60 protein-coding genes, 1 tRNA gene and 2 rRNA genes (2 of these 63 running past the window's edge) are annotated in these 54,196 nt (G+C 66.6%); 27 read left to right on the top strand and 36 right to left on the bottom strand.

The features are described 5' to 3' along the window. The 3 genes in view from AZOLI_RS18755 to AZOLI_RS30460 are tightly spaced (at most 23 nt apart) and all read right to left on the bottom strand, a layout consistent with a single transcriptional unit that may run on beyond the window. On the bottom strand, nt 1-1,423 hold the 5' portion of the coding sequence (locus AZOLI_RS18755) for an AAA family ATPase (protein WP_014188718.1). Its footprint begins 605 nt before the window's first position; only the first 1,423 of its 2,028 coding nucleotides appear in the window; the start codon lies at nt 1,421-1,423; its stop codon lies off the left edge, out of view. After that, a complete protein-coding gene (locus AZOLI_RS18750; RefSeq protein ID WP_014188717.1) occupies nt 1,420-2,073 on the bottom strand; it encodes a hypothetical protein in 654 nt (217 codons plus the stop codon). The genes AZOLI_RS18755 and AZOLI_RS18750 overlap by 4 nt, the downstream gene beginning before the upstream one ends. A 23-nt stretch (nt 2,074-2,096) precedes the next feature. Further along, entirely contained in the window at nt 2,097-3,782 is a 1,686-nt protein-coding gene (locus AZOLI_RS30460; protein WP_162488313.1) for an SIR2 family NAD-dependent protein deacylase, read from the bottom strand. 935 nt (nt 3,783-4,717) lie between these two features. Between AZOLI_RS30460 and AZOLI_RS18740 the strand changes: the two genes are divergently transcribed. From AZOLI_RS18740 to cas6, 4 genes are all read left to right on the top strand, one after another. Continuing rightward, the gene (locus AZOLI_RS18740) at nt 4,718-5,839 is read left to right on the top strand and encodes a TIGR03986 family type III CRISPR-associated RAMP protein (RefSeq protein ID WP_014188715.1); all 1,122 of its coding nucleotides are present in this window, start codon (nt 4,718-4,720) and stop codon (nt 5,837-5,839) included. Nucleotides 5,840-6,781: 942 nt separating this feature from the next. Continuing rightward, nucleotides 6,782-8,800, top strand: coding sequence for a CRISPR-associated endonuclease Cas1 (gene cas1, locus AZOLI_RS18735; protein WP_014188713.1), 2,019 nt, complete (start codon nt 6,782-6,784; stop codon nt 8,798-8,800). A 14-nt stretch (nt 8,801-8,814) separates the two neighbouring features. Continuing rightward, a complete protein-coding gene (gene cas2 / locus AZOLI_RS18730) occupies nt 8,815-9,102 on the top strand; it encodes a CRISPR-associated endonuclease Cas2 (protein ID WP_014188712.1) in 288 nt (95 codons plus the stop codon). 565 nt (nt 9,103-9,667) lie between these two features. Continuing rightward, complete coding sequence (cas6, locus tag AZOLI_RS18725) at nt 9,668-10,654, top strand: CRISPR system precrRNA processing endoribonuclease RAMP protein Cas6 (protein ID WP_162488312.1); 987 nt, start codon at nt 9,668-9,670, stop codon at nt 10,652-10,654. Nucleotides 10,655-10,675: 21 nt separating this feature from the next. On the opposite strand, the gene AZOLI_RS18720 is transcribed toward cas6, so the two are convergent. Both AZOLI_RS18720 and AZOLI_RS18715 read right to left on the bottom strand, forming a co-directional pair. Continuing rightward, entirely contained in the window at nt 10,676-13,285 is a 2,610-nt protein-coding gene (locus tag AZOLI_RS18720) for a CHAT domain-containing tetratricopeptide repeat protein (RefSeq protein WP_014188710.1), read from the bottom strand. After that, the gene (locus AZOLI_RS18715) at nt 13,282-13,722 is read right to left on the bottom strand and encodes a hypothetical protein (protein ID WP_014188709.1); all 441 of its coding nucleotides are present in this window, start codon (nt 13,720-13,722) and stop codon (nt 13,282-13,284) included. Before AZOLI_RS18715 ends, AZOLI_RS18720 begins: the two co-directional genes overlap by 4 nt. Before the next feature lie 264 nt (nt 13,723-13,986). On the opposite strand from AZOLI_RS18715, the gene AZOLI_RS18705 reads away from it, so the two are divergent. Continuing rightward, nucleotides 13,987-14,850: a LysR family transcriptional regulator gene (locus tag AZOLI_RS18705; RefSeq protein ID WP_014188708.1), complete on the top strand. Its 864-nt coding sequence runs from the start codon at nt 13,987-13,989 to the stop codon at nt 14,848-14,850. Between the two features lie 37 nt (nt 14,851-14,887). On the opposite strand, the gene AZOLI_RS18700 is transcribed toward AZOLI_RS18705, so the two are convergent. The 21 genes from AZOLI_RS18700 to AZOLI_RS18605 form a co-directional block, all read right to left on the bottom strand. Continuing rightward, nucleotides 14,888-15,886 carry a TrbI/VirB10 family protein gene (locus AZOLI_RS18700; RefSeq protein ID WP_014188707.1) on the bottom strand — a complete coding sequence of 333 codons (999 nt, stop codon included), beginning with the start codon at nt 15,884-15,886 and terminating at the stop codon, nt 14,888-14,890. After that, nucleotides 15,883-16,533: a TrbG/VirB9 family P-type conjugative transfer protein gene (locus AZOLI_RS18695; RefSeq protein ID WP_244442608.1), complete on the bottom strand. Its 651-nt coding sequence runs from the start codon at nt 16,531-16,533 to the stop codon at nt 15,883-15,885. The genes AZOLI_RS18700 and AZOLI_RS18695 overlap by 4 nt, the downstream gene beginning before the upstream one ends. 76 nt (nt 16,534-16,609) lie before the next feature. Beyond that, nucleotides 16,610-17,611 (bottom strand): hypothetical protein, encoded by a 1,002-nt coding sequence (locus tag AZOLI_RS33310; RefSeq protein ID WP_014188705.1) that lies wholly within the window; start codon nt 17,609-17,611, stop codon nt 16,610-16,612. Then, nucleotides 17,608-18,852 carry a type IV secretion system protein gene (locus tag AZOLI_RS18685; RefSeq protein ID WP_014188704.1) on the bottom strand — a complete coding sequence of 415 codons (1,245 nt, stop codon included), beginning with the start codon at nt 18,850-18,852 and terminating at the stop codon, nt 17,608-17,610. Before AZOLI_RS18685 ends, AZOLI_RS33310 begins: the two co-directional genes overlap by 4 nt. Before the next feature lie 6 nt (nt 18,853-18,858). Continuing rightward, nucleotides 18,859-19,053: a hypothetical protein gene (locus AZOLI_RS18680; protein ID WP_014188703.1), complete on the bottom strand. Its 195-nt coding sequence runs from the start codon at nt 19,051-19,053 to the stop codon at nt 18,859-18,861. Nucleotides 19,054-19,055: 2 nt separating this feature from the next. Continuing rightward, nucleotides 19,056-19,955, bottom strand: a complete 900-nt coding sequence (locus AZOLI_RS18675) for a hypothetical protein (protein ID WP_014188702.1) — start codon at nt 19,953-19,955, stop codon at nt 19,056-19,058. Beyond that, nucleotides 19,952-22,429 (bottom strand): conjugal transfer protein TrbE-like, encoded by a 2,478-nt coding sequence (locus tag AZOLI_RS18670; protein WP_014188701.1) that lies wholly within the window; start codon nt 22,427-22,429, stop codon nt 19,952-19,954. The genes AZOLI_RS18675 and AZOLI_RS18670 overlap by 4 nt, the downstream gene beginning before the upstream one ends. 16 nt (nt 22,430-22,445) lie before the next feature. Further along, nucleotides 22,446-22,766 carry a VirB3 family type IV secretion system protein gene (locus AZOLI_RS18665; protein WP_014188700.1) on the bottom strand — a complete coding sequence of 107 codons (321 nt, stop codon included), beginning with the start codon at nt 22,764-22,766 and terminating at the stop codon, nt 22,446-22,448. Between the two features lie 3 nt (nt 22,767-22,769). Beyond that, nucleotides 22,770-23,060, bottom strand: a complete 291-nt coding sequence (locus AZOLI_RS18660) for a hypothetical protein (RefSeq protein WP_014188699.1) — start codon at nt 23,058-23,060, stop codon at nt 22,770-22,772. Then, nucleotides 23,044-24,075, bottom strand: coding sequence for an ATPase, T2SS/T4P/T4SS family (locus AZOLI_RS18655; protein WP_014188698.1), 1,032 nt, complete (start codon nt 24,073-24,075; stop codon nt 23,044-23,046). Before AZOLI_RS18655 ends, AZOLI_RS18660 begins: the two co-directional genes overlap by 17 nt. Next, entirely contained in the window at nt 24,072-24,587 is a 516-nt protein-coding gene (locus AZOLI_RS32605) for a type IV secretory system conjugative DNA transfer family protein (RefSeq protein WP_044552076.1), read from the bottom strand. Before AZOLI_RS32605 ends, AZOLI_RS18655 begins: the two co-directional genes overlap by 4 nt. Next, complete coding sequence (locus AZOLI_RS32600) at nt 24,584-24,925, bottom strand: hypothetical protein (protein WP_044552073.1); 342 nt, start codon at nt 24,923-24,925, stop codon at nt 24,584-24,586. Before AZOLI_RS32600 ends, AZOLI_RS32605 begins: the two co-directional genes overlap by 4 nt. Before the next feature lie 14 nt (nt 24,926-24,939). Continuing rightward, a complete protein-coding gene (locus AZOLI_RS18640; protein WP_244442607.1) occupies nt 24,940-25,689 on the bottom strand; it encodes a hypothetical protein in 750 nt (249 codons plus the stop codon). Nucleotides 25,690-26,028: 339 nt separating this feature from the next. Further along, a complete protein-coding gene (locus tag AZOLI_RS18635) occupies nt 26,029-26,682 on the bottom strand; it encodes an AAA family ATPase (RefSeq protein ID WP_014188696.1) in 654 nt (217 codons plus the stop codon). Beyond that, nucleotides 26,679-26,915, bottom strand: a complete 237-nt coding sequence (locus AZOLI_RS18630; protein ID WP_014188695.1) for a hypothetical protein — start codon at nt 26,913-26,915, stop codon at nt 26,679-26,681. Before AZOLI_RS18630 ends, AZOLI_RS18635 begins: the two co-directional genes overlap by 4 nt. Continuing rightward, entirely contained in the window at nt 26,912-27,550 is a 639-nt protein-coding gene (gene parA, locus AZOLI_RS18625; protein WP_014188694.1) for a ParA family partition ATPase, read from the bottom strand. The genes AZOLI_RS18630 and parA overlap by 4 nt, the downstream gene beginning before the upstream one ends. A gap of 199 nt (nt 27,551-27,749) precedes the next feature. Then, a complete protein-coding gene (locus AZOLI_RS18620) occupies nt 27,750-28,634 on the bottom strand; it encodes a replication initiator protein A (RefSeq protein ID WP_014188693.1) in 885 nt (294 codons plus the stop codon). A gap of 10 nt (nt 28,635-28,644) precedes the next feature. Beyond that, nucleotides 28,645-28,896, bottom strand: coding sequence for a helix-turn-helix transcriptional regulator (locus AZOLI_RS18615; protein ID WP_014188692.1), 252 nt, complete (start codon nt 28,894-28,896; stop codon nt 28,645-28,647). Nucleotides 28,897-29,031: 135 nt separating this feature from the next. Beyond that, nucleotides 29,032-29,499 carry a DUF2285 domain-containing protein gene (locus AZOLI_RS30455; RefSeq protein ID WP_014188691.1) on the bottom strand — a complete coding sequence of 156 codons (468 nt, stop codon included), beginning with the start codon at nt 29,497-29,499 and terminating at the stop codon, nt 29,032-29,034. A gap of 4 nt (nt 29,500-29,503) precedes the next feature. Beyond that, complete coding sequence (locus AZOLI_RS33305; protein WP_014188690.1) at nt 29,504-29,806, bottom strand: transcriptional regulator domain-containing protein; 303 nt, start codon at nt 29,804-29,806, stop codon at nt 29,504-29,506. A 215-nt stretch (nt 29,807-30,021) separates the two neighbouring features. Then, the gene (locus AZOLI_RS18605; RefSeq protein ID WP_014188689.1) at nt 30,022-30,291 is read right to left on the bottom strand and encodes a DNA -binding domain-containing protein; all 270 of its coding nucleotides are present in this window, start codon (nt 30,289-30,291) and stop codon (nt 30,022-30,024) included. 119 nt (nt 30,292-30,410) lie between these two features. Here AZOLI_RS18605 and AZOLI_RS18600 point away from each other — a divergent pair, with 119 nt between their 5' ends. Beyond that, nucleotides 30,411-30,683, top strand: coding sequence for a helix-turn-helix domain-containing protein (locus AZOLI_RS18600; RefSeq protein ID WP_014188688.1), 273 nt, complete (start codon nt 30,411-30,413; stop codon nt 30,681-30,683). A 209-nt stretch (nt 30,684-30,892) separates the two neighbouring features. Here the strand turns inward: AZOLI_RS18600 and AZOLI_RS18595 are convergent, their stop codons facing one another. Next, nucleotides 30,893-31,330, bottom strand: a complete 438-nt coding sequence (locus tag AZOLI_RS18595; protein WP_014188687.1) for a hypothetical protein — start codon at nt 31,328-31,330, stop codon at nt 30,893-30,895. Nucleotides 31,331-31,706: 376 nt separating this feature from the next. On the opposite strand from AZOLI_RS18595, the gene AZOLI_RS32595 reads away from it, so the two are divergent. After that, on the top strand, nt 31,707-31,973 hold the full coding sequence (locus tag AZOLI_RS32595) for a helix-turn-helix domain-containing protein (RefSeq protein WP_244442606.1): 267 nt from the start codon (nt 31,707-31,709) through the stop codon (nt 31,971-31,973). Here AZOLI_RS32595 and AZOLI_RS18585 read toward each other — a convergent pair. After that, entirely contained in the window at nt 31,958-32,413 is a 456-nt protein-coding gene (locus AZOLI_RS18585) for a helix-turn-helix domain-containing protein (RefSeq protein WP_014188685.1), read from the bottom strand. The genes AZOLI_RS32595 and AZOLI_RS18585 overlap by 16 nt on opposite strands. 153 nt (nt 32,414-32,566) lie before the next feature. Between AZOLI_RS18585 and AZOLI_RS18580 the strand changes: the two genes are divergently transcribed. After that, entirely contained in the window at nt 32,567-32,800 is a 234-nt protein-coding gene (locus AZOLI_RS18580) for a helix-turn-helix domain-containing protein (protein WP_014188684.1), read from the top strand. 64 nt (nt 32,801-32,864) lie between these two features. Here the strand turns inward: AZOLI_RS18580 and AZOLI_RS32905 are convergent, their stop codons facing one another. After that, complete coding sequence (locus AZOLI_RS32905; protein ID WP_014188683.1) at nt 32,865-33,038, bottom strand: hypothetical protein; 174 nt, start codon at nt 33,036-33,038, stop codon at nt 32,865-32,867. A gap of 294 nt (nt 33,039-33,332) precedes the next feature. Then, the gene (locus AZOLI_RS31340; RefSeq protein ID WP_081506000.1) at nt 33,333-33,575 is read right to left on the bottom strand and encodes a DUF736 domain-containing protein; all 243 of its coding nucleotides are present in this window, start codon (nt 33,573-33,575) and stop codon (nt 33,333-33,335) included. Between the two features lie 251 nt (nt 33,576-33,826). Between AZOLI_RS31340 and istA the strand changes: the two genes are divergently transcribed. The 3 genes from istA (at nt 33,827) to AZOLI_RS18565 (ending at nt 37,294) form a co-directional block, all read left to right on the top strand. Next, on the top strand, nt 33,827-35,344 hold the full coding sequence (istA, locus tag AZOLI_RS18575; RefSeq protein WP_044551654.1) for an IS21-like element ISAli13 family transposase: 1,518 nt from the start codon (nt 33,827-33,829) through the stop codon (nt 35,342-35,344). After that, nucleotides 35,341-36,129 carry an IS21-like element ISAli13 family helper ATPase IstB gene (istB, locus tag AZOLI_RS18570; protein WP_014188655.1) on the top strand — a complete coding sequence of 263 codons (789 nt, stop codon included), beginning with the start codon at nt 35,341-35,343 and terminating at the stop codon, nt 36,127-36,129. Before istA ends, istB begins: the two co-directional genes overlap by 4 nt. A gap of 481 nt (nt 36,130-36,610) precedes the next feature. Continuing rightward, nucleotides 36,611-37,294, top strand: coding sequence for a hypothetical protein (locus tag AZOLI_RS18565; RefSeq protein WP_052315465.1), 684 nt, complete (start codon nt 36,611-36,613; stop codon nt 37,292-37,294). A 77-nt stretch (nt 37,295-37,371) separates the two neighbouring features. On the opposite strand, the gene AZOLI_RS18560 is transcribed toward AZOLI_RS18565, so the two are convergent. Genes AZOLI_RS18560 through AZOLI_RS18550 form a run of 3 tightly spaced genes read right to left on the bottom strand, consistent with a single transcriptional unit; the run spans nt 37,372 to nt 39,097 of the window. Then, on the bottom strand, nt 37,372-37,671 hold the full coding sequence (locus AZOLI_RS18560) for a hypothetical protein (protein WP_014188682.1): 300 nt from the start codon (nt 37,669-37,671) through the stop codon (nt 37,372-37,374). A gap of 27 nt (nt 37,672-37,698) precedes the next feature. Beyond that, the gene (locus AZOLI_RS18555; RefSeq protein WP_014188681.1) at nt 37,699-38,853 is read right to left on the bottom strand and encodes a tyrosine-type recombinase/integrase; all 1,155 of its coding nucleotides are present in this window, start codon (nt 38,851-38,853) and stop codon (nt 37,699-37,701) included. A gap of 1 nt (nt 38,854) precedes the next feature. Continuing rightward, on the bottom strand, nt 38,855-39,097 hold the full coding sequence (locus AZOLI_RS18550) for a helix-turn-helix domain-containing protein (RefSeq protein ID WP_244442605.1): 243 nt from the start codon (nt 39,095-39,097) through the stop codon (nt 38,855-38,857). A gap of 208 nt (nt 39,098-39,305) precedes the next feature. On the opposite strand from AZOLI_RS18550, the gene AZOLI_RS18545 reads away from it, so the two are divergent. The 16 genes from AZOLI_RS18545 to AZOLI_RS18480 all read left to right on the top strand — a co-directional run bounded on the left by AZOLI_RS18545 (nt 39,306) and on the right by AZOLI_RS18480 (nt 52,152). Then, a complete protein-coding gene (locus AZOLI_RS18545) occupies nt 39,306-39,788 on the top strand; it encodes a hypothetical protein (RefSeq protein WP_162488311.1) in 483 nt (160 codons plus the stop codon). Further along, a complete protein-coding gene (locus AZOLI_RS18540; protein WP_162488310.1) occupies nt 39,785-40,201 on the top strand; it encodes a hypothetical protein in 417 nt (138 codons plus the stop codon). The genes AZOLI_RS18545 and AZOLI_RS18540 overlap by 4 nt, the downstream gene beginning before the upstream one ends. After that, on the top strand, nt 40,167-40,898 hold the full coding sequence (locus tag AZOLI_RS32590; RefSeq protein WP_162488309.1) for a hypothetical protein: 732 nt from the start codon (nt 40,167-40,169) through the stop codon (nt 40,896-40,898). Before AZOLI_RS18540 ends, AZOLI_RS32590 begins: the two co-directional genes overlap by 35 nt. A 20-nt stretch (nt 40,899-40,918) precedes the next feature. Beyond that, nucleotides 40,919-41,209 carry a hypothetical protein gene (locus tag AZOLI_RS18535; RefSeq protein ID WP_244442604.1) on the top strand — a complete coding sequence of 97 codons (291 nt, stop codon included), beginning with the start codon at nt 40,919-40,921 and terminating at the stop codon, nt 41,207-41,209. Beyond that, entirely contained in the window at nt 41,202-41,660 is a 459-nt protein-coding gene (locus AZOLI_RS18530; protein WP_014188678.1) for a hypothetical protein, read from the top strand. The genes AZOLI_RS18535 and AZOLI_RS18530 overlap by 8 nt, the downstream gene beginning before the upstream one ends. A 136-nt stretch (nt 41,661-41,796) precedes the next feature. Beyond that, nucleotides 41,797-43,443, top strand: a complete 1,647-nt coding sequence (locus tag AZOLI_RS18525; RefSeq protein ID WP_014188677.1) for a hypothetical protein — start codon at nt 41,797-41,799, stop codon at nt 43,441-43,443. Nucleotides 43,444-43,625: 182 nt separating this feature from the next. After that, nucleotides 43,626-43,973 carry a hypothetical protein gene (locus tag AZOLI_RS18520; RefSeq protein WP_014188676.1) on the top strand — a complete coding sequence of 116 codons (348 nt, stop codon included), beginning with the start codon at nt 43,626-43,628 and terminating at the stop codon, nt 43,971-43,973. A gap of 9 nt (nt 43,974-43,982) precedes the next feature. After that, on the top strand, nt 43,983-44,711 hold the full coding sequence (locus tag AZOLI_RS18515; protein ID WP_014188675.1) for a hypothetical protein: 729 nt from the start codon (nt 43,983-43,985) through the stop codon (nt 44,709-44,711). 120 nt (nt 44,712-44,831) lie between these two features. Then, the gene (locus tag AZOLI_RS30450) at nt 44,832-45,428 is read left to right on the top strand and encodes a hypothetical protein (protein WP_014188674.1); all 597 of its coding nucleotides are present in this window, start codon (nt 44,832-44,834) and stop codon (nt 45,426-45,428) included. After that, the gene (locus AZOLI_RS18505) at nt 45,425-47,347 is read left to right on the top strand and encodes a phage terminase large subunit family protein (RefSeq protein WP_014188673.1); all 1,923 of its coding nucleotides are present in this window, start codon (nt 45,425-45,427) and stop codon (nt 47,345-47,347) included. The genes AZOLI_RS30450 and AZOLI_RS18505 overlap by 4 nt, the downstream gene beginning before the upstream one ends. A 123-nt stretch (nt 47,348-47,470) precedes the next feature. Further along, nucleotides 47,471-48,934 carry a phage portal protein gene (locus AZOLI_RS18500; protein ID WP_014188672.1) on the top strand — a complete coding sequence of 488 codons (1,464 nt, stop codon included), beginning with the start codon at nt 47,471-47,473 and terminating at the stop codon, nt 48,932-48,934. Between the two features lie 4 nt (nt 48,935-48,938). Then, nucleotides 48,939-50,846, top strand: a complete 1,908-nt coding sequence (locus tag AZOLI_RS18495; protein ID WP_014188671.1) for a prohead protease/major capsid protein fusion protein — start codon at nt 48,939-48,941, stop codon at nt 50,844-50,846. 2 nt (nt 50,847-50,848) lie between these two features. Then, the gene (locus AZOLI_RS31335) at nt 50,849-51,064 is read left to right on the top strand and encodes a phage head-tail joining protein (RefSeq protein ID WP_081505982.1); all 216 of its coding nucleotides are present in this window, start codon (nt 50,849-50,851) and stop codon (nt 51,062-51,064) included. A gap of 3 nt (nt 51,065-51,067) precedes the next feature. Then, the gene (locus AZOLI_RS18490; RefSeq protein WP_014188670.1) at nt 51,068-51,415 is read left to right on the top strand and encodes a DUF2190 family protein; all 348 of its coding nucleotides are present in this window, start codon (nt 51,068-51,070) and stop codon (nt 51,413-51,415) included. Between the two features lie 2 nt (nt 51,416-51,417). Then, nucleotides 51,418-51,711, top strand: a complete 294-nt coding sequence (locus AZOLI_RS18485; protein ID WP_044552057.1) for a head-tail joining protein — start codon at nt 51,418-51,420, stop codon at nt 51,709-51,711. Nucleotides 51,712-51,756: 45 nt separating this feature from the next. Next, nucleotides 51,757-52,152: a hypothetical protein gene (locus AZOLI_RS18480; protein WP_044552054.1), complete on the top strand. Its 396-nt coding sequence runs from the start codon at nt 51,757-51,759 to the stop codon at nt 52,150-52,152. Between the two features lie 249 nt (nt 52,153-52,401). On the opposite strand, the gene AZOLI_RS18475 is transcribed toward AZOLI_RS18480, so the two are convergent. The 3 genes from AZOLI_RS18475 to AZOLI_RS18465 form a co-directional block, all read right to left on the bottom strand. Then, nucleotides 52,402-52,478, bottom strand: a tRNA-Met gene (locus AZOLI_RS18475). Nucleotides 52,479-52,559: 81 nt separating this feature from the next. Further along, nucleotides 52,560-52,675, bottom strand: a 5S ribosomal RNA gene (gene rrf / locus AZOLI_RS18470). 140 nt (nt 52,676-52,815) lie between these two features. Beyond that, nucleotides 52,816-54,196, bottom strand: a 23S ribosomal RNA gene (locus AZOLI_RS18465) (it continues 1,818 nt past the right edge of the window).

Genomic DNA, 54,196 nt, shown 5'->3' with positions numbered 1-54,196 from the left:
CGAGAAATTTCCGTACCCCTTCGGCCGCCTCGCCGGCGGCGATCAGGAAGTCGTTGGCCTGTCGTCGACCTTCCTTTTCGTGGTCGAAGCGGTATCGCTCCCAACGGTTACGCCATGCGTCATCCAGGGACTTGCGGGTCTGCCTCAGGGAATACTGGACCGTCTCCAGCCGGCGGACCGCCTCGCTGGACCGTGCCTGTTCCAGTTCCCGCGTCAATTCGGCGATGCGCTGGTCGAGGACCAGCCGCCGCTGTTTTGCTTGTCGCCGGGGGTCAAGCCAGACGGCCAGGATGCCGGCGCATTTCTCCGCCTCCAGCGGCACGACCCGCGCGAACTCGTCCGCGATCCGCCGGAGTTCGTCGCGGGAACCGGGCGGCGGAGTTCGCCAAGCCTCCGCCCGTTTGGCCAACAGGCGGAACAGGGTCAGGAGATCGATGTCGACGTACCCGGTGCCGCCTCCCGCCCAATCCAGTTCCTTGTCCAGGTTAGGGTAGTGCCGTTCGATGGTGGCCCGCTCCGCCGCCGCCGCGTCCAGTTTCTTCTGAAGTTCCCGCGCCTCGGCGGAGGCTTCCACCGCAAGTTGCCTGAACTCCTCGATCGCCCCGTCCAACATGGTCAGCAGGCGCTCGATAAGGTTTTCCATCAGTCGGTCGCCCGGGATTTCCGCAGCGGGATAGCCCATGCCCGACAGCCACCCCCGGGCGAGGCGTTCGACAGCCTCCCGGGCCGTGGCGGGATCGGTGACGACGTCCTCGGTCAGTGGCGTCCATCCGTCCCCCATCAGGTCGGCGATCTGTCGCAGTTCCTCCTGCACCGGGCGCCAGGCGTCGACCAGGGTTGCATCCAAGGTTTCGAGGGCGTCGCCGACCCATTCGCCGCGCAAGTCCTTGCCTTGGGATGCGGCTATCAAGGATTCTTTGATCGGCTTGAGCTGCTCCTCGATGTCGATGATCGCTTGTGGCTTTGGTTCGAGAACATCGCGCAACGTCAGCCCCTTGGCCTCGCGATCGAACAGGAAACCGACGCGGTCCTGGTAGAAGGCGCAGAGTCTGGCGCGGAGTTCGGGGTTGATCTGATTTTCCCCAGGCAACGCGAAAGGCCGTTTAATCTCGTCCTTGATGTCCATGGCAAGGGAGCATGTCTCGCTCTCCTCGGCCATGCATTCGGCGGAAATCGATACCGCGCTGCCTGCCTCCCGGTAGACCGATCGAAGTTTATCGGCGCTGTCATGGATGTTGTAGCCAGTAAGCAGCAGCGTCAGCGCGTCGATCAGGCCGGTCTTGCCGTGGCCGTTGGGGCCGACGACCAAAACGAAATCCGCATCGCAATTGAGCGCATGCGTCCCGGTGTAGCCCCTGAAATTCTGGATTTTCAGAGACGTGATCCGCGAGATCGCGCCTTTCGTCGTGACCTCGATGCTCATCGCCGGGACTCCTCGACCATGCGCCGCGCCGCCTCGACCTGATCGCCCACCCAGCCCCCAATGATGTCGCGAATGTTCGGGTTTTCGTTCCGCGTCGCGCCTTGAACGACACTGCGTATCACCTCGAGCAGGGAGGCGTCGGGTCCGGAGACGCCGGTGCGGGCCTGTTCCTCCATGATCTTCGCCAGATACTGCTCCAAGGTCTGCTGTTTCGCGTCCTCCGTCATCAGTTCCTCCACCTCGGGCGACAGCAGATCCTTCAGCCGGAGTTCGACTCTCTTCTCCTCCACCTCGGCGTAGAGCGCGAAGGCCCCCCGGTGCCAGCCCTGGTCAGCTCCCCAGCGATCGAGAAGGCCCCGCTCCTCCTTGTCGGCGGCGATCACCAGGCAGACCACGGGACGGGCGACGCCGTAGTCCAGCAGGGTCTGCGACAGGCGCCGGAGGTAACGGTACAACTCCCGCTTCATCTCCGACTGCGCGGTCTCAAGATCGCGACGCAGCGGCCGGACGATGGCGACCAGGCAAATCGGGCTGAGATGGATGGCTTCGCGTCGCCAGGACGGCCGGTCGGCGCGCTGGTCCTTCTCGTCGTCCTTGTCCGCGCCGACCAGGGGTGGTTCGATCTTCTTGCCTTGTCGTTCGGTCGTCATCCGGCACCCCTTTCGTCTCCCGTTCAGTTCAGCGCGGCGTTCGACCGCGACCGCAGGTCGGCGAAGGCCCCGCGAAGGGCGGCGCCGAAGCGCTCCGGCGATCCCGCCGCCCGGATGGCGTCATCCAGCGGCAGCACGGCGTAGCGCCCGATGTGCACCGGGGCGCCGGGGTCGGTGCCGCGCCGTTCGACCAGCCGGCCTTCGAGCGGTCCGGAGGTCGTGCCGGGTACCGCGATCAGGCGGACAAGGCGGGTGCCACCGCCGCTCCAGGGTCGCTCCCTCAGGCTCTCGATGGAGTCCCCACCGATCAGCCCGACTTTCAGAGGATCGCCCGCGTCGGATCCTTCCGCGAATTCCAGAGTCGGCTCAGGATCCGATGAAGAGGGTTTCGCCAGAAGCAACAGGAGCAGGGTCGCCAGCACCTGCAACGGCTCCTCCCGCAGCGGCAGGTACCAGCCGTCCGGTACCGCCGGGGATTGCGGAGCGTGCATTCTCCACAGCAGGCGGAACAGGGGTTGGGTCGTTGCCTTGCCGAAAGACAGCGCCTCCCGGACCGGGTCGGATGGCGGACTCGCCGGATCGCCGTGTATCCCTGGGCAGATCTGTTCCTTGAGGAAATCCGTCCAATGCCGGAAATTCGGCACCAGATTCCTCAGCCAGACGGTCAGTACCTGATCGATCTGCTCAATGGCGCGCTTCGCCCAACAACGGACGAACAGATCCGCCATGAAGTCGCTTGCCGTCAGAAGATTGTCTGCCCTGGCCTTTGGGCCGATCACGTTGCGGCAAACGACATCCAGATCCGGCATCAACTCCGCTGTCCCAACCGTTGGATTCGCGTGGGCGTGCAGGAAGCCGAGCATCACCTGTCGCTGGTTGAAGCTGAGCTTGCCGTCGTGGCTGTGCAGGAAGGGGGCGTTGGGCAGGGCCATCGCGTCGACCGGGGGAGTTCGGCCGGAATCGCGGCCGAACTCCTCCATCAGTGTCAGGGCGGTGTGGCGGATCTGCGGTTCATCGCTGCCGAAGCCGGAAAACATCAGGGTCCGCGTCCGCGCCCGATCCTGAAACAGGTCGCGGGCCCAGTTCTCCCGCCGGAAGCCCTGCAACTGCCGTTCGGTGAGGACGATCCGCTCCGCCGCCGTCTCCAGTTCCGCCCGTTTGGTCGGGTCGACGGCGGCGAATTCGCGGGCGCAGCCATTCACCTTGTAGATCAGCAGATGGCCCGGGCGCTGATGTGCGGCCGCGTAGGTGCGGTAATGCTGCAACGATGTCACCACCGCGCGGCTTTCGCCCGCTCGTTTGCTTGCGGGGCCGAAGCTCTGGTCGAAGGCCGTCTCGATGCAGCAATCATAGTTAGTGGTGATGACCTCCTCCACCAGACCCTCGCGGGCAAGACCGGCGAGGTACCGATGACTGGGGAGGGGAAAAAGTTTCTGGTAGTCGGCGATCCCGGCGGCATGGCACACCGCGACCGGCCCAGACAGCCATGTCAGCCATTCCGCCAACCGGTCGAGGGTGGCTGTATCGATCTCGTCAAGAAGGGCGCAATGCGTGGGATTGCCCTGGCACGGCGGCTGCGTCGCCAGGATGTTCCTGATCGCCACCCTGAGCAGGTCTGGCATACAACTCCGGGAAGAGCGCCAACCCGCCGGGTGCAGCGCATCATAACTGAAACCGGCGCCGACGAAGGGCACGACGCTCCGGTTCATCACCCGCTCCACCAATCGGGGAAGCGCGTTGTGCGGTCCTGTCGTCATGGCTTCAAGTCAATATGGTCCAGGTCGTGGGAGTGCTCCACCCATTGTTGCAAATAGGTGGGCACCGCCGTTTGATGATAATGCCGATTCTCTTATAGTTGCAAGATGCATGGGGAAATTCAAAAAAATGATGTTTGAGACATTTCACCCTTCCTTATTCGTATTTTTCGTGCACCAAATGTTAAGTATGCGAGCTAAACGATGCCATGCTTTTACTCACGCGTGTCAAAGCTGCGCGATGTCGCGATAAAGAGGGTGTTGGGCGACCTTATTCAAGGTGCCCAGCGAATGCGATTGATTGAGGCCGCAGTCCCAAATTGGCAGCATGGCCACCATGGTGATCATGTGGGTGTCCGCTCACCAGTTTCCCCAGACGAGTCCACAAATCACAGAAACCCACAAACAGCACTGGGCTGGAAACGGAGTGCCTGCCGGCTGGGTGGCGAACGTGTCCGTGAGTTGGCGGCAAACCGCGACCCGATTGCGGGAGCTTGACGGCCGCGGCACGCCGCTCTGCGGGAGTGAGCGAACGGCCCGCTCCTCCTATGCCGGCAGACGTAAGCATACGAAAGCTTAAGCCTTGCCATGACCGCGATGGCTTTCTAGACCAACGGGCAAAATGCATACGTACGTCCGCTGAACAGCCGGGCCACGCGCGCGTGCCTCCGCCGCCCCGGCGAGTCCCTTATGAACGTTGCCCGCGCCTGTGCTGATTTCCTCACCCACTGCCGGGTGGCCAAGAACCTGTCGCCGCATAGCCTGCGCGCCTAAGCAGGTTTTCCGAACTCCGCCCACGAATGGGCGGGCTCGGAAAACCTGCAAAACCATAGAGTCCGCAGGTTTCTCCAGGCCGGGCCTGTGGCCCGATCTGGAGAAACCTGCTTAGGGTGCGGGGCCTCTATCCGGTGATGATTTCCCGCGACCTCCATGACGTCGCGCCGCTCGGCCTGCTGGACCGGTCCTTGCGGCCGGCCACCGGGTTGGGCGAGTTGTCGCCCGCCGACCGGGTGTTCGGCTGGGTCAATCAGGCCGGCAACGGCGCCTATCGCGGCAATCTGCGGCTTGGGCCGATCGACCCGCTGGACGGCGCGGAGTCGGTGGAGCGGTTCGACCGCCCGTTGCCGCTGGCAATCCTCGGCCAGCCAAAGCCCCATTACGGGCGCTTCTACGTCGCCAGGACCCGGCAAGGGCAGCCGCAGCCCGCCGGGTTGGAGCGGCCGGACACCGCCTATCGGGAGGGGAAAGGACTGCGCGGCCGCAAGATCTATCCCCATCACCGGGATCTGCCGCAGGGCTATTGGCAGGATGCCGCCGGCGACGACGGGTCCCGCCCGGTGGCCGGCAACCGTTACCGCGACTATCTGCGGGCGGAACCGGCGATGCCGAACGACCCCAATGACCAGCGCGCGGACCGCCAAAACCGTTCCATCGAGGGTTGGGTGAAGCCGGGCAGCCGGTTCCGCTTCGACATCCACGTCACCAACCTGTCAGCCGTCGAACTCGGCGCGCTGGTCTGGCTGCTGGATGGCTTGCCGGACGGCGCGGTCCATCGTCTGGGCGGCGGCAAACCGCTGGGCTTCGGATCCGTTCGGCTGCGGATCGCCGGCTGGAACGTCCATGACGGCGCCGCGCTGCGCGACCGCTACGTCACGCTCGCCGCCGGATCGCCCGCCGCCACGGATAGGGACGCCGCCGTTTCAGCCTTCCGGCAGGCGGTGACAACGGCATCCGGCGCCCCGGTGTTCGAGCGGGCGCCCTGGATCGCCGCCTTTCTCACCGCGGCGCGAGGCATCGGTTCCGACACGGTGCCCGTCCATTATCCCCGCGCGGCCCAGCCCGGCGAACGCCACCCACGGCCACGGTCGCGCGCTGAGAATTTCCGCTGGTTCCAGGAGAACGACCGGCCGGGCGGCCTGAGCGCCCTGCCCTCCCTCGCTTTGCCGCAGGGTCAGGACGACCCGCCACCCCTGCCGGTCTACGTCAAGCCGGTCTCCGTCAAAAGCGAGTGATCACGGCGAACGGACGCGGCCAAGACGGCACGGCTGAACGGAATCCGGGCCGACCGGCTCCCCGATGCTTCCCGCGAAGCCGCGCAAGCGGCGACGTCGGCCCTCTCACCCGCGAGGAGAGGGCTGGGTGAGGGGCTTTGCGTCCGGACCGCGGGAAAGACCTTCCGCTTCGCAATCTGGAACGCCTCCGGCCTCCTCATGACCTGTTCCCCAGGGGCTAGTCGGAAGGGCCATCACGTCCAAAGGCGCGATTGACCTGAGTTTGTTGCCCGGCCGGATCGCGCCGCCTGCGCGGGACGGTCGATCCAAGACATGCTATCCGCTCCCAAACGCGGAGACTGACGTAAAACAATTGATTACCACAACGAACTGAACGACCGAGCGTTTCAATCCGCTCCCAAACGCGGACCCCGGCGGAACCAGCAGCCTCGCCCACACACACCACGGACGGCACGTGTTTCAATCCGCTCCCAAACGCGGATACCGGCGGAACTCTTCCCGAAGGAGCCCACCCGATGACCGCCCCGACCGTTTCAATCCGCTCCCAAACGCGGACACCAGCGGAACGCAGGACACCGGCGTCAACGGCTCGTCCAACACCGCCCAAGGGTTTCAATCCGCTCCCAAACGCGGACACCGGCGGAACGTCGAACTCCAACTCAACGAACCGAAGCTGCTGCGTATGTTTCAATCCGCTCCCAAACGCGGACACCGGCGGAACAGTGCCCCTCGCAGTCCTTTGATTCAAGTTGCTTTTTCAGCCGCCTTTCCACGCATCCTGTGGATAAAAAAGCCGGAAACGCTATTTTTTGGTTAAGATCCACCATCAAACACACCAAATCCCGATAGCAATCAACGTTCTACACATCCTTCCACACCAAACTTGACACAAACATCCACAACCGCGATCCTCCGCGCAACGTCCTTGCGCGCGGCCTCGCCATGCCCACAGCTCCGCCCGACAACGCCGATCTGTTCGAGGAGGTCACGCGACTCGATACGCTGGAGCGCGCCTGGGGGCGGGTGCTGCGCAACGCCGGGGCGGCCGGGGGCGATGGGCTGACGGTCGGGCGCTTCGCCGAGGCGGCGCCCTCGCGGCTGCTGGCTCTGCACCGCACCTTGCGGATGGGCGATTACCGGCCGGGACCGCTACGGCGGCTGTCGATCCCCAAGCCGGACGGCGCCCTTCGCCCGCTCGCCATTCCGCCGGTGACCGACCGGGTGGCGCAGACCGCCGCCGCGCTGGTGCTGACCCCGTTGCTGGATGGCGAGTTCGAGGATGCCAGCTTCGGCTACCGCCCCGGCCGTTCGGTGCCGCAGGCGGTGGCGCGGGTGGCGCGCTGGCGCGACCAGGGCTATGACTGGGTGGTCGACGCCGACATCGAACGCTATTTCGAACGGGTCCCCCACGACCGCCTGCTGATCCGGCTGGAGCGGTCCATCGGCGCCGGGCCGCTGACCGAGCTGATCGCCGTCTGGCTGGAAAGCGGGGCGGAGAACGGCGTCGGGCTGCCCCAGGGGTCGCCGCTGTCGCCGCTGCTGTCCAACCTCTACCTCGACGATCTGGACGAGGCGCTGGACGGGCGCGGCCTGCGGCTGGTGCGCTTCGCCGACGATTTCGTCCTGCTCTGCCGGTCGCGCGAGCGGGCCGAACGCGCGCTCGACCATGCCGCCGCCGTGCTGGAGGAGCATGGGCTGCGGTTGAACCGCGACAAGACGCGGATCGTGCCGTTCGACCAGGGCTTCCGCTTTCTCGGCCATCTGTTCGTGCGCTCGCTGGTGCTGCCCAGCCCCCGCCCGGATGACGGCGAGGAGACGGAGGGCGACGCCCTGCTGCGCGCGCTGGCCATCCGCGACGCGGCGGCCGAGGCGGAGGAGGCCGCCGCCGAGGAGCGCGACCGCCAGTCCCGCGCCGCCGGTCTCGACCCCGCCCTGCGCACCCTGCATGTCCAGACTCCGCGCCGCCGCCTGGCCCTGCGCAACGAGGCCTTCACCGTGGTGGAGCGCGACGATCTGGGCGGCGAGCGCGAGTTGATCGCCATCCACCACCACCACCTCGACCGCATCGATCTGGGGCCGGAGGCCGACGCGGATGCGGAGGCGCTGCGCTGGGCGCTGGCGACCGACACCGAACTGGCCTTCGTCGACGGGCACGGCGCCACCCATGGCCGGCTGACCCGGCCCGAGGCGCGGCGCGCCGCCCTGCATCTCGATCAGGCGCGCCACGCGCTGGACGAGGGGCTGCGGCTGGACCTCGCCCGCCGGATCGTTGACGGGCGGCTGCGCAACCAGCGCGCCCTGCTGCGCCGGTTGAACCGCAGCCGCAAGCTGGGCGTGGTGGAGGATGCGGTTCTGGCGATCAACGCCCTGCTGCGTCGGCTCGACACCGCCGCCGACGTCGCCGCCCTGCTGGGGTTCGAGGGCCAGGGCGCCGCCCGCTATTGGCCGGCGCTGGCCGCACAGATCGAGGGGGAATGGGAGTTCGAGGGGCGTCGCCGCCGTCCGCCGCCCGATCCGGTGAACGCGGTGCTGTCCTATCTGTCCGGCCTGCTGGAACGCGACGTCGCCGCGCTGATCGCCCGCCACGGCCTGCACCCCGGTTTCGGCGTGCTGCACAGCCCGCAGGACCGCCACGACGCCGGCATCTACGACCTGATGGAGGAATTCCGCGCGCCGCTGATGGAAGGGCTGGCGGTGACGCTGTTCAACCGCCGCACCCTGCGCCCCGACCATTTCAGCCGGCGCGAAACCGGCGAAGGGGAGATCAAGGGGTGCCGCATCGATCCGGACGCGGTCGGCGCCATCATCCGCGCCTATGAACAGTGGGTGCGCCGGCCGGTGGCCAGCCCGCGCGACGGCAAGCGCACGACCTGGCGCGGGCTGATCGGGTTCCAGGCGCAGGCTCTGGCCGCCCATGTCCAGGGGCGCGAGCCGTACCGCGCCTATGTCATGGATTACTGAAGGGGCAGCCGGGCATGAGCGAGACGCCGATGGTCATGGTGTTCTGCTATGACGTGGCGAACGACCGCCGCCGCCGCCGGGTTTCGGCGGTGCTGGAGGAATGGGGCGTCCGCGTCCAGAAAAGCGTGTTCGAGGCCCGGCTGACCGAACCCCAGGCCCGCGCGCTTCTGGCCCGCGCCGGCAAGGAGCTTGGACCGCGCGACAGCCTGCGCATGTACGCCCTGTCGGCGCACGGGTTGGCGCACAGCGCCGCGCTGGGCGGCGCCCCGGTGCCGGAACAGCAGGATTTCTGGTTGCTGTAGGGGGGAGGAAGCCGGCCGCGACAATTGGCTCTCGGCCGGGGGGATCATCTTCCTCGACGAAATCACGCGAGCGTTTCAATCCGCTCCCGAACGCGGATGCCGTCGCGACGAAAGCCCCGCTGATCTCCCCCCACGGCGGCTGAACGTTTCAATCCGCTCCCGAACGCGGATGCCGTCGCGACTCTTTTTCCCGGAGCCCGACATGACCAAGCCTGTATGGTTTCAATCCGCTCCCGAACGCGGATGCCATCGCGACGGTATCCCTCGCATCCGCTTGATTCAACGGGAAAATTCCCAACGGTTTCCACGCATGGTGTGGATAAAATCTCCAAAATCCCGGAAAAGTGGTTAACACCACCCAATGAACAGCCCAATATCCCAATATCTTCAATGGTCTACCAGCTCTTCCACACCAGATTTGAAACAACCGCCAAAATCCCACCCCCGTCCCGCATCATTCCGTTACCCCGCCGCCTGCCCTTCCTCCTCGCCGGATAGCCCGGAAAGGGGTACAACCGGCGCAAGACACAGCCACCGCGTGCCATTCCAGGAAAGCCCCATCGCCGTGCCGGACCATGCAGACACCGCCCCGCCGCTCGACCGCCGTCTGATGGAGCCGGCGGCGACGGTGCCGCTGGAGGAGCTGGCCGCCGGCTGGTTCCATCAGACGGTGACGCTGCGTTGTGCCGACGCGGCGGCGCTGGTCGACGATCCGGCCTTTGCCGGCCGGTTGCGCGGCGCCTTCGAGCGGGCGCTGATGGCCGGCGCCTCCGACGAGTCCCTGCGCGGCGCGCCGTGCCGGTGGGACCCGCCCTGCGCCTATGACGTGCTGGTGCGCGAGCATGGCAAGATCGCCAGCGGGCTGATCGTGCCGCGTCCGATGGTGCTGCGGGCCGAGGCGCGCGGGCGCGATCTGCTGGTCGGGCTGACGCTGTTCGGCTTCGCCTGCGACTGGACGCTCGCGGCGGCCGACGCGCTGACCGCCGCGCTGCGCACCGGCATCGCCCCGCCTCCCCGCCCGGCGGTGGAGGTGCTGACCGTCCGCGAGGCCCGTGCCGCCCACCGCCCCGGCGGCGGCGCCTCCCCACCCCCGTCCGCCGGCCTGCGCCTGCTCGGCCGGTCGGTGGAGAGTTTCGACGGCGTGACGGTGCCCGCCGCCGCCTCGGCGGTGGCGCTGGAGTTCACCACGCCGGTCTGCCTGCGCGGCTCCACCGATCTGCGCCACGGTCTGGCCGGCTTCGTCGGCACGCTGACCAACCGGGTGTTCGGGCTGGCCCGCTGGCAGGATGCCGGGATCGCCTGCGACCGCCGCGCCCTGCTGGCCGCCGCCGACGCGGTGCGGGTGGAGGCTGGCGACCTGAAGCGCGTCGACTGGCGCCGCGGTTCGGCCAAGCAGGACCGTTGGCTGCCGATGGAGGGGGAAACCGGCACCGTCTACCTGGAAGGCCCGCTCGCCCCCCTGCTGCCGCTGCTGGCCCTGGGCGCCCTGGTCCACGCCGGCGCCCGCACCACCTTCGGCCAGGGCGCCTACCGGCTGCGGGTGGTGGCCTGACGCGCGCTGCGCGGGCCGTCGTCACAGGGGGAAGACGTCATTCCGCGGCACCTCCGCCGCAAAGCCGAACAGGCCATAGCCGGCCCATTCGTACAGCGGCCGGTCACGGTGGCGCAGCATGGCTTGGCGCAACGCTTCGGCCTTTGACAGACCCTCAAGCAACCAGCCATGGTAAAAAGCGGCGACGATGTCCGGGGCCACGGCCCCCTCCCCCAGGATCGGCCAGAAGCTGAGCGCCGCCGCCGTCACCCGCTGGCTCAGCAGGACGCTGACGAGGCCGAGCGCCTCCTGGTTGCGCAAGGGGGCGACGCGGCCGGTGTCGCAGCCGCTGAGGAAGACCAGTTCCGCCGCCGTCTGCCGATGGGCCAGCGCCTCCAGCGAGACGAAGCGGTCCTCCCCGTCCGCCGACAGCGACAGGCCGCTGGCCGCCGGCCGCGCGGGATCGAACAGGCCATGCGCGGCGACGTGCAGAATGTCGGCCTCCAGATGGTCGAGCAGCGCCGCGCAGGTGTCGCCGGTGCCGATCGCCGCCGCCAGTTCCCGGCAGCCGGCACTCCGCAACAGCCGGCGAACCGCCTCGCCCTCGTCGGTGAAGCCGCGCCGCAGACCTTCGCCGTCGTCGCGCTTGCCACCGGCAGCGAGCGCGAAGCTGGCGGGCCGGCGCGCGCGGGCCGCCGCGGCGAGCCAGACCGTGGCGCTCGGTGCGTAGGAAACGGCGAAACGGTCGATGACCCGCCCGCCGCCGGCCAGCGGCAGAATGTGGAACGGCAGCCGCGTCGCGCCACCCGCCGGTGCGATCACCAGATGCCGGACATCGGTGCCCAACCGCTCGATCACCGGATGCAGGAGTCCCCGGGCCACCGGCTCCAGCCAATCGAAGGGATCGCCGGCCAGCAACGACCGCGCCCAGACGAGGCAACGGTCGAAGCGCGCCGCCGCCTCAACCAGCTCCCGCTCGCCGAGCGGCAGGGAAACCAGCACCGGTTCGGCGGCGCCATGCACCGCCACCACGCAGACGCTGCGTCCGGCCCGGTGATCGTATTCCAGAAAGGCGGTGCCCGGCGGCAGCGCCGCGCTCAGTTCGGCGAAGCCGGCGGGGGCGGCATGGCGATGGCCGATGGCGAACGCCTTGGCGGCCTGGAGACCGTCGAACAACGGGCCGGCGTCGCCGCCATCGATCAGCGCCCCGATCACCTCCTCGTACAACGCTTCATGTTGGGAGGAGAAGGTGAACTGGTGCAACGGGTCGTCGACATGACCGCGCAATTGCCGGTCGAGCGCGGTCATGCGGGCGAACAGGGCGACGGCCTCGGCCGTCTTGTCCGTCCGCAGGCGGACGACGCCCAGATAGCCGAGTCCGGACAGCAGCAGGTCGCCGTGTCCCGAGCGCTCGCACAGCGCAACGATCCGCTCGAACAGCTCCGCCGCGCGGTCGAGGCGGCCGGCCCGCAGCATCACCCGGCCGGCGCTGCCCAGCATCGCCAGCACCTCTTCATCGACACGTTCGGGCAGGCGCGGCACCAGGGAGTCGGCGATCTCCAGGGCGGCCGGCAGATCGCCATGGGCGATGGCGAACTCCAGGCGCAGCCGGCCGCGCGTCACCCCGTCGGGATCCACGCCGGTCCCGCGCGTGATCTTCTCGTATTGCGTCAGCCAATGCGCGGCCTTGGCGAATTCCCGCCGTCGCAGGTGGAAGAGGTGAAGGTTGCAGCAAGAGGTGGCGACGGAATGCCAGTCGCGCGTCCGGTCGGCACCGGTGGGGTTCAGCGCCAGGTCGAGGCAGACGCGCAGATGCCTTTCCTCCTCCTCGGGCAGGCCAAGCCGTTCGTGGAGCAGCGCCAGATTGCCATGCACGGTGGCAAGCTGGTCTTCGTCGCCCAGGCGCCGGCAATCCTCCGCCAGTTCCAGGAACATCGTCAGCGCGGTTCCGGTGTGGCCGAGCGCGCCATGCGCCAGAGCAAGGTTGGAGCGGGCCGAATGGCGCAGCCGGTCGTCGTCGATCTCCGGCAAGAGATCGGTATAGTGCCGCACGAGGTCGGCGTAACGCCCCTGGCGCAGCAGCACGACACCGAGGTTGACCGCCAGCGCGTGGCGGAGCAGCGGATCCGTGATCGGCGCATCCCCATCGAGAACCCCGCGCAGGCAGGCTTCGGCTGCGGCCGTGTCGTCGGTCAGCAGAAAATAGTTGCATTCCTCCAACGCCAGCGTGGGGCGCAGCCGGTCATGCCCACCGGATTCCAGCGCGGCGCGGGCGACGTCGAGCATGCGCCGGCCAAGTCCGAGATCGGCGCGTCGGGTGATCCCGGCCTCCGCCGCCTTGATCAGCGTATCGACCGCATCCTCGTCGAGCGCCGGCCGCAGTTCCTCCACGGCCTCCGCCAACCGGCCCTGGACATGCGCCTCCAACAGGCGCATGGCGAGGTCGAGATGCGACAGCGCCGCCCCGCCGGTCAGGGCGAGATGGCGGCGCGCCACGTCGAGCAACAGCGGCTCCGACGCGCGCGCCTCCAGCAGTTCGAAGAACAGCGGCCCCATGCCGGCGGCGTGCTCCTCGATCAACCGCTGAAGCGCTGTCTCGTCGGATGCGGCAAGAACCTGCCCGACCAGCCGTTCTGCCTCCTCGCGGGTCATGACTTCGTGGATTTCACCGACGTCACCAACTCGGCAAGTTCGCGCAGGACGGAGCCGGTCGTGATTTCGACGCCGCCGATCTTGACCCGGTTCTCGCCCAGCACGCGAAGCCCGACGATGATGGCCGCCAACACCCCGGCATGGTCCATGACATACTCCACCGCCGGCAGGAGTTGGGCGATCTCCGAAGCGCTCCGCACCACCTGCCGACGCCGGACCTCGTCGAGCATGTCGGACAGTCCGGGATCGGCCGCCAACACCGCCGGCACCAGTTCGGCCAGCAGTTCGGGAACCCGCTCGCGCGGCAACCGGCGCAACGCCTCGGCGACCGCCTCGGCCTCATCGGGCACCATGGCCGGCGTGCCGGTGGGCAGGCGTTCGGCAATCGCGGGAGCGTTGACGAAAAAGAATACGGCAAGCGCCGGATCGGTGGTCATGGACACGGCCCCCTTTGGTCGAAGACATCTTCTGCGCGCAAAGAGAATATCCAATTCCCGCCTGTGGCGCCATGCCGGCCGACGGGGCCGTCTGTCAAACGCATGCGTCGAAGAGACGGAGCCTGGTCGGACACCACGCTGTTGGAGCCCAGCCGCTCCTATGATCCTCTCCTGCCGGATGATCCAATCCCCGGTTTTGCCGAGTTCCCATTCCCTTGGAATGTCATGTCAGATACAGGCGTCTCGCCATGAGAGGAGATCGCCATGGATTTACGCCATCTCCGCCACGTCGACACGCTGGCCGCAACCGGCAGCCTGCACCGCGCCGCTCGCCACCTGGGACTCCGGCAGCCCGCCCTCAGTCAATCGATCCGTGCGCTGGAAGCCGATGTCGGGACTCGCCTGGTCGACCGCAGCCCATCGGGAACCCGCCTGACACCGGCGGGACGCGCCTTCCTGAGCGAGGTACGGCATATCTTGGCCGCTCTCGACCAGGCGATGGATGTGGCACGGCACACCACAGCCGCGGAGGCCGCGCCGTTGCGTCTCGGAATCACCAGCGACAGCGCCACCCATCGGCTCGCGGCTACGTTGCGCAACTTTTCGAAGGATGTGGTCATCAACGACGGGGACGTGGCGAACCATCGATCGTTGCTCGCCGAAGGAAGGCTGGACCTCGCCCTGCTACCGGCTTCAGCGATGACGGATCATGCCCATGGTGAAGCCCTGTGGCAGGAGGACATTCATCTGGTCCTTCCGGCAACTCACCCGCTGGCGGCGGACGGCGCCATCGACATCCACCGGCTGAGGGATCTTCCCGTGATCCTCGGCTCCGGCGACCATGCCAGCGCCGCCGATCATGCCCTGACCAGTGCCTGTCACGCCGCCGGAATCGATCTCCCTGCCACTCTGAGGGTGCATCATTTGGAAGTCCGGTTGATGCTGATCGCCGTTGGCCTTGGGGTCTCCGTCCTGCCCGCCGGCAGCCCGGTGCTGACGGGCGCGACCGGCATAGTCGGCCGGCCGCTCGCACCGCCGTTGAGCATAACCGTCGCCGCGGCGTGGCCGAAGTCGGGATTGACGTCGGCGGCCCAGCGTTTTCTCGACGTCGCCCGTTCCTTGGCGTGACGTGGTGATGCTCCGTTTCAGAATGAGACGCCGCCCTTCACGACCGGAAGTCGTCGGCCCGCAACGCCCCGCGCAGCACCAGAAGCAGCGGCTCGCCCGCCTCCAGGGTGATGACCGGCGCGCGTTCCAGCAGGTCCTTGGCCGCCCGGTCCAACGGGCTCTCCATGCCGCGTCCAAGAATGGTGCCGAGCAGACCGCCGCCACCGGTCAGCGCCGCCGAGGCGAGATCGACCGCGGTACTGGCGGCAATCAGCAAACCGGTCCCGACCCACGGCACCTCGACGGTGCCGGGCAAGCCGCTGGCCCCGGTGGCGTCGGCCGCCATGGCGACCAACTGAACCGTGTCGTTGCGCGGCCAGGGCCGGGTGATCACCGGCTTGGCGACCGCGATGCGCTTCTGGCCCTTGGTGACGGTGGCGCCGATCTCCATGGTCACCAGTGATCCCGCCGGCACCGCCAGGCAGGCGAAACCGGCATCCCAGACGTCGCGCGTGATCTGCGCGGTGACGATCCCGCCACGTTCCGTCACCACCCGGGAGATGGTCTGCGCCGCGATCGGCGTGCCGGGGGGCACGAGGCAATCCGACCCTGCGGCGGCGACGTCGGTCCGCCCCGGTGTTCCGGCGGGAGCGGCCTCGTCCGGCTCCTTGCGGCTCCAGCCCCCCACCCCGGCCTCCAGCGCCTTCTTGCGCAGCTCGTCGTCTTTCGCCGGGCTGTGCGCCTGGGGTTTCGCGGGTGCCGGCGACGCCTTCGGCGCCTCGAAGCGCGGCGTCGGCGATGGGGCCGGGGATGGTGGCGCGGACAAATCGGCGTAGCTCGGCAGCTTGGCGTCCGGCTCCCGCCGGTCGAGCAGGACCGACAGCTTCGGCACGTCACCGGCTCCCTGGCTACGGCCGAGCATATAGGCGGCCAGACCAAGACCGACCGCCACGGTCAGCACCAGGAGGATGCGCGCGATGTGCGGACCGGAGGTGATCACCCGGCGGCGCTCCAGCGGGTCGGACGGCACCGGCGCGCTGTCGGGGCGGTTGTTCATGGCCGGCTCCTGCGGATGTGGACCTCCTGGGCGCCCAGGCCCAGCAGCAGATGGTCGTGGATGCCGGCAACATGGTAGGTGGCGTTCATCCGGCCGTACTGCGCCGGCGTGCGGGTGCCGTCCCCGGCGATGCGCCACAGCACCGGCGCGCCATAGGCGCCGAGCGCGCCGGGGGTGAAGTTGATGATGGTGATCTCGCCGTCGTCACAGACCGGCGGCTGGCCGTCCGCCGTTGGAACGGGGCGCCACGCCGGAGTATCGCCGTCCAGGGTGTAGGCGCAGCGGCGGTCGCGGAAAGCCAGCTCGGTGGTGCGGTCGCGCGGCTCCGATGGGGAACCGCCGGTCAGGGCGGCGGGGCCGTTCAGCGCCGCCAGCCAATCCTCAGGATAGCGCCAGCGGACTTCGACATGATGGGTGCGCTTGTGGGTTTCGACGTTGAGGTCGTATTTGCGCTCGTTGGTGAAGACGGAGATCTGCTGGTTCAGTCCGGCGCGACGCGGCATGAAGGCGATGCACTCGGTGCGCCGGTTCCCCTTGCCGAAGCTGTAGGGCTGGTGCGGAATCCACACCTGGGCGCCGGGGGCGACGATGTCGCGCACCACCTCGCCGGGCTTGAGGCAGACCAGCGTCTGGTTGCCCTCGGCCATATAGACGAGATACTGCGCGTCGGGCTGGTACCAGTATTCGCAGCTCTTGCCCTGGAAGCAGGTCAGCGTCGGCAGGTCAAGGGCGGCCTCGTTGGCCTGCCCGACCCAGCCGCGGGTCTGCGCCCGTGACGGCCGGGGGGTGGGCTGTTCCCGGGGGACGCGCTCCGTCGTGGTGGGCGGAATGTGGAGGTCGGCCAGGGTGTAGGGCTGGGGCGAGGCGGCGGTGGCGGTGGGAGGCGGAATTGTCGTGTCGGTGCCGCAGGCGGCGAGCAGCGGCAGGGCGAGCCAGGGAAAGATCCGGGTCATGGCTGGGGCTCCATCGCGGGAGGCGAAGACGGCGGCGCGGCGTGAGGTTTGGCCGCCTCACGCGGCGCGAGCGCCAGCGCGTGCCGCTCGGCTGCGAGAAGCCGGAAATCGACACGCCGTCGAGCGCGCCGTCGCGCGGCGGGCCGTCCAGCGTCACCACCGCCGCGCTCATCAGCGCCCGGCTTTCCGGCTTGAAACGCCGGTAGACTGTCTCGGTCCACACCACATAGAAGGCCGAAGCGCCGGTTCGGGCGTCGGCTTCGCGCTCCTGGACGCGGATGTCGGCAACGTCGCGGGTCCAGCCCTCGGCCGGGTCGAGGTCGGCGGCCAGCAGGGCGTCCCATTTGCGTTCGGCCCCGCCGATCAGCCGGGCGCGGGCGGCGGCGCGGTCCTTGGCCAGCACCACCGGATCGGTGCCGATCTGGCGCTGCCAGCGGACGAACCAGGAGACCGCGTTGATCCGCGCACCCTTGGTGACGCTGAGGGTGGTGTCGAGCAGAACCAGGCTCTGGTGGCCGTCGAGCGCCTGCTCGACCCGGTAGACCGGCTTGGTGCGGGCGATCTCGACCAGCTGGCCGGCCATGCGCAGATTGTCCCAGGTCATCAGCCCACCCCAGGACAGGCTGATCACGACCAGCCCGAGGTACCAGCGTTTCAGGCGCAGCGCCTTGGCCTCGCGGCTGGCCCGGTAGGTCATGGCGTCCAGATAGCGGGCGCTGTCCGGCACGCCGGCCGGCGGCGGGTCGTAGGCGTTGACGACGCGCTGCTTCATTGGCCGTCTCCTGTGTCCGGGGCCTCGGGTTTCGGCCCGGCGCCGCCGCGGTACCAGGACTCCTCTCCGCCCCATCGCTGGATGAGCCGGCTGGCCTGTCCACGCGTCAGGTCGGCGGGATAGGTGCGGCCGGCGGCGAGACGGTCGAGCTGGCCTCGCTGGGCCTCGGTCATCGGCTTGTCCCAGCCGCCGCCCGAACGCGGGCTGGCGGCGGCCCCGGCCCGGAAGGTCCCGGCCGGGTACCGCCGGCCCGCCGCCGAGGATGCGGTGTCGGCTCCGCTGCCGACCGCGCCGGTGGCGCCGGTCACGATGCTGCGCAGGCCGCCCCAGGCGGTGGCGCCACTCGCCATGACGCTGCCGGCGGCGCCCGAGGACGCGGCGGCTCCACCGGCAACGCTGCGGGCGCCGAGCCAGCCGGCGGTCCACAAGGCGGCCAGCGCGGTGATGCCGTCCATCACCGGACCGCCGTTGACCAGACCGGCGGCGGCGCGCGGCGCCTTGATCGCCAGCACGAAGATGGCGGCGGCCAGCACCGCCACCCCGAAGGCCTGGTCCAGCGTCGGCGTGCCGGTGACGGTCAGATGGCTCAGGGTGGCGCCGCAGACGGCGATGATGGCGCCCAGCACCAGCAGCTTCATGGCCGAGGCCGCGATGTAGCCGATGGCGCGCTCGGCGACGAAGCTGGTCGGTCCCAACACGGCGAAGGGGATGGCGAGATAGGCGGCCAGCGACAGCAGCCGGTATTCCAGGAAGGCGAGAAACACCTGGATCGCCAGGATGCAGAAGCTGACGATCACCACCAGGGCCGAGAGCAGGTAGATGACGATCTCGACGAAGTTCAGGAAGAAGTCGACCGGCCCCAGCATCTCCTTGACCCGCAGCATCAGCGGGATCACCGCCTGGATGCCGAGATGGGCGATGGCGCCGGGGTCGTCCAGCGACATGCCGCCGCCGGAGCCGAGGCTCAGTCCCTGGTCGGCCGCCGCCCGCATCAGAGCGGCGGAACCCGCGGGGAACCAGTCGATGAGCGCGCCGATGGCGGCGAATTTCAGCAGCATGCGCAGGAAGGGGCCGTGCACCGCCGGCTTGCCCTCGAACAGCCAGAGCAGCAGGGCCAGGGTGTAGGACAGCGTCATCAGCATCCGCAGCGCGGCGTGGGCGTCCGGCCCGAGCAGGCCGAGGCCGGTGACCACGGCGGCTGTGAGCTGGTGCAAGGCGATCGACAGGCCGCTGACGTCCATGCCGGTTCACTCCCGCACGGGTCGGGGCGGAACCGGCGCTTCGTACCGGCCGATGCCTTTCCAGTCCGGGTTGTCGCGCTCCAGCCGTTCCAAGGCGGAGGTGCCGGTATCGGAGCGGGCGTAGAGCACCAGCGCCACGGCGCCGATGATGCCGATCGCCAGCAGGATGGCGAGGGCGAGGAGAATGAAACGAGTTCCCATGGTCAGCTCCCCGGTGCGCCGTAGGTGGCGAGACCGCGCCAGTTGATGAGCGCGTGCTGGCGGGCGCGCTCGACGGCGGCCTGTTCGTAATCGGACTGGGCCTCCAGCGCCCGACCGTGGGCGGCCTGCATCATCAGCAATTGCCCGGACATCTCGGCGTTGAGCAGTGTCGCCTGGGTCGCGGTGTCGATCGCGCAAGTCTGGCCGTCGCAGGCCTTCAGCACCGCCATCAGGTGCCGTGCCCGCTCCGGGTAGGCCTCGATGCCGGTCATGACGTCGGCCGACACCAGCTTGCTGGCCCGGCTGGCGGCACGCGCGAGCCGGGCCTGTTCGGCCTGGTGCGCCGCCAGCCCTTCAGCGGTCAGTTCCTCCGGCAGCGTGTCGGGATAGAGGCCGATGAACTGGGTGTCGACACCCTCCGTCGTCCACAGCACCGTGGCGATCCGGCCGGCGCTGCGGCGGGCATCGCTCAGGCGTCCGGCAATCACACCGCCGGTGTCGAGGTCGGACAGGGCGCGCATGCGGATCATGTTGTCGATCTGGGTCAGCATGTGCGCGGTCTGGGCGATGATCTCGACCTCCTGGCGCTGGACCATCCCCTCGACCATCAGCGGCTTGCTCTCGACGATCGGGCAGCCGGGCGCCTGCCCGCCAGAGCCGGTCAGGTTTGAGCCGGCGCCCATCGCCGCACCGGCGACGCCGCCGGTGGCGTAGCCGGCGACCGCCGACACAGCGGTGCCGAGCAGGCCGTCGCTTTTCTCGGAAAAGCAGCCGCCCCCACCGCCGCCGAAGAAGCTGTTGAGCAGGCCACCGAGGAAGGCGTGGGCCGGGGGTGGCGACGCGAGGGTGACGCCGAGCGTCACGGCCAGCGCCATGCCGGCACGCGACAGGGATTTTGTCATGGTGTGTCTCCGTCATCGGATGGATTCCCGTCCAGGGTGTTGGCGGCTTCCGCCAGCCCGTGCCGGCGCAGCCAAGCGGCGGCGAAGCCCGCCGCGCCGGCCTCGGACATGGTGGCGAAGGCGGCCCGACGCTGCGCCGCCCCACCGCAGCCGCAGACCGCCAACGCGATGGGATCGAGGGTGAGCTGTCCGAGCCGGCTGCCCTCGGGGGTCTTGAAGAAAATGTCGCGCCGGGGCATGGCGGTGCCCACCTGGGCCGCCTGGGTGGCGTTGAGGCCCCAGTCGAGGACGATGCGCCGCTTGGCGGCGTTGATGTCGGCCAGCAGCAACAGAACCTGGATGGTCTTGAGCATGGCGGCGATGGGGCTGCCCTCGATGTCGTCGAGCTGGTGGGTAGCGAGCACCAGGGCGACGTTCTTCTTCGGCCCGCGGCGGCGCAGCTCGTCCAGCTCGTCGGGCTGGTGCTTGAGCGCCTTGAAGGCCTCATCGACCAGGAACAATGTCGGGCGGCCATCGGCGAACAGTCGGTAGAAGCGGCGGAACAGCGCCCGGATCACCGGCACGGCACCGGGGCCGCGATCGATCAACGCGCCGATGTCCACCGTGGTCCAGGCGGAACCGAGGAAGCGGTCCTCCGCCGCATCGACCAGATCGCCGTAGGGACCACCCCGACAATAGGGCTCCAGGGCGATGCGGAGGATGTTGTCCTGCACCAGATGGGCGAGGTGCGAGAGGGTGCGCTCGGACGGCGGCGAGACGGCCAGCAGATGCAGCGCCGCGTCCACCGCGTCGCCGGCCTGCGCCGCCGAGAGGCCGCCCGGGGCCAGCACGCCCTGGAGCCGCAGCAGATCCATGACGAAGCCGTGGCCCCAGGCGAAGCCGCCAGCGGTGTCGATGTCGGCCAGCGGCTGCAAGGCGAGGTCCGCCACCGTGCCGTCGCCGCTGCCCATCGACAAGAACTCGCCGCCCGCCGCCCAGGTGGCGACCAGCGACGTGCTCTCGGTGGCATCGACGTCGATCCAGACGACACGGGCACCGGGCGCGCGGGCGAGAAACTGGTGGCCCATGAAGGCCAGCACGGTGGACTTGCCGGTGCGCGGCGGCCCGATCACCAGCGCCGCGCCGTCCGGACCCTGGTGCAGGTCGAACATCAAGGGCGTGCCGCCCTCGGCCTCCAATTGCATCAGCGGGTCACAGCGCAGATGCGGATTGATCGCCGGCCCGCCCCAGACCGAGGACAGGATGAGGAAGTCGGCGAGTTGGACCTGGGTCAGCGGCACCTTGCGCGGGTTGGGCCGGACATGGCCGGGCAGCGTGCCGTACCACGCCCGCTCGGCGCCCCAGCTCTCTTCGAGGACGGTGAAGCCCAGCGACCGCAGCGCCTTGACGAGGTCGCCCAGACGGGCCTCGGCCTCCTCGACGGAGGCGCCCCATAGCACGGCGGTCGGCGTCATCCAGCCGGAGCTGGTGCCGGCCTGCTCGGCCTCGAGCCGGGCGGCCTCGGCCTCGAGGGCTTCCAGCACGCCGACCGGGTCGTGGCGCAGCGCGCTGAAGCCACCCACCGCACGCAGCAGCACCGAGCGCCAGTCATAGGAGGTGTCGTCGTGCTTGCGCCAGAGGGCGGCGAAGACGCCACGGGCCTGGACATGGTCCATCGCCTCGAAACGCACCGACCAGCGGACGGGAAAGGGCAGCGCGTCGAGCGCGTTCAGCAGGCCGGGGTGGCTGACCTTGGGGTAGCCGCCGATGCCGACGAGGCGCAGGTGCCAGCGCTCCGCCCCGTTGCTCCAGGCCGGGAAGGAACCGGGGAGAAAACCGACATCGACGAGGTTGGCCTTGATCGGAAATCCCGGAATGTCGGGAGCCGAGACATACGGCTGCTCGATCGGCGAGACGCAGGAATGGAGGAAGGCCATCACCGCGTCGTCGTCGAGCATGCGTGCCCAGCCGACGGCGCGGCCGAACAGGCCGGCGAACTGCAGGACCAGCTGGCGGAACGGTTCGACATGGTCGCGCATGACGTCGGGCTTGGCGCGCTCGGGCGGGTTGCGGGTGAACCAGGCGGCCCAGCGCCGCGCCTGTTTGTGGGTCGGCGTGAAGGTAATGGCGAGGAAACTGCGCGAGCGCAGTTGCCGTCCGGCGGCGTCGAGCCGCTCCCGGCGCTCGGCGTCGATCTGGCTGGCGACGGGATGGGCGCCGGTTCCGTGTGGGTAGCCGTGGCCCCAGCGCCGTTGCGTCTCGAAGTGAAAGGTCCAGCCGCCGGTGAAGGGGAACAGCGCGTTGCTGGCGGCCATCGCGGTCTGCTGGATCTCGGCCGGATCCTGGACGCTCTGGTCGCGCCCGCCATACTCGACGACGGCCATCAGCGCGCCGTCCTCCTCCAGCAGCACGACACCGGGCCAGACGAAGCAATCCCACGGCAGATGCCGGGACAAGGCGTCGAAGCCATCGTCGAAGGCGGTCAGGTCGAGCATGGTCAAGGCATCCTCATCAGCGGGGGGCTTTGTAAGCGGACAGGCCGAGCGAGCGGCCCCGCGTGCGCAACGCCCGGGCCAGCCAGGCGGCGGTGCCCTGGCGGAGGATCTCCAGCCACCAGGGATCGCGCCGGGTCAGATGACGGGCGGTGAGGAAGACGGCGAGGAACCCGGCCACCGCCTGGGGCAAGGCGCCGAGCGCGAACCACAGCTCGGCGGCCAGCCAGAGGGCGATGGCCAGCAGTTCCATCGGCACGCCGAGCGGCATCTTGGTCGGCCGCACCGAGGTGCGACGCACCGGCTTCTCCCATCCATCCGGCAGCAGCGGAGCGTTCATCGCTCAGCCTCCGGCCAGCGCGATGATGGCGTCGCGCGCGCCATAGGCGGCGGCACCGGCAACGGTGAAGACGAAGACGACCACCCCGGCGATGCGCGAGAACATCGCGGCGACCAGCGCCAGCAGCAGTCCGGCGGTGACGGCGATCGGTACGAAGTTGGTGTCGAACACCGCCTGCCAGGACAGGAGTTCGGCGCCGAGATTGGCGATCACCTGGGCGCGGGCCGGCCCCGTCACCGCCGCCAGCGTCAGCGCCAGGACGAGCGCCCGGCGCGCGTTACCGTTGGATGTCATACTCACCTCCACCGTCAAAATCCCCTACCGCCAGCGGGCGGAGGACGAACCCGCACGCCGGGTCGTAACCCTCGACCCGGACGATCTCGTTGACGAAGCGGCGCCCATCGGGGTGGCGGGCGAGATGGACCACCGCGTCCACAGCCTTGGCGATCCAGCGCATCTGCAGGGCGTCCATCGCGACGCCGCCGAGACCGACCATCTGGGCGACGCGGTCGAGCGCGTCCCAAGCCGAACCAGCATGCACGGTGCACAGTCCGGGATGGCCGGTGGTCCAGCCGACCACCATGGCGCGGGCCTCGGCCCGGCGGACCTCGCCCAGCACCAGATGCGTCATCGGCACCCGTAGCGCACCGGCCACCAGGGCCTCCAGCGTCACCGGCGGGTCGGCCAGCGGATCGGCGACCATGGCGTAGGCGAAGGGACAGGGCGGCTCGAACTCGTAGGGGTCTTGCAGGATGGCGGGCAGCCCCTGCCGGAAGGCCGGTTCCTCCAGGCAGGCGCGCAGCAGCGTCGTCTTGCCGGTGTCGACGTCGCCGGCGATCACCAATGTGCGGCGGGCGGCGATCAGCCGGCGGATCAACGTCACCTGGAGTCTTGTCGCCGCGCCGGACGCCGCCCAATCGTCCAGCGTGATGCGCCCGCGATAGGGCTTGCGGATCGAGCAGGACGGTCCCGGCGTCACCGGCGGGATGTCGGCGTGAAGGCGCTCGCCGGTGACCGGCAGCACGGCGTCGAGCGTTGGGCGGTCGCGGCGCAGCTCCTTGCGGTGAAAGCCGGCGACGAGCGCCAGGAAGCGCAGCAGCTGGGCCGGCTCGACCATGCGGACCAGTTCCGGCACCGGCCCGTTCTTCACCACCACCCGGCACAGGCCGGCCCCGCCGGCGGGCGGCAGCACCAGCAGGTTGGCGACGTCGTCGCGGGCCAGCAGGTCGCCGAACAGGGCGTCGCGCAGCAGGACCAGCGAGGCCAGTAGCAGGGACTGACGGTCGAGCTCAGCATCCCGGTCCTTCATGACGCCGCTCCGTTCCGCCGGCCCCGGCGCTTCAGCCCGTCGTCGCCGAGCAGGATGTGCCGCCGCGCACCGGTCAGCGTCTTCTCGCCATCCGGGGCAGCGGTCAGCAGGAAGACGAAGACACCGGTGAGGTAGGAGAAGGCGGCGTTGCGCCAGTGGCCTTCCTTCTCGCCTTCGGTGAGGATGCGGGCGGCGTGCTGGCAGTCCGGCACCAGATGGGGACCGGGGCGCACCGCCATCAGCGGGTTGTAGCGGGAACCGCCCGGCCGGGCCAGGTCGAGGACGATGACGTCGCCGAAGCGTTCTCGCGCCGCCCCGCTGTCGCCGGCCAGGGTGCCCTTGAAGTCCCACACCACCGCGCTCTCGCGCCAGCCGGCGAACAGGGTGGGCAGCACCGTGGTGGTGGTCTTGCCCGAGCCGGTCGGGCCGATCACCAGCACCGGCTGCATGCTGCGTTCGCGCAGGGGCTGGCCGTTCCAGGCGCCGAGAACGATGCAGGAGTCCGCCGTCATCGCCGCCCCCTCAACAGAAGACCGCTGCGGCGGACATCGGCATCCTTGGCCCAGCGGCCGGCGCCGAAGCGGGGTGCGCGATCCCCCCGCAAGGTGAGCCCGACCCGCACCGCCAGCGCCAAGGCGGCGGCGACGCAGACCAGGGCGGAGGCCGTGACGATCCAGCGATGGCCGGGGGCCAGCAGGCCGCGCCAGCCGAGGAACTGGCCAGGTCCGTAGAGCGCGATGCCGCCGACCCGCAGCCCGCCAAAGACGGCGGGCCAAGCGAAGATCCAGCCGACCAGTTCGGTGACGGCCTGGACCGTGAGCAGCCAAACCGCGACACATCCGGGCAGCATGAGGGATCGCCGCGTCACAGCTCGCGCCCTCCCAGCTCCTGCAGGGCGTCGCGCCCGGCCTCACGGCCGCGCTCCTCGCGCAGGCGCTGCATCTCGACCAGTTGGCGCTCATAGGCCTGCCGCTCGCGCTCGTCCATCCAGCCGAGCGTCCGGGTGGTGACCTCGACGGCGTCATGGCGGAACCAATGGGTGACGACGTCGCGCTCGAAAAAGAGATCGCGCTCGTCCTGCACGCCGCGAATCATCACGTGGAGGTGCTGGTTGCCGTCCGGGTGGGCCATGTCGGGCTTGCGCTCGACGGCGGCCACCCACTCCAGCCCGCCGACCCGGCGCTCCCAGGCGGTCATGACGTCCCGGCCATAGGCCACCATGTCGTCGATGCGATGGCCGTCGTTCGGGCTGACGATGACGTGGAAGACGCGGCGGTCGTCCGACCAGGCGGCGGCAATCTCGCCCTTGTCGAGGCCGAGGCGGTCGCGGTCAAACAGCGGCCCGTCCTTGGCCAAGTAGTTGGCCAGCACGGCGACCGAGTTGGGAAAGGCGCCGCGGGCGCGGTCGTGGTAGATCAGCTTGATGTTGACCGGGCGGGCGTAGGCGCCGGACCCGGCCGACGCCGCGCGGACCTTGACCCGACGTTCGGCCCGGCGGACATAGCCGCGGGCGAGCGCCCGGCCGCGATCGGCCAAGGCCTTCATGCGGGCCTTGAAGCCGTCATCGGCCGCGAGACCGTCGAAGATCGACCCGCGCCATCCCATGTCCGCCATCCTCCCTGCCCCCGGCCCATCGACCAAGGGTCGTTGCCACCGTGACGATGAAACGAACGGGGGCGGCGGAACAGAAATCAATCGGGGGAGGCGGCTCAACGGGTCATGTTCGCCAATGTTCGCCTCCATTGAGGCGTACACGGCTGAAACTCAAGAAAATCAACGATCACGAACGACGGCGAACCGCCCCTTTATCTTGCTGACCGTTGATTTTCCTTCTTCCACAGATCATCCACAGGCACTATCGGGACTTGGACATTTTGTCCGCTTTCCTGTCTTTGCGCGCTGTTGCACGCCAGACTTTGCTGTTGGGTCGGACAGCACCGCCGCCCCCCTTGATCAGCCCGCCGACGAAGCCGATCCCCGACCAAAGACCTCCGAGACGAGGTGGCGGACGTCCGCCTCGGCCCGCCCGGCCATCTCCAACTCCGGCACCAGCAACCCAGTGCTCCGGCTTTCCGCAAAGGTCCGCCGCTGCCGCACCACCGCCGCGGCCACCGGCAGGCGCAGCCCCAGCACCGTCACTTCCGCCCCCGGTTCGACCGCCAGCCCGTCCAGCGCCCGGATCAGCACCAGCGCCGCCGTCAGACCAGGTTCGACCGCCAGCGCCTCGGTGACCAACTGCATCGTGGCGGCACTTCGGCCCATCGCTTCTGGGTCGGACAGCGTCGGCACCAGCACCGTCTCCGCCGCCAGCAGAGCCGCCCGCACCGCCGCCGGTGAGCGGGACGGGGTGTCGAGGAGGATGTGATCGAAGCCGGTGGCCAGTCCCCACACCCCGCAGCGCAACTGGCTGCTGGTGATGGCGATGGTGTCGAACAGGGCCGGCAGGTCGTTGGCCCGTCGCATCCCCGCCCACTCGCGCGCCCCTGCACAGCCATCGGCGTCGAGCAACGCCACCCGCCGGCCCTGCAACGCCAACTCGCCCGCCAGATTGACCGCCAGCGTGGTGCGGCCCACCCCCGGGGTCAGATTGACCAGAGCGGCGATCATGGCCGGTCCTCCCCGGCGAAGCGGGCTTCCAGCAATTCACGCAGCAGCACCGCCATGGTGACGCCCCGGCGAAAGGCGGCGATCTTGATCCGTCCCCGCAGTTCCGGCGTGATATCCACCGTCAGCCGCGCGGTGTAGACCTCCGCCTTGGCCGGCTGCCCGCTCTCGCCTCGCCGCACCCAGGCGTCGGGCGCACCGGGGCGGTCGCCGAAGCCGATCCGCTCGCCGCTCATGGTCCAACCTCCAGCAACTCGGTGGCGAAGGCGGTGATCTCGTGGGCGGCGGCGGAATGCGGTTCCAGCTCGAAGGCCAACCGGCCCGACCGCATGCACCGAGCAAAGACCACCCGCTGGCCGACCGACGCCGCCAGCGCCGGTGGCACCACCCCGGCCAACTCGTGCCGCGCGTCGGCCAGCAGCCGGGTGCGGGCGATGCAGCGGTTCAGCACGAAGCGGGCCGACAGCTCCGGTTTCCAGCCGCGCGCCTCGTCGAGCAGCCGCAGCAACTCCGCCGAGGCCCAGGCGTCGAAGGGGCTGGGTTGCACCGGGATCAGCACCCGCTCGGCCGCCAGGATCGCCGAGCGGACCAACGCGGTCACCCGGGGCGGCCCGTCGATCACGACATGCGCGACCCCGGCGGTAAGATCGGGTACCTCGCGGTGCAGGGTCTCCCGCGCCAAGCCGATCATCGCGAACAGCCGGGGCAGACCCTCCCGATTCCGCCGCTCGGCCCAGTCGAGCGCCGAGCCCTGGGGATCGGCGTCGATCAGCAGCACGCGCTGCCCTTGCCGGGCCAGTTCACCGGCGAGGTGAAGGGCCAGCGTGGTTTTGCCGACACCGCCCTTCTGGTTCAGCAGCGCCACGATCATGGCGCCGCTCCGTGACGCGGCTTCTCCCCAGGAATCCACCCGGCCAACAACAAAGAGTCGTTAGAGTCTTTGTTAGATAAGTTAAGAGCGCGAATCGCCGTTGTGGACCAGAGGGTTGCCAAGGGTTCGCGCACCCGATGGCACGACCTCGCCGCACCCGATGGCACGAGCGATTGCACACGTGATGGCACGAGCGGTTTCACCGGTTTTCCCCACGCGTCTGTGGATAAGTGTTCGGCGGCTCCGGGGGCGTGGCGAGGACGCCGCCCGGCCGGAAACGCAGGCGTTCGCTGCCATCTCGCCGACGCTCGACGCTCAGCCGGTAGCCGGGCAGCCGCTGCCGCCGGGCGATGCTCCGCAGGTCGATGGCGAAGTTGGCGAAACGGGCGAGACTGCCCGATTTGAGGTGCAGGTGGCGGAAATCGAAAACCCAGCCCTCGGCTTGGCGGCCGGCGTGCTTGCGGGCCAGCCGGTACAGCCAGCGCTCGATCCCGCCGGTCAGAGCGAAGTAGTCCCGCTCGATGGTGAGGACGAAGGCGTCCTCCAGCACACCCTGGTAGAACCAGTCCGGCAGAATCAGCTCCAGCCCGAGCGGCCGGCCGGCGGCATCCGCCCGTTCCTTCCACTCGTTGATCCAGGAGAAGCGATGGCGTCGCCGCTGGTCGGTCTGCCGCAGGTTGGTGACGATGGTGGTCGCCTGCAGGCGGTCGAGAGCGGCACGCAGGCGCTGGTAGTCGCGCACCGACGTGCCACGCCCGGTGAAGGTGAGGATCTGATGCGGCGTCGTCACCAACTGGCGGGCGGTGCGCAGTCCGGCGTCGCGCGCCTCCACCAGTTGGCTGGCCGCCCAGATCAGCACGTCGGCGTCCCAGATGGTGGCGATGCCGTGCTCGGCGGTGCCCTCGACCCGGATGCGCACGTCGCCGGCGGCGTAGTCGATCGGCACCGTGCGCCGGGACTTGGCGAGCGAGAAGAAGGGATGCGCCATCAGGTCCTGCTGATCGCGCACCGCCATGTCGCCGGGAAGCGTGACGAACAGATCGCGTTGCCGATGCGCGGCATCGCCGTTGCGAAACCCGTCCATCGCGCCGCCCTCAGCGCGTCGCCGGCCGGGCCGGCCGCACGGTGCCGGTCCCGGGATCGGAGGTCGAGGTACGCAGGCCCTGGTCGGCCCAGGCCTTCAAATCGTCGAGCGCGTAGACGATCCGCCCGCCGATCTTGCGGTAGCGCGGTCCGGTGCCGTAGACGCGATGCTTCTCCAGCGTCCGGCCGGACAGGCCAAGGAAGCGCGCGGCCTCGGGCGTACGCAGAAAGCGCGGCGGCAGATTGCCGGTGGTGTCGGACATGAGCGAGCCTCCGTGAACCGAAGCGCACCGCCAGGGGAGGCGGCGGGCGATGGCGGAAGGCTCGCGGAAACAGCGAAACGCCGGGGAGGGGAAAGACCGGAGAGGCCGGAGTCCCCCGGTCCCTTCGGCCACAGTCTACGCGGGACCGCGCCCGAACCGGCCGGCCAGCAGGTCGCGATAGCCGCCGGTCATCAGCCGCCGGCCCCGGCGGATCAGGTAGCGGACCTGATCGCGCAAGGGGCTGGAGCGGAACCAGTCGGTGGATGTCCGCTGGTCGCCGAACAGCGCGGCGGCGGTGTCGCGCAGGCTGGCGCCGGCCAGCGCGGCGTCGAGCCCTTGCAGAACCCGGCGCAGCATGTCGGTCTGGTAGCCGGTCAACTCGGCTGGCGGATCGGACCCCGTCATCAGCGCCGCCAACCGCTCGATCCCGGCGATCTGCGGCGCAAGCGGGGCGTCGAACGCCACGGTGGCCCTCAACGGCGTTCCCGGCTCGGGCAGTTCGGGGGCCAGGACGAGGAAGCGCCGCTCCCGTGGACCATCGGCGATGACGACGTGCAGACCGTCCGGCGTCGGCAGCACCGCCCGCCGCCCCGGCCCGGTCAAGGGATCAGCGGTCGCAGGGACCACTCGCCCGGATATTGGGGCCGGGACCAGCCGCACCAGCCCCGGCAGGAGGTCCGGCGTCCAGAAGATCGCCGTGTCGTGGCCGCTGCGGTCCGGATCCTCGACGACAGGACAACCCCCAACGCCGGGCGACGGCGGCGCGCTCCACGGCCCGCGCCGCCGTCGCCCGCCTCTCGGCCCGATAGTCCGGGTTGCGGCGCAGGAATTCCCACGCCCAGCCGGAGACCGACAGCGACACCGTGTCGGCGTAGGCGGCGGCGGACCGCCAGTCCTTCGTGTTCGTCATGGAACCGTCCTCGTCACGAATGGAAGGGACGGATGCGCATCCGGACGATGAGGTTGCGGACGGGACGCGACGCCGCTAGGCCGGTGATGCTTATCGGGCGATAAGCCCAGTCCGCCCTCCTCCGATCGAAAGGAAGGAAAGTCTTTGATCGCACGGGGATTTCGCGCCCGGCCGGCGTGATCCGGTACCAGTCGCGCCACAGCGGCTCCGTCGGCCTAGCTCGACCCGAGCAGGTGACGGTAGCCGTTCTCGGTCATCCAACGGGCACGGGCGAGGTGGCTGGCGTGGGCACGCCGGGCGCGCTCGGGTTCCTCGATCGGATCGATGCGCAGGACGATGCGAGCGACCTCATCCGGATCGGCACCCTCGGCCGCCGCGTCAAGCAGGCGCAGGTAGGTGACCAGATGCAGCCGGTCGTAGTCGGTGAGCGCCTCGTCGCTGGGCGCCTCGTCGAACACCGGCGCGTCGATGCGCGGCTTTTTCATGCGTGCGCTCCCTTCCCCTGGACCAAACCCGCACAAAGCCCCCCGGACCAGGGAGCCGCCATCGGAATGGGAGATGTATCCCGTGGAGACATCCCCCGCAATGAGGCTCCATCCTGGCGATGGAGGATCTGCCCGACATACTCGCCGCAAACATCCGGCGTCTGCGGCGTGAGCGGGGCATCACGCAGGAGAACCTCGCGCACAGGGCGGGCATCGACCGCAGCTATGTCGGCCAAATCGAGCGGGCCGAGCACAAGGCGACGGTGGTCACGCTCGGCCGGTTGGCGCAAGCGCTGAAGGTTCTTCCCGGCGATCTGCTGACGCTTCCGTCCCATCACCCCTATCTCTCCGAACTGACGGGCAGCCACCCAAACGGCGACGACGCTGGATAGCATACTTGGATATGGCGCAGCGTCACCGCCACCCTTGCTTTGAGGCCGAAGGGGTCGAAGTTCCAACGAACTTTCGTCGGAAGCCCGTCGAATTTTGCGCATATGCACGGCAATTTCAGTGCGGGCTGGCGGAAATCCGTGAAACCAGCCTTCCGGCTTTCCGCTTTTCCGTATCGGCGGATTCGCCGACTTCCGCCCGGCGGTGGGCGTCACGGTGTCGGCGTGTCTATGGTTCGCGCGCCCGTCACCGCGCTCACCAGATCGGCCAGCGCGCCGTGCAGGAAGGGCCAGGGCTGAGCGTCGTGGTCCGGTTCGCGGCTTCCCCATTCGGCGGCGATGGTGAGTTTCGCCAGCACCCCGACCAGGGAACGCGCCGGGGTCGCCGCCGCCCGTTCCAGCACCGCCTCGGCCCGTTGGCTGGCGGCGGCCTCCTCCGCCTTGGCGGCGTTCAGGCCACTGGTGGCGGACTCCCGCTCCCAGCGCGCCTGCGTTGCCGCAAGGTCCTGTTTGAGGCGGTCGCGCAAGGGGTGGCTGACGAGGTCGGTGCCGAGCAATCGATCGATGGCGCGGGCGTCGGACGCGTAGACCGGTTGCGAGGGTGGCGGGTCCAGCGGCACTTCGACGCGCGGCGGGCCGATGCTGGCCATGAGTTGGCGTTCCAGCCTTTGCGCCGCCCGGCACGACCGGTTGACCGCGGTAGCAGCCCGCCGCCATTCCCGCCAGAGCGGCACCAAGGGCTCAAAACCGTCTGAGTCCCTCGCCGCCGCGTTCAGCAGACGAGCCGCCGCCGCGAGGCAAGCGCGAAGGGTTGACGGCCGGACAGCCACCGGTGGCGTCGGAGCGGGCATGGGAACCTCTTTGAGATCCAGCCAAATGGAAAAATGCCGTTTGGGCCGCGTCATCCGCGCGGTGGCTGTGTCCGGCGCTTGCCGGCAGACTCAGGGTCACTTATCCCTCTACGTTAGAGCACGCACCGCTCCGCGTCAAACCAAATGGGATCATTTTATCCCATATAGGATAAGATTGGAAAGCCGCACCGTGCCGACCGGCGAACAACTTCGAGCTGCGCGCTCCCTTCTCCGATGGGAGCGGAAGGATTTGGCCCTCGCGTCCAAGCTGTCCGAACCGACCATCAAGCGGCTGGAAGCGACCCGGGGCGCTGTGAACGCCCATCCGGTCACCATCGAGGCCTTGCTGCGCGCCTTCGATGCCGCCGGCGTGGAGTTGATCGAGGCGGTTGACGGCAAAGGTCCGGGCGTTCGCTTCAAAACCGATCAGCCTCCGGTGTGAGGCGAGTCCCCCGCCTCCAGGGCGGACACCGTCGCCTTCAGCAGATCAAAGAGACGATGGCGAACCGCAGGATGAGTCAGCCGATAATAGCATTTCACCAACTCCAGGGTTTCCCGGCGGTCGAACTCCGGGGGCGGAGGGTCAAGTTCTCCATTGCGTCCAGCACCGGGCAGGCCGTCGAAGAAGAAGCTGACCGGGACATCCAGGGCGTTCGCCAATTGCCAGAGCCGCGCGGCAGTGATGCTGGTGGCGCCGTTCTCGTATTTCTGGACCTGCTGAAAGGTCACGCCGACCCGTTCGGCCAGGGCGCTCTGGGACAGGCCGGCCAGGGTGCGGCGCAGTTTCACCCGCAGGCCGATGTGGGCGTCGATGACGTCCAGACCGGCCGGCAGCTTGGCGCGGCTCCGGCCTCTGGCTCGGACAAGGGGTGCGGTGGTCACGGGCGTCGCCCTCCTCGCGTCGGATTTCCCAAGTGCATTTCAGCCGGCCGTCCCCGCGCGGAACGGGTACGCGGCGCCTCGGCGCAACCGGTCACCGCGCAATGTTACTCATAGTCTGTAGACTGATCGGCTGCAAGATGGCTTTCTGCCGGGATGGACATTCGCAAGCGGATCGGCCTCAACGTTCAGCGGATCAGACGCGCGCGCGGCTGGTCGCAGGAGCAGTTCGCCTTCGAATCCGGGCTGCACCGGACCTACATCAGCGGCATCGAGCGCGGGGCGCGCAATCCGACGGTGACGGTGGTGAAGGACATGGCCGACGCCCTGGGCGTGACCCCGGCGGCGTTGCTGGAATACGAAACCGCCAGCGCGGAGACGGCGGAATAGCCGCTCCCTCCCGCCGGTGGTGGAGCGGTCATTCCGGGGACCGCCCGGCGGGCGGAACAACGCCTCAACCGGGCGCCGCATCCTCGGCGATCCGCGCGTCGAAGGCCCGCTCCCTCGCCGCCCGCCGGGCGATGAGCGCGGTCAGCGCCGCCTGAGCCTGGACGCGTTCACGGCGGGTCAGGACGCTGCCGGCCAGTTCGGCGCGCAACTCCTGGATCTGGCGGTCGATGGTGAGCATCGCTCCCTCCTCTGATTGAAGACAGGAGGGTCCCCACGATGCCGGATCGGCCTGGGTCGAGGATCGCCGCAGGCGACCGGCTGACCGGCAGGCGGGCGGGGGAGCCGAAATGCGCAGCATTTTGGGGGAACCGCTCGTCCTCGAGGCGGGCCGATCCGGCATGGTAGGCTGGGAGGTCTGAAGAGACAGACCAACGTTTGGGAACATGAGGAACGTCCCGGGATCGCGTCCCCCGGCTTTCCCGCCGGTTCGCGGCGCTCCGGATGGAGCGCCGCAGCCGATGAATGCGGGATCTCAGCGGGACCAGATCAGGGCGTAGCCGCCGTCGATCTCGACCAAGCTGGCGTAGATCGGGCCGGGGAAGCTCGGATCATCCAGCTTGACGGAATGGTAGAGACGTCCGGTGTCCTTGGCGGCCTTGCGCCACCCGGCACCGATCTCGATCGGCCCGCAAAGCGCCCGCAGGTCGGGAGATTTCTCGTTGTCCTTCTCGACGGGAACGAAGCGGGCCTTGATGTTGAGGGTCAGCGTCTTGATGGTCCCGGCAAAGGAGCCATCGTCATTGCGGGTGAAGGTGCGGCGCGACGATTAGGTTTGCCGGTTAGCGGCAACTATCTTTGCCGGTGAGGACCCGGCTGGGCCGGTCGGCGGGAGGGGCGGAGCCCCGACCAGAGACCGGCCCAGCCGGGTGGCGGTCTGGCGGACATCCGTGACGGTGTCCGCCGCCGGCTTGGCGGCGCTGGGAGTGGTATCGCGATCGTGTTCGTCACCACACGAAACGGTCAGCGATGCCTGGAACCCACCACACCGACAAGCAGGTCCAACGTTACATGACCCTCCGCAAGACGCACACCCAGGCGGTCGCGGCCGCCAAGGCCGACATCAGCGAGCGCTCCGCCCGCGCCATCGACAACGACCCGCGCCCGCCCTCCCAACGCAAGGCCAAGCGAACCTGGCGCACCCGCAAGGATCCGCTGCTCGCCGTCTGGCCCCGGGTCGAGGAGATGCTGAAGGAAACCCCCGGCTTGCTGGCGGTCAGCATCTTCGAGGCCCTCCAGGAGGAAAGCGGCGGCGACGACGTGCCCGACGGGGTCCGGCGCACCCTGGAACGGCGGATTGCCCGCTGGCGGGCCCTGCACGGTCCCGACCAGGACGTCTTCTTTCCCCAATGCCACCCTCCAGGGCGTCAGGCCCTGTCGGACTTCACGGTGGCCGACGACCTTGGCGTGACCCTCGCCGGCGCCCTCTTCCCCCATCGCCTCTACCATTTCCGGCTCGCTTACAGCGGCTGGGAGCACGTGCGCGTCATCCTTGGCGGCGAGAGCTTCACCGCCGTCGCCGAGGGCCTGCAAGAGGCGCTGTGGGGGCTGGGCGGCGTCCCGGCGGAGCACCGCACCGACTCGTTGTCCGCCGCCTTCAAGAACCTCAACCGCGACGCCCAGGAGGATTTCACCCGCCGCTACACCGAGCTGTGCCGGCATTACGGCATGGAGGGCACCCGCAACAACCCGGGCGTGGCCAACGAGAACGGTTCCATCGAGGTCTCCCACGCCCACCTCAAGCGGCGCATCGACCAGGCCCTGTTGCGGCGGCACAGCCGCGACTTCGCCAGCCTCGACGACTACCGCGGCTTCCTCGCCCGTCTCGTCGAGCGCCACAACACCCGTCGGCGCGCCCTGGTGAGCGCCGAACGCGCGGTGCTGGGCGCGTTGCCCGAACACCGGACCGCCGACTTCGCCGCACTCACCGTTCCCGTGACGCGCAACAGCACGATCAGCGTCGACAAGGTGCTCTACACCGTGCCGTCCCGCTTGATCGGCCAGAAGCTCAAGATCCACCTGCACGACGACCGCCTGGAAGGCTTCCTGGGCGCCACCAGCGTGATCACGCTGGAGCGTGGCCGCGCCAGCGGCAACCACCGGGGGCACGTCATCGACTTCCACCACGTCATCGGGACGCTCAAGCGCAAACCGCAGGCCCTGCGCCACCTGATCTACCGCGACGCCCTGTTTCCCCGCCCGGTGTACCGGCAGGTCTGGGAAGCGCTCGATGCCGAACTGCCAGCCCGCCGCGCCTGCCGCGTCATGGTTGGGCTGCTCGCTCTGGCCGCCGATGGTGGCTGCGAAGCGGCCTTGGCCCAACGCTTGGAGGACCTTCTGGCGGCCGGCGATCTGCCCGACCTGGAGGCGTTGACGGCGGCGCTCCGGCCCAAACCGGCGACGGTGACCGATGTCGCCATCACGCCGCCCGATCCGGCCGGTTACGACCGCCTGCTGCCCGCCGCCACTCGGGAGATCCCGGCATGAGCGATGCCAACACCGCCACCCTGCCGGTGCTGCTCAGCGCGCTGCGCTTGCCCAGCATCGCCCGGCACTGGACCCGCCATGCCGAAACGGCCGATCGCGAGGGCTGGCCGGCGGCGCGCCTGCTGGCCACGCTGTTCGAGTTGGAGGTCGCCGACCGTACCGCCCGGCGCATTCAGCGCCATCACGAGCAATCCGCGCTGCCGGCCGGCAAGACCTTCGCCACCTTCGACTTCGATGCCGCCCCCGGCCTGTCCAAGGGGCGCCTCCAGGCGCTCGCCGCTGGCGACCTCTGGCTCAAAAACGGCTCCAACGTTTTGGCCTTCGGCCCCAGCGGCACCGGCAAGTCTCACGCAGCAGCCGCCCTCGGCAGTGCCCTCATCGACGCCGGCTATCGCGTCCTGTTCACCCGTACGACCGATATGGTCCAGCGTCTTCAGGCGGCGCGGCGCGATTTGAACTTGGAGTCCATGTTGGATAAACTGGACAAGTTCGATCTGGTGATCCTCGATGACTTCTCGTATGTGCGCAAGGACCAAGCGGAAACATCCGTACTGTTTGAACTCATCGCCCATCGGTACGAGCGGCACAGCCTTCTGATCACGGCAAATCAGCCTTTTTCAACGTGGGATCAGGTTTTCCCCGATCCCGCCATGTGCGTCGCCGCGATCGACCGCCTTGTCCACCACGCCGTCATCCTGGAGATGAACGGCGAGAGCTACCGCAAACGCACCGCCGTGGAGCGTGCCGCCTCGCCACTCACGCAGGAGGCCGCCGTCACAAAGTAACAACGCTCAAAACAACCCGTCATACGGCGGGTAATTGACGTTTCAGGATCGTAACGTCAATTACCCGCGCCACAAGTATCCGAACAGCGACAACTATAAAAATGTCGGTGAACGCCGCCTTGTTGCCATATCAATGGCTCTGTGCTATCCATTGAAAACTACCCAGCGGAGCCTTCACAGGCAACCGTAATTGCCGAAAATCGGCAACCATAATTGACGCTCTACAACAAGTCCTCGCCAGATCAGGGGGTCCCTTTTCCGTGCCGATCCGGGGTCCCTATCTCAAGCCGATTGACAGGTCCCTGAGCTGCGCATCGTCGACCAGGATCTCTGGGACGCGGTCAAGGCCCGCCAGAAGGCCTTCGCCTTTACTCCGGCGGAGACCGAGGAGGTTGACGGAAATATCCTGACTGATCGCCGCCGACCAAAGCATCTGTTTGCTGGACTGGTGAAGTGTGGCTGCTGCGGTGGCGGCTACAGCATGATTTCGAAGGATCTGCTCGGCTGCTCGGCTGCTCGCAACAAGGGCACCTGCGGCAACTTTAGGAACATCCGGCGGGACGCTCTGGAGGCGTCGGTGCTGAACGGGCTGCGCGTCCACCTGATGGAGCCGACGCTGTTCAAGGAGTTCTGCGATGAGTTCACCCGAGAAATGAACCGGCTGCGTATTGAGAAGCGGACCGACCACGATGCCTGGCGCCGTGAGCTGGCCAAGATCGAGAAGCAGATTGGAGGAATCATCGGCGCCATCAAGGACGGCGTGTACATGCCGTCGATGAAAGCCGAGATGGAAGCGCTGGAAGGGCGCAAGGCGGAACTCACCGGCATGTTGGCAAGCGCGACCGAGCCCCCTCCCCTTCTGCATCCGAACATGGCCGAAGTGTACCGACTGCGGATCACGGCTCTGCACGAGCGCCTGCGGTCCGAGGAGACCAAAGCCGAAGCCGCCAACATCCTCCGCAGCTTGGTCGACCGGATCACGCTGCAGCCGGACGGCAACGGATTGGCGATCGTGCTGCGCGGCGATCTGGCGGCGATGCTGAGCTTCGCCGCGAATACGAAGAAGCCCGGCCTCCGTGTGGAGACCGGGCTTGTCTGCGATCGAGGATCGCAAGCATCGTTGGTTGCGGGGGCAGGATTTGAACCTGCGGCCTTCAGGTTATGAGCCTTGAGAAAGGCCGCACAAAATCAAACAGTATCAATGCCTTACCCAATCCATGTGCCAACTATGCGCCTTTCGGCTCACAGAATGTCCGCTTCCTTATAGGTGCCGGCACGCGGCTTGACGACAAAGCAAACGTAGGTATAGCCATCATCCCGTGACCCCGGCGCGAAATAGCGAGCGGTGACCTCGAATATCGTCCGATTGGTTGGTTCGTTCCGGTCCAAGCCTTGAGCGACGCCCGGATCAATGATCAGGTCGCCGACGATGGGCAAGTGACCGCCGAAATCGGAAAGATCGAACTCACTGCGGTTGAAGGACAGACCGTTCCCCTCATCCTCATAGAGGCGAACAACCGTCTTCTGCTGAATGTCAGCCATTTCCCAAATCTCCATCGGTTGTGTGAATTACTGAAATAGACGCCTTTCTATGTCCGCCATGCCCCGCTGGTGATCCTCCTTCGGGAACAGATGGCCGTATCGCTCCATCGTCATCTTATAATCGGCATGGCCGGCGAAGGTCATCACCTCCTTCACGCTGAAGCCTTGCTCGATCCACAGGCTGACAGCGAAGTGGCGCAGATCGTGCCAGCGGAATTGATCGACCTGCGGGTGTTCGTCCGGCTTCTGCCGGTGCAGCTCGTCCAGCGCCGCGAAGATCGGGTAGAAGTCGCGGTGCAGGATGGTGGCGTGGGATCGGACGGTTCCGGTCTTGGTCGGAAACACGAGCTGGTCGGGGCGAACGATGCGGTCGCCCCGATGCTTCTTCAAGACGTTCAGCACCATCGGGCCGGCCGGCACTTCGCGATGGCCGGCGGCGGATTTCGGCTCCCCCACGGCGTTGAAGCGGTCAGCCCGGCGGCGGATGTGAATCACCTGTCGGTCAAAGTCGATGTCTCCCCACTGCAAGGCACGCTGTTCGCTGGCCCGTAGGCCGCACAGGGCGGCGACGATCACATAGGGGCGGAAGCTCTCCGACGCTGCGTCGATCACCGCTTTCACGGCGGCCTTGGACGGGACGGCGATCTTTTGCTTGATGCGGGTATCGTCCATCACCTCCACCCCCTCGACGGGGTTGGTGGCGAGGATGTCGTTTTCGACGGCGTGCTTCGCCACAAGCCGGAGCGTCGCCAGAACCTTGCGCACCAGCGCCACCGATACATCCCGATCAAGAAGGCGGTCGCGGAAGTCGCGGACGGCCTTTCCCGACAGGGCGTTCAGCTTCACGCCGGCAAGGCCGCCGGCAGCCAGGATGAAGCGGTTGACGTGGCCCCGGTAGTCTTCAAGGGTCGCCTTCTCCATCCGCTGGCCGCGCCGCTGGCGTGTCTCGCACGCGGTCAGCCATTGTTCGGCAACGTCCTTCACCGTGGTCTTGGCCGCATCGGCGCGATAGGTGCCGACAGCGATCTGCCCTTCTACCTGAATGCGGAAGGCGTCGGCGGCCTTCTTGGTGGAGAACTGTTTCCGTTGCCGCTGGCCGGCTTGGTCAACAAAATCGACGCACCAGGCGCTTTTGCTTTCGCCCTTTGCGGTGGTCCAGGTGCGCTTGCGAACAGAAGCCATGTCATTCGGCCTTCCTCAGGCGGACACCAGGGCCACCGTCCTGAGAAGGCATGCCGGCATCAATGAATTCCGCCCCGGCAGCTTCCAGCACTCTTTGGAGCGCTCCCAGAGTTGTGGCATTCGCCTGCATATCTGCCTCGACCCGCGTCACCGTGTTCGGGGACACCTGCGCCAACTCTGCCAGTTCGCGCACCTTCAAATTCAGCGCCGCTCGCGCCATTCGGATTTGAGCACCATTCACCATATTGATACAGAATCCCAATATAGGCGTTGCATCACATGCACCATGTTGGTACTGTATCACAACACAGTGACTACGGAAGGAACGCCGCATGTGATTACGGCAGATTCCCAACGAGTTCCAAAACTGGCCCAGCGTGGTAGCGGAGCAAGCCAACGTCATCTGCTTTCCTGCTGAACGCCTTCCCTTACCCCGAAGATGAGGTTTTCCAATGCGTGAGAGTCACGCCACGGTGGACGCTTGCCCGGTTTCCCGACGCACCGTCCTGAAATCCGCTCCGGCCGCTATGGTGGCATTGCTGCCGATGGCCGCCATCGCGTCCCCAGGGTCGCCCGACTCCGAGCTGGTGAGTGCGTGGAACGCCTATGCGGCGCATCGGCGGTTCTGCGAAACGCTTCCTGTCGATGAAATGACGGATGAGGCTTGGGAACCCTTCGATGCTGAAAAGGAGCGCCTGGAAGCGCTAATCGACACGCTGCCCGCCCATACCAGCGAAGGGACCGCGGTCAAGCTGCGGCGTTTGTTGATCGAGTACAGCGGCAAGAAATGGGTCGAAGACGCCATGTTCTATCGTCTGCCGGCCGATGCTCTGGCGCGGCTGGAAAGCGATGACTGGCGGGATGCAATGCTGTTCCGGCTGCTCTGCGATGTGGAGAAACACGACAACATTCAGGCGACATGGGGGAATAAATGATGGTATCTCGCAAAACCACCCATAAAAACAGCGGTGATATTGTTGTTGAATGGGGTAAGGAGATAGCTAATCTTGCTCCTACGGTCTGGTCATTGAGTGAACGCGATGTAGATCCTGTCTTCCGCAGACTCTCGTTCCTTTCCGACGCCTTGTCACAGCAGCCGGCGACGACGTTGGATGGCGCATTGGCCCAGTGTGTGCGGTTGGTCTGTGAAATTGACGAACTGGTGAGCTGGACCGGCGACGAGGCGCGGGATGAGGTGGCGGCCGGAAGGGATCGGGCGTTGGGCCTCGCCTACTCGATCATGCGTGTACTGGAGAAAGCCACAGGACGGCACCGGGAAGAGCTGGGCGGCACATGGTCGCTCTCCCCTGGAGATGATCCGTTCCAAGCGCTCCGAACCGACAGCTGACTTTGCCATAGCAAGCTGCTTGACCGGCTTGCTATGGCAAAGTAAGGTAGGGATCGTAATTGCCGGCAACGCGCCGGAGAACGTGTTAAGCGGTCAAGAAATGCGGTTGTACGGTGAAATTCCTGAACTTGATGAAACTGAGGTCCGGCGATGCTGGATGACAACCGACATTGTTTTCGCCCTTGGAGGATGGGGTGCAGTCGGTGAAGCCATTAGCGGATATCCGGAACTCCGAAAATTCTGGGCAAATATTTCAGACAGGAATCTAATTCATTTCGAAAAAAGCGCCGGAGGAAAGACCAGCCCTCGCTTGTACTCGATGTCATCCGTTGTAAAAGCAAGGGTTATTTGGGAGATAACAAGAAGCGGCAGGGGCTTTGAGGTATCTGACAAGGTTGGAGAGAACTCTGTAAAGCTGCTGCTGCATTCTGTCTCAAAATTCCAACATATTAGGGATTTTCCTGATGATGACTTCCCTTGCATCTACAGCATCGACCCATCAGGAAATGTGAAGTCTGAGGTTGTTTTCGCAAAAAATCTGAATAACGCTCTGCTTATTGACGCTTCCTCTGGTTACGATTGCAGTGTCATCCAGATTGGAAACATTGTGAAGAATGCCCTTCTGAACTACCCAGAATATTGGACTGAAAATCTGCACTCACGCGGCGTTCTCACTGGTCCGTTATACGGGCCATAGATCGTCCAACACTTAGAGGAATGATGATGACTGCCTTGATAACGGGGAAGGTTTCCCCGAACAGCGAAGCTTTGTCTGAAGCATGCTTCTCCGACGACATGTTGCGCGGCGCACATGAAATCGCTGGCTTCTTGTTCGGCGATCCGAAGGAACGGCGGAAGGTTTACTATCTGGCGGAAAACTCACGGCTCCCGACGTTCAAACTCGGGGCCGTTCTGTGTGCCCGAAAGAGCACGATCATGGAATGGGTGAAACAGCAGGAAGCCAAGGCGTTTCGGGCCATCTCCGAAGAGGTTCCGACCAATGGCTGACCGTGGTGTTGCCTTCCGGGCGGCGCTGGATCGTACGATTGCGGCGGGGCAGCTCCAGCACCTTGCCCCGGTGCTGGCCGCGGTGCGGGAGGCTGACATCGGCTGTATCCAGCTCCGGCCGGCTGACCCGCTGGCCTGGGTTCTGAACATGGGAAGCGGGAACGGTTGGGTTTGTCTGGTCGGGGATGATCGGGAGACCAGCTCCGGACCGGGCGGCTTTGACGCCCCGTCGCTGGTACAGGTGCTGGAGAGAGCGTCGGCTGTTGCCGTCTATTCGGGCGCGGCCGATGCGAAGTTCTACACCACCTTCGCGGCGGCGGCTGTCCTGGGTGGACGGGTTGTCGTTATCGAGACGCAGCTTGCCCAGCATGTGGCATGGCTCGCCTTTGTCCGTGCGCATGCACCGGATGCAAACCTTCTCGACATCTGCCCGCCCGGCGGAACGGCGTGACGATGATCGTCCATAGGGGGTTTCCGGGGCCGGCTGATGGCGCTGCTGCGATGTGCGCGGCGACCTGCCGCCGCCGGGAAATCAGGCCAATGGCGGGCCGTCTGATGGGACGCGTGTACACGCGTTGGAAACGCTGATGGATAGCATCGAATCATGGATCGAACCGCCGCCGCCGCCCCTGTCGATCCGCGAACAGGATGAGCGGCTACGGGCCGGCATCGAGTCCGCCGCTCCCCCACCGGAACCGCCGCGCGTCGAAATCGTGCCGGGGGACTTGCCCATCACGATTTCCGATGCGGAAGATGCGCTGCTCGCCAGCGGCATCGAGCTGTTCCAAAGCGGCGGGCGGCTGGTGCGGCCGGGCGTCTGTCCTGTGGCGGTGACCGGCGGTGAAGTGACTGGCCTGAGGCTGGTGGAAGTCGGCGTGCCGAACCTCGTGGAGCTGATGACCAAAGCGGCGACCTGGGAGAAGATCGACGGGAGGTCGGGGGAGTGGGTGCGGACAAACTGTCCGCGTGCCGTGGCGGAGGGCTATGCCGCCCGTGTCGGGCAATGGAAGCTGAGAGTGCTGACCGGGCTTATCGAAGCGCCGACACTCCGACCCGATGGCAGCCTGTTGGACAAGGCGGGCTATGACCCCGCCACCGGTCTTTTGCTCCGCCCCAGCTGCAAGGTGCCCCGCATCAAGGCGCGACCGACCCGCGACGATGCGCTGACGGCCCTGGCGCTATTGACCGATCTCGTAGCCGATTTCCCGTTTCTGGAGCGTGGGACGCCCGATCACTGGCCGGATCGTTCAGTAGCGGTGTCCGCCATTCTGACGGCGCTGGTGCGGCGCTCTCTGCCTACCGCACCACTACATGGGTTCTCCGCCCCGGTGGCCGGAAGCGGCAAGTCCATGCTGGTGGACATCGTGAGCCTGATCGCCACCGGCCGGCGGGCCGCGGTGATTTCTCAGGGCAAGACCGAAGAGGAATTCGAGAAGCGGCTTGCCGGGATGATCCTGGCCGGTGACGCGCTGGTGTCGGTGGACAACTGTGACATTCCGCTGGGTGGCGACCTGCTCTGTCAGGCGCTGACACAGCCGACGCTGAAGCTGCGCCCGCTGGGCGGCTCGGTCATGGTCGATGCGCCCAGCAATGCGGCGCTATTTGCGACGGGGAACAACCTCACCCTGCGCGGCGATATGACCCGGCGGGCGCTGGTGGCCCGGCTCGATCCGCAATGCGAGCGGCCGGAGCTGCGCAAGGGGTTCAGGCACGACCCGCTGGCGCTGATAACCGCGTCGCGGGGGAAGTATATCGCGGCGGCGCTGACGGTGCTGCGCGCCTTCCATGTGGCCGGGCGGCCGGTGCGGCTGGACCCGCTGGGCAGCTTCACCGACTGGTCCAACCTTGTGCGCTCCGCATTGGTGTGGTTGGGGGAAGCGGACCCGTGCCAGACGATGGACGATACCCGCGCGGCGGACCCCATGCTGGACGCTCTGTCTGCCGTGCTGGCGACGTGGCGGAAGGTGATCGGACTGGATCGCGTCACCGTTTCGGAGGTGATCCGGCAGGCGACCGCGCCGCAATCCGGCGGGCTGTTCCAATCCAACCCCGACCTGCCGGAGTTCCGCGAAGCGCTGCTTACCGTGGCCGGCGATGGCGGTGCGATCAACGGCCGGCGGCTTGGTAAGTGGTTGGGGCGCAACAAGGATCGGATCGTGGACGGCATGCGGATCGTGCAGGATTCCAAGCTGGACGGAAACGTTATGTGGCGGCTGAAGACGGGCGATCCGTAGCAGCGCGAGCTATGGAGAAGTGGGTTTAGTGGGTTTAGTGGGTTTCATCTTCCCTATGTGTGGAAACTGTCAGAACAAAACGTGATGACATTTTTTGCGTATAGAGGTTTTGAAACCCACTAAACCCACTAAACCCACTTCCCAGCAACAGACGGCGGCATAGGAGAAGGGGTGAGAGTGTCATGAAGTCCAAAGAGAACAGGGGCTTAAGCGACGCTGGGAATGAGAGCTACACCAGCTTGCAGCCTTCGGCGCAGAGGTTCGCTTCCGCTGTCGCACTCGCCATGCAGCCACTCAACCTGCCACAACGCACGGAGTTTGTGGCCCATTTCGCCCCTTTGGTCATGGAAGCGACGGGTTGGGCGGAAGAGTTCCTGGATACCGTTCTGAGCGCTGCGCTCGAACTGCTCGGTCAGTCCGAGCTGGTCGACCATGCCGGCTTGGTGACGGAAGCCGACGAACCGGCGGTGTTCGGGGCGCTTCGCAACGTGACGCGCACGCTGACCGCCGTCAGCGGCTCCAGACAGTGAGGTGATGCAATGGCCCAACGTTCCCGTGTCGATGCCTCCGGCGCGCTCAAGATGCTGGCGGCCTATGAGAAGCAGCTCCATTACGCGATGGTGGTTGCGCTGACCAAGACGGCGCAGATTGCGAAGGAGGATGCGCGGGCTGCGATGGGAAGCGAATTCGACCGGCCAACCTCCTACACCCTGAACAGCCTCTATGTGAAGCCAGCGACCAAGGCCGATCCGGTGGCTGTGGTCGGCATTCGGGAATGGGGAGGCAAAGGCACGCCGGCAACCAAGTATCTGACGCCGCAAGTCTATGGTGGAAACCGGCGGCCAAAGCGTTTCGAGGTGGCATTGCAACAGGCTGGCATCATGCCGGCCGGCATGTTCGCTATGCCGGGGGAGGAAGCGCAGATGGACAGCTTCGGTAACATGAAGCGGGGGCAGATCGTCAAAATCCTTTCCCATCTGCGTGCCTCCCGCGACACGACACAGAACCGCTCGACATCCGGCCGCAACCGGGGACGGCGGCGGATGGAAACCTATTTCGCGGTTCCGGTAGGTAGCGACAATCCGCTTCCTCCGGGCGTCTATTGGCGAGACAAGGCCGATCCAAGACCAGTTCTGATCTTCACCAAATCGCCACACTATGCGCCAAGATATAATCTCTACGACATCGTAAAAGAAAGCGCCAAGCGGAACCTTCTTCCTGAGTTCCGCAAAGCATTGAGGAAAGCAGTCGCAACCATGAGGTGGTAGAAGGTCGATTTGGGTCCTTCCCATGAAGGTGTTACACGGGTAGTTCAAACCCCACCACCTGACAAATCTGTGCTTCAACTTAAAGGCTAAAGTGAATTTAGAGAGGGTGCCGTGAATACTATGACCAAGGGCAAGTTCGCGGAGCTGGTGGGGCGTTCACCCGCTGCCGTCTCGGGGTGGATCAGGGAAGGGAAGCTCCACGGGAACGCCCTGGTGGGTGAAGGCCGCTATGCCCTGGTCAATGTGGAGGTGGCGCTTCAGCAGCTCGGCCCCGCTCTGGACCTGGGACAACAGCTTGCGCAGTCGCGCCCGATCATCGGCGGGGGAACTGGAGCCGAGAAGCCGGGCAGCGATCAGGAACGGCTGCTGAAGGCACGGGCGGATCGTGAAGAGCTGGCGTTGCAGAAGGAACGGGCTGAAGCCGCCGAAGCGAGCGGTCGCTGGATGCTGACCGAAGCCGCCATGGTCGAATGGTCGCGCCAGCTCGCGGAGCTGGTGCACGCAACCGAGACATGGCTTGTGACCGAGGCCGCGGAAGAATGCGCCCGCGCCGCTGCCAGCGGTGCCGGCCCGAAGGAGCTGGGGGCGATCCTGCGGCGCAGCTACACCGGCCTGCGCCAGCGGCTTGCGGACGTTGCGGCCAGCGGCGCCGGCAAGACCAGCCACGATGTGTCCGACGATGATGAAGACGCCGACCTGGAGGGGACTGCCGAATGATCGCCCTTGCCGCCCCGCGTGCCGTGGCGCGCCGTGTGATCGCCAGCGTGATGCGGCCGGCTCCCCCGGTGGACCTGAATGCATGGGCTGCGTCCAACATCGTGTTCGGCCCGGAAAGCCCGTTCCCCGGCCCGTACAATCCGAACCGCTTTCCCTTCTTCCGCCGCATCCTCGACGTTCTGTCGCCCGAACACCCGGCAACCATGGTGGTGATCCGCAAGTCCGCGCAGCTCGGCGGCACCGTCCTGGCACAAATCTTCGTCGGGGCAATTCTCGACCGCGTGCCGCAGCCGGTGTTCTACGTCCACCCGACCGATGGAAACGCCAAGAAATGGAAGCGCAACAAGTTCGCCAAGATGGTCCAGGCGTCGCCCGCCCTGTCCGCGGTGATGCAGCCGGAAGGGGCACGGTCGGGCAACTCCGCCATGTTCTGGGCACGGCGGGACGCGCGGGGGTTTCTGCAACTGGCTGGGGCAAACAGCCCGTCTCAGTTGTCGATGGACAGCTATCCGATTGCCGTCCATGACGACATGGCGAAGTGGCTTGCCGACAACGGATCGGGCGACCCGGAGGTGCAGGCGGACAGCCGCACGAAAGCGTTCCTGACGACGGGCGGCAAGATCCTCAAGATCAGCACGCCGGACGTGCTGCCGGGGTGCCGCATCACCCGGTCATGGAGCCTGGGAACGCGGGAGCGCTATCACGTTCCATGTCCGCACTGCGGCACCATGCAGGCGCTGGAATGGTCGAACATGCTGGCGCGTCTGGACGAGGGTGCCCCGGACGATGCGCACTTCACCTGCGTCCATTGTGGCGAGCGGATCGAGGAACGGCACCGCGACACGATGAACCGCAATGGCGAATGGATCGCGGAGAACCCCGGTGCGGAGGTGGTCAGCTTCTACCTGTGGGCGGCCTATTCCCCCTTGGAAAGCTGGGCCAACATCGCCAAGGCGTGGCTGCGCGCCAAGGGCAACGCCGAAGCGGAACGCAGCTTCCTGAACGACAACGTCGGCGAAGCCTACCAGACCGCCACCAGCGCCCCGGATTGGCAAGGGATGCGGGAGCGCGCCGAAACGGCCGGCATGCCGCGCGGCACGGTGCCCCGCGGCATGCTGATGGTGACGGTCGGGTGCGACTGCCAGATCGACCGGATCGAGTGGCAGGTGGTGGCCTGGGGACCGCGCCTTCAGCGTGTGGTGATCGACTACGGGATCATCCACCACCACGTTTCGGCGGAAGCCGCGCACCACGAGCTGAATGGCTTGGTGGAACGGACATGGCCGGATGCCTTCGGCAACCGCCGGCCGGTCGATGCACTCGCCATCGACGGCGGCGCTTGGACGGACGATGTGCACGCCTGGGCTAAGCGGTGCAACTCTTCTCGGGTGATCGTGGTGAAGGGCGCTCGCGCTGACAACGCCCCGCCGCTGGCCCGTGTGAAGCGGGAGAGACGGCCGGACGGCCAGCTCATCAAGGCGCAACGCATGTGGTTCCTGGTGGGCGTGAGTGGCCTGAAGGCGTCGCTCTATGCCAACCTGAAGAAGACCGATCCTCTGGAGTTGGGATTCATCGGCTTCGTGGCCGGCCTGGAAGACGAGTATTACCGGGAGCTGACCAGCGAGGTGCGGAAGCCGCACCGCTTGCGTGACGGCTCCACCGAATGGCGCTGGGTGCCGATGCAGGGTGTCGATCAGGAAGCGCTGGATACGCACCTGTACGCCCAAGCCGCCGCAATCCGTGCCGGCTGGGCAGCCAAGAGCGACGAACAGTGGGAAGAGCTGCGCCGGAAGCTGGAGGTGGACGCTCCGCCACCGGTCCCGGACCTGTTCAACTTCACCCCGGCCCCCAAAGCGCCGGGACCAGTACAGGCGCCAACAAAGCCGGCCGTTATTCGGTCTTCCTACCTATCAAACTAAGATAACGTAATGTTGCGGAATCATAGGGAAACTTTGAGACTGAACATCTGATTGTTCCGAAATCTGTTCTCCAAGGAACAACATCGGATTTAGGCTCTCCCCACCTTTGATGGTGGTGAGATCATGCTTGGCGTTGTCAAGTCTATATTTCGTGCAACGTTCTCCCGTTCGCTGGACGCGGCCGGCGGTGGCCGCCTGAGCAAAGCTCGGACCGTCCGCAACCTGAACAGCGACATCCTGACGACGGCGACCACGATCCAGCACCGGGCCGCCTACTTCGCCCGCAACAATGCACACATCACGGCGGCGGTGAATGCCCTGGTGACGAACATCGTCGGCACCGGCATCAAGCCGTCGTCGCAGCATCCCGACCCGCAGACGCGCGAGTTCCTGCATGCCCTGTGGTCGCGCTGGATCGATGAGTGCGACATGGACGGATTCGGCGATTTCTACGCCCTGCAAGCCCTGATGGTCCGCCAGATGGTGGAAACCGGCGAGAGCTTCGCCCGCTTCGTCACCTTCGGCCCCGGTGACGGGTTGGAGCTGCCCTTTCAGCTCCAAATGATCCACCCGGCGCAAGTCCCTCTCGAAACCCTGTCCGCCCTGGTAGACAACCGCATCCGCGGCGGAGTGGAATTTGACGCCGTTGGCCGGCGGATTGCCTATCACGTCCTGCCCGCCCGCCCGGACGATCCGCTTGCGCCGCTGGCCGGGCTGTGGAACCCGGTGCCCATTGCAGCGCGGGACATGGTTCACCTGTTCAACCCGGTCGAACCGGGGCAGCTCCGCGGCTTGTCCTGGTTGGCCCCTGTGCTGCTGGCGGTGCATGAGGTTGACCAGCTTCAGGACGCCGCCCTGGTGCGCGCCAAGCTGGCGAACCTGCTGTGCGCGGCACTGGTGGACCCGGAGGGCAATGCCGGCGGCTTGCCGGGTGACAGCAAGGGCGGTGTGCTGGACATCGGCTTGGAACCCGGCACGATCATTCCGCTGAAGCCCGGCACATCGCTGGAGTTCTTCGACCCGAAGGAATCGGAGCACTACGGGGCGTTCATCAAAAGCCACCTTCAGGCCATCGCCGCTGGCCTGGGCGTGCCGTACGAGCTGCTGACCGGCGACCTGTCCGGGGTGAACTACAGCTCGATCCGGGCCGGGCTGGTGGAATTCCGCAAGCGCCTGGAGCACTGGCAGCACAACGTCGTGGTCTACCGGCTGTGCCGGCCGGCATGGGACCGCTTTATCCGCACGGCCGTGCTGTCCGGCCTGATCGACTTCCGTGCCTATGAGGCAGACCCGGCGGCATTTCATCGCGTCGAATGGATGCCACCAAAGTCGATGTGGGTCGATCCTCTTAAGGATGTCCAAGCGGAAATCAAAGCGATCCGGGCCGGCCTGAAGAGCCGCACTCAGGCAGTTGCCGAACGTGGCTATGACGTCGAGAGGATCGACGCGGACTTGGCGGCGGAGCGCGAACGGGAAAAGCGTCTCGGCATCCTCCTCGACAGCAATCCCGGACAGACCACCCAAGCGGGTCTCACACCAACACTGCTGACCGACGAATCCCCGGCTCCGGAAAAGACCGATGCATAATTCAATGATTCGAGGCTTGGGTGTCACCACGCCTACCACGCTCAACGCTGAAGCTCGCACGGTCGACGTGATCGCGCTGTCCGGTCTTGCACCCGCCGCGCGGCCAGCTCCGGCACCGGATGGCGCGCGGGAAGCCTGGATCGAGGAGCTGGACGCGGGCGGCGCAGACCTCTCCCGCTTCATAGGCGGGCCGGCGCTGAAGGACCATCGCCCGACCACGGACAACGCCGTTGGCGTGGTCGATGCGGCGCATGTGGACGGCGCCCGTATCCTGGCAACCGTCCGCTTCGCCACCAAGCCCGTCGCCGATGAACTCATGAGCGATGTCGGCGGCGGCATCGTCCGCGGTGTCTCACTCGGCTACCGCGTCACCAAGTGGCAGATGGCCGGGCGCCGCGACGGCTTGCGCGTGTTCCGCGCCATCGCCTGGGAACCCTACGAACTCTCATTCACCCCTGTGCCCGTGGACGCGGGCGCCATCGTCAGGAGCAAGATCGTGCCCAACCCAACTCCGAATCCCGATTTCAAGCCGTGCGAAGGTTGCGCCACGCCGAAGGGATGCGCCGCTTTCGGCGGATGCGTCCGTGATGCGGAAGCCGGCACCGAGGCGCCTCCCGCCCCGGCTCCGTCCCCGACCGGCCAACCCGCCCCTACGGACGGCACCCGCGCACAGATCAACCGGGAAATCCGCACCGTCGCCCATGTGGCTGGTCTGCCGGCCAGCTTCGCGGACAGCCTGATCGACAACGGCGCTACCGTCGAGGCCGCCCGTGCCGCCGCCTTCGCCGATCTGGCCCGCCGCGGTGGCGTCACCATTTCCAACGCCGCGCCGATCATGCTGGGCACCGACCACACCGACCCCAGCTCCATCCGCCGGAGCATGGCCGATGCACTGGCCGCCCGCCTCGCTCCCGGCCTGGTGAAGCCCGAGGGCCGGGCGCGCGAGTTCATGGGGCACCGCGCGCTGGACATGGTGGGCGAACTGGCCGTGGCGCGGGGGCAGCGCTTCAACCGCTTCGACCAGAACGCGCTGATGGAACGCGCCATCGGGGCGCACACCACCGGCGATTTCCCCCTGCTGCTGGCCGACGCCGGCAACAAGATCCTGCTGGCGCGCTACGCCGCCGCCAACCCGACCTATCGCCAGTGGGCGGCCCGGCGCGGCTTCACCGATTTCAAGCCGCACAAGTTCCTGCGCGTGGGGGATTTCCCGTCCTTCCAGAACCTCGCCGAGTCGGGGGAGGTGAATTACGGCACCATGTCGGAGAACCGGGAACAGGTCTCCGCGGCCGAGTTCGCCACGGGGATCATCATCGGGCGCCGCGCGCTGGTGAACGACGATCTGTCGGCGCTGTCGGACTTCTCCAGCATGATCGCCATCCGCACCGCGGCGGACGAAAACCGGCTGGTCTATGGCCTGCTGACCGCCAACCCGGTCATGTCGGACGGCAAGACGCTGTTCCACGCCGATCACGACAACAAGGCCGCCGCTGCCGCGGCTATCACCGTGGCGAGCGTTGGCGTCGCGGTGGCGGCGCTGCGCAAGATGAAGTCCCTGGACGGTATCCCGCTCAACCTGACGCCGCGGTTCCTGGTGGTCGGGCCGGACAAGGAGCTGGAGGGCCGGCAGGTTCTGGCGAGCATCACCCCGGCCAAGGCTGGCGACACCAACCCCTGGGCCGGGATGATGGAGCTGATTGTCGACGCCAACATCACCGGCAACGGCTGGTATGTGATGGCGGACCCCGCGATTTGCCCGACCGTGGTCTATGGCTACGTGGCCGGGTCCGAAGGTCCGCAGATCAAGACGGAAACCGATTTCGACACCCAGGCGGTGAAGGTCCGGGCTGGGCTGGACTTCGGTTATGGCGTCATCGACTTCCGGGGCGCCCATTCGAACGCCGGAGCGTAACCGTGGCTGCGCTGACAGAGCTGATGGCGTGGCGCGATACGCTCGAACGCGCCCGCTTCAGCGGCCACCGCACGGTACGGTTCGGAGACCGTGAGGTGACGTACCGAACGGATGGCGAAATGGCCGCGGCTCTCTCGGACCTTGAACGACAGATCGGGGCTGCCAGCGGCACGACACCAATCCGAATGATTCGTATCTCATCGTCAAAGGGACTGTGACCCATGAAGAACTTCATCCAGAAAGGCGACTCCATCACTGCGCCGGCTCCGGCCGGCGGCGTCACCAGCGGGAGCGGCGTCATTGTCGGCACGCTGTTCGGCGTGGCCGCGTCCACAGCGGTGGAAGGCGAGCTGGTATCGCTCGCGACCGTCGGCGTGTATGAGCTGACGAAGCCGATTTCCACCACCTTCACCAGCGGGGGAGCCGTTTCCTTCGATATCGCGACCCGCCAGTGCGTGGCGCCCGGCTCCGGAAAGCACCCCATCGGCGCGGCCATCGAGGCCGCTGGCAACGGCTCCACCACGGTCAAGGTCCGGCTGGACGGCGTGTCCACCACCGCTGCGTCCTGATCATGCACTTCACCGATGCTATCGCCTTTGCTTTCGATGGCCAGCTTACGACCTTCGGTGAGAAGGTCGTGGTTGGCGGTTTCGAAATGCTCGGCATCTTTGATCGCGGCTATCTGCCGGTAGACGTGGGCGGACAGGTTGCGATGGCTTCGACTGCGCCAACCCTCACAATCAAAGAAGGGATCGTCACGCTAACCACCAAAACGGCTGTGTCGGTCAGAGGTGAAGGCTACTCCATCATCGAAATTCAGCCTGATGGCGCCGGTGCGGTGCGTCTGGTTTTACGGGAGGCGTAAAGAGTGGAGCACGTTCGTAAGCGTATCCGGAATGCTGTGGTGGCGATGGTGACCGGGCTTCCCAGCACTGCCGACCGGGTGCACACCAGTAGAATGACGATCGTGCAGCCGGATGAACTCCCCTGTCTTATCGTTTACAGCGCTCATGAGCAAAACTCTCCCGGCTCACTTGATGGATTGCAGAGCCGGACCCTTCAACTCATTGTCGATGCCTATGCCAGAGCACGCCTTGATCTGGAAGACGAATTGGACGGTATCTGTGCTGAAGTGGAGTCAGTCGTGGTGCTGTCCAGCCCGATCTCCGGTCTGGTGAAGTGGATTCGATTGTCCGAAACCTCCATCCAACTCGGGGGAGAGGGGGACAGTGCGATGGGCATGGCCCGCATGCGCTTCACCGTCAATTATTACACGGAAGAAGGGTTTCCAGAGGCTGCTGTATAACCCGTGCCGGGTTCGGTCATGGTCGAACTTCTGACTGTCGTTCGCGAGAACATGAATAGAACAACACGGCTGATTTCATGTGCCGAACATGTGACACGGAACCGCCGGGAACCGGCGGGAATAGCAGGAGGAACGCCTCGTAACCGTTGAAAACTCTCGTTCTTTTGCCGCACTGCCATGCAACAGGCAATGGCACATGAAAAAAGCCCGCCGGATCGAAGCTAAGTGCTTGATCCGGCGGGCTTAATTTGGTTGCGGGGGCAGGATTTGAACCTGCGGCCTTCAGGTTATGAGCCTGACGAGCTACCGGGCTGCTCCACCCCGCGGATGTCTGTCATATGGGGCGATGGATGTCGTGACGATGCCAGCGTATATGCTTCGTGTTTGGCGTCTCTTGAGCCTGAGTGACCTGGCGGCGACCTACTCTCCCACGTCTTAAGACGCAGTACCATTGGCGCGGAGGCTTTTCACGGCCGAGTTCGGGATGGGATCGGGTGTTTGACACCTCGCCATGACCACCAGGTCACCAAGGCTCAAGACCGACGCTTTCCGAAGCGCATTCGCTGTCGTGCAAGTGATGTGAGGATGTATCGAACTGCGGTTCTTGCGTCAAGCAGGGCCTTAGCAGGCTTGCTGCTGCGCATGGCGCGGTAATGTGGTGTCGAGATCAAGCCGATCGAGCGATTAGTAAGGCTTAGCTTCAGGCGTTGCCGCCCTTCCACATGCCTCCTATCGACGTGATGGTCTGTCACGGCTCTCAAGGGAGCTCTGGTTTAGAGGTGGGTTTCCCGCTTAGATGCTTTCAGCGGTTATCCCGTCCATACTTAGCTACCCGGCCATGCCACTGGCGTGACAACCGGTGCACCAGAGGTATGTCCATCCCGGTCCTCTCGTACTAGGGACAGATCCTCGCAAAACTCCGACACCCACGGCAGATAGGGACCGAACTGTCTCACGACGTTCTAAACCCAGCTCACGTACCACTTTAATCGGCGAACAGCCGAACCCTTGGGACCTGCTCCAGCCCCAGGATGTGATGAGCCGACATCGAGGTGCCAAACGACTCCGTCGATATGGACTCTTGGGAGTCATCAGCCTGTTATCCCCGGCGTACCTTTTATCCGTTGAGCGATGGCCCGTCCACGTGGAGCCACCGGATCACTATGGCCGACTTTCGTCTCTGCTCGACTTGTCAGTCTTGCAGTCAGGCGGGCTTATGCCATTGCACTCGACGAGCGATTTCCGACCGCTCTGAGCCCACCATCGCGCGCCTCCGTTACACTTTGGGAGGCGACCGCCCCAGTCAAACTACCCGCCATGCAGGGTCCCGGACCCGGATCACGGGCCACGGTTAGATGCCAGAGACTTCAAGGGTGGTATTTCAAGGTTGGCTCCACCCGGGCTGGCGCCCAGGCTTCCAAGCCTCCCACCTATCCTACACATGAAGTCCCTAGCACCACTGCAAAGCTGTAGTAAAGGTGCACGGGGTCTTTCCGTCTGACCGCGGGAACTCCGCATCTTCACGGAGAGTTCAATTTCGCTGAGTTGGTGTTGGAGACAGCGGGGAAGTCGTTACGCCATTCGTGCAGGTCGGAACTTACCCGACAAGGAATTTCGCTACCTTAGGACCGTTATAGTTACGGCCGCCGTTTACCGGGGCTTCAATTCAAGGCTTGCACCTCTCCTCTTAACCTTCCGGCACCGGGCAGGCGTCAGACCCTATACGTCGCCTTGTGTGGCTTCGCAGAGCCCTGTGTTTTTAGTAAACAGTCGCTACCCCCTGGTCTGTGCCCCCCGCCATGGCTTGCGCCACAACGGGGCCCTCTTCTTCCGAAGTTACGAGGGCAATTTGCCGAGTTCCTTCAACACCATTCTCTCAAGCGCCTGGGTATACTCTACCAGTCCACCTGTGTCGGTTTGGGGTACGGTCTATACGGCGGGGCTATTTCCTGGAACAGGTCCACAGCATGTCCAATCCGATAAGGACATACACGCTTTCCCATCCGTCACCTCCGCCAGGCCCAGGACTATTAACCTGGTTCCC

Origin of the sequence: Azospirillum lipoferum 4B (assembly GCF_000283655.1) — a bacterium.
GTDB classification, from domain to species: Bacteria; Pseudomonadota; Alphaproteobacteria; order Azospirillales; family Azospirillaceae; genus Azospirillum; species Azospirillum lipoferum_C.
Note: the sequence above shows the minus strand (reverse complement) of the source record. Positions and strands in the feature narration are given on the sequence as shown.

Coding starts and splice junctions, on each gene's coding strand:
- AZOLI_RS18750 (WP_014188717.1), bottom strand. CDS start 2,073: ATGACGACCGAACGACAAGGCAAGAAGATCGAACCACCCCTGGTCGGC.
- AZOLI_RS30460 (WP_162488313.1), bottom strand. CDS start 3,782: ATGAACCGGAGCGTCGTGCCCTTCGTCGGCGCCGGTTTCAGTTATGAT.
- cas1 (WP_014188713.1), top strand. CDS start 6,782: ATGCCCACAGCTCCGCCCGACAACGCCGATCTGTTCGAGGAGGTCACG.
- cas2 (WP_014188712.1), top strand. CDS start 8,815: ATGAGCGAGACGCCGATGGTCATGGTGTTCTGCTATGACGTGGCGAAC.
- AZOLI_RS18720 (WP_014188710.1), bottom strand. CDS start 13,285: ATGACCCGCGAGGAGGCAGAACGGCTGGTCGGGCAGGTTCTTGCCGCA.
- AZOLI_RS18715 (WP_014188709.1), bottom strand. CDS start 13,722: ATGACCACCGATCCGGCGCTTGCCGTATTCTTTTTCGTCAACGCTCCC.
- AZOLI_RS18705 (WP_014188708.1), top strand. CDS start 13,987: ATGGATTTACGCCATCTCCGCCACGTCGACACGCTGGCCGCAACCGGC.
- AZOLI_RS18700 (WP_014188707.1), bottom strand. CDS start 15,886: ATGAACAACCGCCCCGACAGCGCGCCGGTGCCGTCCGACCCGCTGGAG.
- AZOLI_RS18695 (WP_244442608.1), bottom strand. CDS start 16,533: ATGGCCGAGGGCAACCAGACGCTGGTCTGCCTCAAGCCCGGCGAGGTG.
- AZOLI_RS33310 (WP_014188705.1), bottom strand. CDS start 17,611: ATGAAGCAGCGCGTCGTCAACGCCTACGACCCGCCGCCGGCCGGCGTG.
- AZOLI_RS18685 (WP_014188704.1), bottom strand. CDS start 18,852: ATGGACGTCAGCGGCCTGTCGATCGCCTTGCACCAGCTCACAGCCGCC.
- AZOLI_RS18680 (WP_014188703.1), bottom strand. CDS start 19,053: ATGGGAACTCGTTTCATTCTCCTCGCCCTCGCCATCCTGCTGGCGATC.
- AZOLI_RS18675 (WP_014188702.1), bottom strand. CDS start 19,955: ATGACAAAATCCCTGTCGCGTGCCGGCATGGCGCTGGCCGTGACGCTC.
- AZOLI_RS18670 (WP_014188701.1), bottom strand. CDS start 22,429: ATGCTCGACCTGACCGCCTTCGACGATGGCTTCGACGCCTTGTCCCGG.
- AZOLI_RS18665 (WP_014188700.1), bottom strand. CDS start 22,766: ATGAACGCTCCGCTGCTGCCGGATGGATGGGAGAAGCCGGTGCGTCGC.
- AZOLI_RS18660 (WP_014188699.1), bottom strand. CDS start 23,060: ATGACATCCAACGGTAACGCGCGCCGGGCGCTCGTCCTGGCGCTGACG.
- AZOLI_RS18655 (WP_014188698.1), bottom strand. CDS start 24,075: ATGAAGGACCGGGATGCTGAGCTCGACCGTCAGTCCCTGCTACTGGCC.
- AZOLI_RS32605 (WP_044552076.1), bottom strand. CDS start 24,587: ATGACGGCGGACTCCTGCATCGTTCTCGGCGCCTGGAACGGCCAGCCC.
- AZOLI_RS32600 (WP_044552073.1), bottom strand. CDS start 24,925: ATGCTGCCCGGATGTGTCGCGGTTTGGCTGCTCACGGTCCAGGCCGTC.
- AZOLI_RS18640 (WP_244442607.1), bottom strand. CDS start 25,689: ATGGCGGACATGGGATGGCGCGGGTCGATCTTCGACGGTCTCGCGGCC.
- AZOLI_RS18635 (WP_014188696.1), bottom strand. CDS start 26,682: ATGATCGCCGCTCTGGTCAATCTGACCCCGGGGGTGGGCCGCACCACG.
- AZOLI_RS18630 (WP_014188695.1), bottom strand. CDS start 26,915: ATGAGCGGCGAGCGGATCGGCTTCGGCGACCGCCCCGGTGCGCCCGAC.
- parA (WP_014188694.1), bottom strand. CDS start 27,550: ATGATCGTGGCGCTGCTGAACCAGAAGGGCGGTGTCGGCAAAACCACG.
- AZOLI_RS18620 (WP_014188693.1), bottom strand. CDS start 28,634: ATGGACGGGTTTCGCAACGGCGATGCCGCGCATCGGCAACGCGATCTG.
- AZOLI_RS18615 (WP_014188692.1), bottom strand. CDS start 28,896: ATGTCCGACACCACCGGCAATCTGCCGCCGCGCTTTCTGCGTACGCCC.
- AZOLI_RS33305 (WP_014188690.1), bottom strand. CDS start 29,806: ATGACGAACACGAAGGACTGGCGGTCCGCCGCCGCCTACGCCGACACG.
- AZOLI_RS18605 (WP_014188689.1), bottom strand. CDS start 30,291: ATGAAAAAGCCGCGCATCGACGCGCCGGTGTTCGACGAGGCGCCCAGC.
- AZOLI_RS18600 (WP_014188688.1), top strand. CDS start 30,411: ATGGAGGATCTGCCCGACATACTCGCCGCAAACATCCGGCGTCTGCGG.
- AZOLI_RS18595 (WP_014188687.1), bottom strand. CDS start 31,330: ATGGCCAGCATCGGCCCGCCGCGCGTCGAAGTGCCGCTGGACCCGCCA.
- AZOLI_RS18580 (WP_014188684.1), top strand. CDS start 32,567: ATGGACATTCGCAAGCGGATCGGCCTCAACGTTCAGCGGATCAGACGC.
- AZOLI_RS32905 (WP_014188683.1), bottom strand. CDS start 33,038: ATGCTCACCATCGACCGCCAGATCCAGGAGTTGCGCGCCGAACTGGCC.
- istA (WP_044551654.1), top strand. CDS start 33,827: ATGCCTGGAACCCACCACACCGACAAGCAGGTCCAACGTTACATGACC.
- istB (WP_014188655.1), top strand. CDS start 35,341: ATGAGCGATGCCAACACCGCCACCCTGCCGGTGCTGCTCAGCGCGCTG.
- AZOLI_RS18565 (WP_052315465.1), top strand. CDS start 36,611: ATGATTTCGAAGGATCTGCTCGGCTGCTCGGCTGCTCGCAACAAGGGC.
- AZOLI_RS18560 (WP_014188682.1), bottom strand. CDS start 37,671: ATGGCTGACATTCAGCAGAAGACGGTTGTTCGCCTCTATGAGGATGAG.
- AZOLI_RS18555 (WP_014188681.1), bottom strand. CDS start 38,853: ATGGCTTCTGTTCGCAAGCGCACCTGGACCACCGCAAAGGGCGAAAGC.
- AZOLI_RS18550 (WP_244442605.1), bottom strand. CDS start 39,097: ATGGTGAATGGTGCTCAAATCCGAATGGCGCGAGCGGCGCTGAATTTG.
- AZOLI_RS18545 (WP_162488311.1), top strand. CDS start 39,306: ATGCGTGAGAGTCACGCCACGGTGGACGCTTGCCCGGTTTCCCGACGC.
- AZOLI_RS18540 (WP_162488310.1), top strand. CDS start 39,785: ATGATGGTATCTCGCAAAACCACCCATAAAAACAGCGGTGATATTGTT.
- AZOLI_RS32590 (WP_162488309.1), top strand. CDS start 40,167: ATGATCCGTTCCAAGCGCTCCGAACCGACAGCTGACTTTGCCATAGCA.
- AZOLI_RS18535 (WP_244442604.1), top strand. CDS start 40,919: ATGATGATGACTGCCTTGATAACGGGGAAGGTTTCCCCGAACAGCGAA.
- AZOLI_RS18530 (WP_014188678.1), top strand. CDS start 41,202: ATGGCTGACCGTGGTGTTGCCTTCCGGGCGGCGCTGGATCGTACGATT.
- AZOLI_RS18525 (WP_014188677.1), top strand. CDS start 41,797: ATGGATAGCATCGAATCATGGATCGAACCGCCGCCGCCGCCCCTGTCG.
- AZOLI_RS18520 (WP_014188676.1), top strand. CDS start 43,626: ATGAAGTCCAAAGAGAACAGGGGCTTAAGCGACGCTGGGAATGAGAGC.
- AZOLI_RS18515 (WP_014188675.1), top strand. CDS start 43,983: ATGGCCCAACGTTCCCGTGTCGATGCCTCCGGCGCGCTCAAGATGCTG.
- AZOLI_RS30450 (WP_014188674.1), top strand. CDS start 44,832: ATGACCAAGGGCAAGTTCGCGGAGCTGGTGGGGCGTTCACCCGCTGCC.
- AZOLI_RS18505 (WP_014188673.1), top strand. CDS start 45,425: ATGATCGCCCTTGCCGCCCCGCGTGCCGTGGCGCGCCGTGTGATCGCC.
- AZOLI_RS18500 (WP_014188672.1), top strand. CDS start 47,471: ATGCTTGGCGTTGTCAAGTCTATATTTCGTGCAACGTTCTCCCGTTCG.
- AZOLI_RS18495 (WP_014188671.1), top strand. CDS start 48,939: ATGATTCGAGGCTTGGGTGTCACCACGCCTACCACGCTCAACGCTGAA.
- AZOLI_RS18490 (WP_014188670.1), top strand. CDS start 51,068: ATGAAGAACTTCATCCAGAAAGGCGACTCCATCACTGCGCCGGCTCCG.
- AZOLI_RS18485 (WP_044552057.1), top strand. CDS start 51,418: ATGCACTTCACCGATGCTATCGCCTTTGCTTTCGATGGCCAGCTTACG.
- AZOLI_RS18480 (WP_044552054.1), top strand. CDS start 51,757: ATGGTGACCGGGCTTCCCAGCACTGCCGACCGGGTGCACACCAGTAGA.